We start from the raw sequence: 51821 nt of genomic DNA, 5'->3' as shown, positions 1-51821 counted from the left end.
CACGCACTCCGAAGGCGCGAGCCAGGCACCGCTCGGCGCCGGGGAGCGGGCGAAACTCGACGCCCTGCGGGCCGGCCTCCCCGCGCGCCACAGGCGGTGCCGCGGTGCGTGGAGTGGTGCGGTGCGACGCTCGAGCGGCTACGGCGCCTTGTTGTAGACCGCGACGTAGTCGACGTTCATCTGACCGCCGGAGACCGTCGAGGAGTTGGGGCCGCCGCCGAACGCGTCGGGGAAGCCGCCGCCCATCGCCAGGTCGTAGATGATGAAGAACGGGTGGTCCACGGCGTTCGCCCACGTGGTGGCGTCCACCTGCGTGGAGTTGACGGTGAAGTAGTTCTGCCCGTCCAGGTACCAGCGGATCTGCTCGGGCGACACCGAGCGGTCGATCTGCACCGCGTACGTGTGGTAGCCGGTCTGGCAGCCGGAACAGGCGTGCTCGCCGGAGCCGATGCCGGTCGACTCGTTGCACGGGCCGCCCGGGTTGGTGCCGCAGTGCAGCGTGCCGAACACCGAGCTGCGGGCGTTGATGTCCTCCAGGATGTCCACCTCGCCCGAGGTCGGCCAGGTGGTGCCGCTGCGCAGCGTCGAGCCGAGCATCCAGAACGCGGGCCAGTAGCCCGCGCCGTTGGCCGTGGTCAGGTCCGGCTGCTGGATCGAGGACTGCATCATCACCACGCCGCCGGCGGGCGCGCCGAAGCTGTCGCTCTGCGTCTCGATCCGGCCCGACGTCCAGCCCGAGCCCGGGTCCGACCCGTCGTGCAGCGCCTTCAGCACCAGGTGGCCGTTGCCGTCCTCGTAGACGTTCGAGGTGCTGTTGGTCATCGTCTCGATCTCACCGGTGCCGAAGCTGCTGCCCGGCCCGGTGTCGTACTTCCAATCCGACGACGGCACACCGGTGTTCGCGGCGCCGTTGAAGTCGTCGCTCCAGGTGGTGGTGAAGCCGGCAGGCGGCGCGGGCACGTCGTTCGGTGCGACGGTGGCCGCGGTCGGGGCGGCCGCGCTTCCGGTGCCCGTGGCCGCGGTCATCCCGGCCAGGCTCAGCGCGGCCACGGCCAGCGCGGTCAGCGCCAACCGTCCCTTCGGCCTGCGGGTGCGCCGCGCCGTGCGGCCTGGCCCGCCCTGCGCCTTTTCCTGCTCTGGTACCTGTCCGCTGGACATGCGATCTCCTGTCCCGATCGGAATCTGTGGGGGGTTGCGCCCGTGGGCGCGCAAGTGCCATGAGCGAGCGCTGAGTTCACGACGCGCATACGGCTGCCATGCATCTCTCCTGCCCGGGTGGGGTCCGTGTACAGGGTCGCTACGCCCGTGAGAGCGCTCTCTCGGTCAGACAGTGGTCTAGTGCCCCGCTTCCTGGGAGTCAACCCGCCCCACACAAACCCTGCGCAACTCCTGTCCCACAGTGATCCGTTCGGCGGGGGCGCGGGAGGGCGCGCGGAGGTGCTCGGGGTGTGCGGGGGCGTAACGCGGGCCGTTGGGTGGTCCGTTGGGGATGCCGGTCGCCGTACGCGACTGGTGCGGTGCCGCGTTGCCGGTGGTGGGTTGCGGGCGGCGCGTGGTGGGCGGTGGGTGGCGCGCTCAGATCCGCCCGGAGGACGGGAGCGCGCGGTAGTGCGCGAGGCGGTCGTCGGTCCACGCGGTGTGGCGCGTGCGGAGCTCTGCCGGGGTGAGGTCGGTGCGCCCGAGATCCTGGTAGTTTGGGTACCAAGTCTCCACGGAGTGAAGCGAGTTGGTGAGGGCGAACAGGTCCCACAGCACCATGGCGGGCAGGTTCTGGCCGGCCGCCTCCTCGTACGCGGCCAGGAACGTCTCGGCCGCGGCCGGGCCGTGCAGCAGGACGAGGTCGAGCCTGCACCAGCTCACGTCGAAGCCGCGCGGTGCCAGCGAGGCGCCGGACCAGTCGATGACGCCGGTGAGCCGGTCCCCCTGCCACAGGACATTGCCCGACCAGTAGTCGTAGTGCGTCAGGACCGGTGCTTCCTCGGTGAGGCGGTGGCCGTGGGAGGCCAGGATCGCCGAGGCAGGAGCGGGAGCGGGAGCGGGAGCGGTGCCGGTGCCCGGGTCGGAGGAGGCGGCGGCATGGGCGGAGGCGGCGTCCTTGATGGTCGCCATTCCGTCGCGCAGTCCGGTGAGCCCGTGGAGCGGGACCTCGTGGAGCCGGGCCAGGGTGCGGCCCAGTTGGACCGCCGCCACCTCGGGGGACGCCGGTGTGATGTCCGAGCGGCCCGGGAGACGGGTGATAAGGGTCGCGGGTTCGCCGAACCGCTCTCCTTCGGGGTCGGCGCCGAGCAGCCGAGGCGCCCAGCCGCCCAGCCCGTCGAGCGCCGCAAGGACGACGGCCGCCCGAGCGGCGGCGCGGTCGCCGGGCGGGTAGCGGTGCAGGATCATCTCGTGCGCCGGGTCCACGGTCTCCAGCAGGTGCGTGGCGGCGTGGGTGCCCCCGAGCAGTCGCCGTACGGTGTGCGCGGAGGCTTCGGGTCCGGCGACTTCCGCCGCCCAGGTGAGCGCGGCGGCAGGCGGCTGGGAGTCGATCACGGGGTCAGTGTGCATGGCCGCAGTCCGCGGGGCCACCGGTTTCCGCGCCGTGGCGGCCGTGGTGGCCGTGGCGGCCGGGGCCGCCGTTGCCGTTGCGCCCGATGGGGTGCGGGCGCAGCGGATTCCGCGTTCCCCGTGCACCGATCGCCTGTTGTCCTGCCGTCCCCAGGGCCGTCGTCCTATGGTGGGCCGATGCGTGCACACTCCGTTGACCGCCCGGCCGACCTCGACAAGGTTCGCGAGTCCTATGACCGGGTGGCGGACAACTACGTTCACATGGTGGCGACGACGGGGCTCGGCGACATCCGTCTCCAGCCCTGGCTCAAGGCGACCATGGACGCCTTCGCCGACACCGTGAGCGACCTCGGCCCGGTACTCGACGTCGGCTGCGGACCCGGAACGGTGACCGCCTACCTCGTCGAGCGCGGCCTGGACGCGTCCGGCGTCGATCTCTCGCCCCGCATGATCGAGAACGCCCGCCGGCTGCACCCGGAGTGCCGCTTCGACGTCGCCTCCGCCACCGAACTCGACCTCGCGGAAGGGTCCCTCGGCGGCGTGCTCGGATGGTGGTCGCTGTTCAACCTCCCGCGCGACGTCCTTCCGCAGGTGCTCGCCATGTTCGCGCGCGCCCTGAAGCCCGGCGGGCACTTCATCACCGCGACCCACGTCGGCGACGAGGACGCGGTGCGCACCGAGGCGTACGGCGGCGTGTCCGTTCGGTGGACCACGCACAAGTGGCGGCCGGAAGAACTCGTGGACCTGATCGAACGGGCCGGCCTGAGCCTCGTCGCCGAACTCCGGCTCCCCGCCGACGAGCAGGTCGGCCCCGGGGTGGTCGTCGTCGCCAAACGCCCCGCCTGAGCCCGGGCCGCGGGAAAGGCGCACCACCCGGTGGACGTCAGGGAGCCGGTCGTACGGGTGCGGCGGGGGTTCGGCTGAGGGTCGGCGGGCGGCTCGGGTCGGTGAGGGTCTCGTACGGGGGCCGGCCGTCGAGCTGTTCGGCGGCCGGGGTGGCCGGGGTGGACGGGTCCCAGCCGCGGGCCGTGGCCTCGTCCGGGAAGGCCCGGGCCGTGCCGGGTTCGCGCAGGGTCAGCCAGGAGCCGCCCGCGGTGGCGATGGCGCCGGAGGAGGCGCAGCGGTCGGGGCTTCTTGTCGTCGCGCGCCATCGGTGGAGGGCAACCCCCGTCAGTCGGAGTCGAGTTGGTGGTCGGCCCAGACGTAGCTCTCGGGGAGCAGCGCGGTGATCGGGACGGCGCGGAGCTGGTCGCCGGCGCCGACGATGACGGTCAGGGCGGGGAAGTAGTCGAGGAGGACCTGGCGGCAGCGGCCGCACGGGGGCACGACGCCGCGCTCGCGGTTGCCCACGGCGACGATGGTGACGAGGTCGTCGATGCCCTGGGTGGCGGCTGTGCCGAGTGCGACCAGTTCCGCGCAGGGGCCGCCGGTGAAGTGGTAGACGTTCACCGCGGTGACGACGCGGCCGTCCCGCGCGCGGGCCGCGGCCGCCATGGTGTGGTTGTCGCCCCGGCAGGCCGTGGCCGCGACATCGGCCGCCGCCCGGATCAGTTCGTGGTCGACGCGATCGGTCGGTGTGGTCATCTGGTCCGCTTTCGTACGGTGCCGGGGGACGCGCCGGGCGACGCGCCGGGGGACGCCGGTGCGGCGACCAGTCTGCCCTGTCGACGCGTCCGAGCGCGCCGGTGAACGTGCGTCGGTCAGCGCGCCGTAGTACTCCTGGAGGCACGCAAACACGTCCGTCCGTCCGTACTTGGAGTCGTCGATGACCGTTCGCCGGGTCGTGCCCAACATCCATTCCGAAGCCGCGGGGGAGAGCCGGGAGTTCTACGGGCTGCTGGGCTTCGAGGAGGTCATGAACCACGGCTGGATCATGACGCTCGCCTCCCCGTCCAGCCCGGCCGCGCAGATCAGCATCATGAGCGAGGACAGGACCGCGCCCGTCACCCCTGACCTGAGCGTCGAGGTGAGCGACGTGGACGCGGCCTACGCGCTCATGCGGGAGAGCGGCGCCGAGATCGTCCACCCACTGCAGGACGAGGAGTGGGGTGTGCGGCGCTTCTTCGTCCGCGACCCCAGCGGACGGGTGGTCAACGTGCTGGGCCACCGCTGAGGTTCGCCGCGCGGGCCGCGGGCGGCGGGTACGGCAGTCGCGCGGCGGGTGGCCAACAGGCGGCGGCGGCCACTTCCGTGACCGCCGCCACCCGTCAACAGGCCCGCCCCTGACGAGCGTTGCCCGCGGCGTGCTGCGTGCTAGGCGTTACGCCGTACGAGTTACGGCTTGAGGCGGATGACCTGCGGGTCGTGGTCACTCGTCTGGTCGGCGAACTCGGAGTTGATGTGGACCACGTCGTAGTCCACGTGCTTGCCGAGGTTCGGGCTGACCAGGATGTGGTCGAGCACCTGGGAGTTGCCCTCGTAGACGTAGGAGTAACGCTCCGCGACCGGGAGGGTGTTGACCAGGTCGGTCAGCGCCTTGCCGTTGCCGGTGAGGGCGTACACCGCGGGCGAGAACTGGTAGTCGTTGAGGTCGCCGAGGACGACGACGTCGGCCTTCGGGTCGGCGGCCTCCAACTGCTCCACGAAGTCGTGCTCGAGGATCGCCTGGCGCACCCGCTGCACCTCGGAGCTGCGCACCGGCGGCTGGAAGCGGCTGTCGACGCCCTGGTCGCCGCCCTTGCTGTCGAAGTGGTTCGCGATCACGAACAGCTTCTTGCCGCGGAAGGTGAACTCGCCGGCGAGCGGCTTGCGGCTGCTGTTCCACGCGGGGTCGTTCGGCGCGATCCGGCCGGGGGAGGCGGTGAGTTCGGTCTTGTCGCCCTTGCCGGTGATGCCGACCGCGGTGGTCGAGTCGCCGCCGGCGTGGTCGACGAAGCCGACCCGGGCCGGGTTGAAGAGGAACACCTGGCGGATGTTGCCGCCGGGCTCGCCGCCGTCCTTGTCGTTGACCGGGTCGATGCCGCGCCACTGGTAGTGCGGGCCGCCGGCCGCGGCGATCGCGGCGGTGAGCTTCGTCAGCGTCTGGTCGGCGGCCACCACGCCGTCGTCCTTCGCGCCGTCGTTGTCCTGGATCTCCTCGAGCGCCACCACGTCGGGCGAACGCAGGTTGGTGACCAGGCCCTTGGCCAGCGCGTCGAACTTCGACTGCGGGTTGTCGGGCGCCAGGTTCTCCACGTTGTACGTGGCGACGGTGGCCTGGTCCGGCGACGCCTTCGCGGTGACCTCGGGCTTGATGCCGCCGCTCTTGACGGTGCCGAGGGTGCGTGCCTGGAGCGCGTACGTGCCGCCGAACTGGTTGTAGTCCAGCGGGCCGGTGGTGGTGCCCTTCAGCGTGTCGCCGACGTTCGCGGTCGGGAACGCGGAGGTGGAGGTCGGGATGAGCGACTGCACCATCAGCCGGCCGGAGTTGGGGTCGTCGTAGCCCTTGTAGAGGGTGCCGCCGCGCTTGGTCGGGTTCTGCTTCGGCTTCACCGTGACCCACAGCTCGGAGTACGGGTCGGTGGCGCCGACCACCCGGCTGTCGCCGATCTGGACGTTCATCCCTTCGAGGGAAGCGTACAAATCGAGCGCGTATTCGGACGGGCGCAGGGGGAAGCTCTCGATGGAACCGCCGCCCGCGCTGGGCGCGAAGGAGTCGGGCACCTTCTTGTCGTCGAGGACCACGGGGGCGGGCACCGGGTTGCCGCTGGAGATCTTGGTCACCGTGGGCTTGGTGATCTCCGTGACGGCCTGGCCTCCGGCGGTGGTTCCGCCCGGGTAGTAGTCCGAGACCGTACCGGCGACGGAGACGCTGTCGCCGACCGAGACCGTGGGAGTGGAGCTGGTGTAGACGTAGATTCCCTCGCTGGTGCGCGGGTCGTTGTCCGGGTGCGGGTCCTGGAACCAGAAGCCCTGCGACGAACCGTAGGCGCGCACGCCGGTGACGATGCCGGTCGCGCCGCTGATCGCCTTGCCCTCGTACGGCGACACCCGGGTGTCGCCCTGGATGTCGTGGATCTTCACCGTGGCCGGCGGTGACGTCGGCGGCGTGGTGGGCGGGGTGGTGGGCGGCGAGGTCGGGCCGCTGCCGCCGGTGCCCGCGGCGTTCTGCGGGGTCGGGTCGCCCGCGGTGAAGTCGGCCGCGTTGTCGTCGGTGTCGGTCAGCGTGGCATTGCGCGCCACCGACGCGGTGTTGCTCGCGCCGGCCGCCGGGCCGCTGCCCTCGTGCACCACGGCCGTGCCGTAGCCGACCAGGTCCTTGACCCGGGAGTCCGCGGCGCAGTCCGCCGCCGTCACGCAGGTCAGCGGGTCGGCGCCCTGCACCAGGGCGATGGTGCCGGACGTGCCGGACATCGCGATGTTCCCGGTCGCGTCCGGCGCCGGCAGCGCGGTGCTGCCGCCGGTGCCGGCGGCCTCGCCGACCAGGTAGCGGCCGCCCGCGGCCAGCGACCCGGTCAGCGGGGTGGCCTGCCACTTGGAGGTCGCGGTCGGCGCGCCCGACAGGTACTGGATGCTGTAGTCGCTCAGATCCAGCGTGGCGGCACCGGAGTTGGCCAGCTCGACGAAGTCGTTGGTGTAGGTGGCACCGGCGTTGCCGCCACCGCCGTACACCTCGGCGATCACGGCGTCGGCGGACGGCGTGGCGAAAGCGGAGTGGACGCCGATGCCCGCCAGGACGACGGCGCCGGCTATGCCGAACGGCAGGACCCGCTTGCGCAGCAGGGCCGAGCGCGGCGGGTGCGTGGCGGACGCGGCCTGCGCGGAAGGCGCGGCCTGCCCGGGCGTACCGGGTCTCGCGGGGCGCGAGGCGCCCTCAGGGGAGTGCGACACCGGAGGGGATCTCCTTTGTGCGGTGGGCGATTTACGGTGCCGCGGGCGCTACCGCCCCCGGGGAGGGAGGAGGAGACACGCGCGAACGCGCTCAAGATACGCGCGTAGATCTGGCCGCAGAAGGTACTTGGAGTTAATTCTCCGTGCCTGTCGCCGTGGGCCCGCTCACCGTGGGCGACGGACGCGGGGTCAGGAGGGGTGGGTGTCGCCGTCCGGGGCGCAGGGGGGTGCGCGTTCCCGTCCGGGGTCCGGGGCCGGCCGGAGCCGGCGTCCTTCGCCTCGGCTTCGAGGCGTTCGGCGGCCACCGCGCCCATTTCGCGGTGGCGGCGGACAGGCGTACCCCCGGTTCCGCCACGTACGCGCCGAACCCGGAGCTGCCGGGGGCGGTCGCCAGGTCGCGCAACCGGCGGCTCTCCTCGGCCCGTTGGCGGTGGCACCGCTCCTCCGCCCGGGCCGGACCGGCGGCGTCCTCCGGGGCGGGGATGGACAACAGGAAGGCGCGGAGAGCGACTTCGCCACGTACGGTGCGGCTCGGCTCGACCCCGGTCGGCCACGCCCGCGGTTCCGCCCGGCCGGCCTCGGTGACGTGGTAGCACCTGCGGCCCCACCGGACTCCCGGATCGGACCCCCGAACCGGGCTCCCGGACCGGACCCCGCCGGGTGGACGCCGGGCCGTAGGAGAGCCGGCGCGGTCGGAGTCGGGGTCGCGGTCGAGTCGCGGTCGGGGCTATCCCGCCACCGGCTGCGACCCGCTCCGCAGGCCGCGCAGGCCGGTGACGATCAGCTCGATCCCGCGGCGGTAGTACAACTCGGCGCTCGCGCAATCGGCGAGCGGGCCGGCCGCGGCCACCACGTGCGGATAGCGGCGCGGCGAGAGGGAGTTCAGGTGGGCCCGCTTGGCGCGGACCGCGGCCTCCTGCTCCTCCGCGTCGCCCGAGGCGTGCCCGGGCTCGCCGATCACCAGGGTGATCAGTGACGCCAGGACGTGGCAGGAGCTGTCCGCGCCCCGCTGGACGTCCATCCCGGCGGAGCCGAGCTGGGCGAGCACCCGCTCGGTGATGTCCAGGCCCGGCTCGCTCCCGGTGATCCGGGTGAGCAGCAGCACGGCGGCGTTCGGATGCGGCACCAGCGCCTTGACCACGGCGGTCAGCACGCCCTCCAGCTGCTCGTACCAGGGCCGGTCGTCCGGCTCGGGCATCTCGACCGAGGCGAGCAGGCTCTCGGCGACCGCGTCGAGCAGGCCCTCCTTGTCCGGGAAGTGCCGGTAGAGCGCCATCGGCGTCACGTCGTGCTGCTGGGCGACCCGCCGGATCGTGACGGCGCCCAGGCCCTCCGTGTCGGTCAGGGACAAGGCCGTCGCGATCAGCTCGTCGCGGTTGAGTCGCTTCTGCGCGGCCATCTCTCGCCTTCCGATCAGCTCGGTTGTGTACATCGTACGCAGGGTCCGTACCCGTCGATCCCGCGCGCGGTCCGCGCCCGGCCACGGCGCCACGCACAGGTCACTAGGTATACGTCGTACACGTCTCATGTATGGTGACTCCGTAAGCATACGCCGTACACATTCGGCGTACCTGCTCGTTCCGGCCTGCCCGGATCTGCTCCCACCAGCTACCTGCGGAGACGCCATGCGACGCAGTCCCTGGGCCACGCTCACCGTGCTGGCCCTCGCTCAGTTCATCGTGGTGCTCGATGTGACGATCGTGAACGTCGCGCTCCCCGACATCCAGTCCGACCTCGGCTTCAGCACCGACGGCCTGCAATGGGTGATCAGCGGCTACACCCTCCTGTTCGGCGGATTCCTGCTGCTCGGCGGCCGCGCGGCCGACCTGCTGGGCGCCCGCCGGATCTTCGTCGCCGGGCTCGTCCTGTTCGGCGTGACCTCGCTGGCCGGCGGCCTGGCCGGCTCGCCCGGGCTGCTCATCGCCGCCCGCGCGGTCCAGGGGCTGGGTGGCGCGATGCTCTCGCCGGCCGCGCTGTCCATCCTCACCGTCACCTTCGAGCACGGCCGCCGCCGCAACATCGCGATGGGCATCTGGGGCGGCCTGGCCGGACTCGGCGGCACCCTCGGGGTCGTCGCGGGCGGCGTGCTGGTGGACTCGTTCAGCTGGCGCTGGGTCTTCATCGTCAACGTGCCGATCGTGGTCGGCCTGGTGATCGCCGCGCCGCTGTTCGTACGGCACTTCCCGCGGCGCGCCGGTGCGCGCTCGTTCGACCTGCCGGGCGCGCTGCTCGGCACCGGCGGGCTGCTCGCGGTCGTCTACGGCGTGGTGCGCGCCGAGCCGGTCGGCTGGTCCTCGTTCGAGGTGATCGGCTGCCTGGTCGCAGGCGTCGCCATGCTCGCGGGCTTCCTGGTGGTCGAGTCCCGCGCGGCGGCGCCGCTCGTGCCGCTGCGGCTGCTGCGCTCCCGCGCGTTGAGCACGGCCGGCGGCGCGCTCGCGCTCAACGGGGCCGGCTTCCTGTCGATGTTCTTCCTCACCGCGATCTTCCTCCAGCAGGTCAGGCACGGCAGCGCGCTGCACGCGGGGGTCGAGTTCCTGCCGATGGGCGGCACCGCGATCTTCGGCGCGGTCGCGGCCACCCCGCTGGTCACCCGGTTCGGCACCCGCCCGGTGCAGATCGGTGGCGCGATGATGAGCACGGTGGGGCTGCTGCTGCTCACCGCGGCCGGCGCCGACGGGTCGTACGCCGGCCAACTCCTGCCCGGCCTGCTGCTGTTCGGCGCGGGCATCACGTCCGTGGCGGTACCCTCGCAGATCGCCGCGGTCGCCGACGTCTCCGCGCACGAGGCCGGCGCCGCCTCCGGTGTCGTCACCGCCTTCAACCAGGTCGGCGGCGCGCTCGGGCTCGCCGTCGTCACCACGCTGTCCACCTCGAAGACCACCTCCGACCTCGCGCACGGCAGTTCCCAGTCCGACGCGCTGGTGGCCGGGTTCCACCGCGGACTGCTGGTCGCGGCCGCCTTCATGGTGGTGGCGATCGCGGTCACCGCGCTGTCGCCGCGGCTGGCGCCCAGCGCCGAGCAGATCGCCGAGGAGCCGGTGGCGGCGTAACGCCCGCAGGGACGCCTGCCCGTACGCCCATCCGCCCGCCGGCCCGCCCGTACCTCCCGATCGATCGATCGATCGCGGGAGCGTACGGGCGGGCCGGCGGGCGGTGGCGGTGGCCGGTCAGCCCGCGGCCGTCTCCGCGTCGAGCCAGGCCAGGTACGGCGCGCTGCCGCGCTCGATCGGCACCGCGATGATCTCCGGAGTGTCGTACGTGTGGGCGGACTCGAGCAGCGCTTCGAGCGTGTCGTACCGCTCGGCCGGGGTCTTGAGGAGCACCCGCCACTCCTGCTCGGCCCGGACCTCGCCCTCCCACCAGTAGACGGAGCGGATCGGCCCGTCGATCTGCGCGCAGGCCGCGGCGCGGGCCTCGACCGCCACCCGTGCCAGCTGCTCGGCGCGTTCGGCGCTGTCGGTCGTGGTCTGCACGGTGACGTACCCGGACACGGGGCCTCCACAGGTCGGTTGGGCCGAGCGTAACGGCCCTCTCAACCGGTCGGCCCCGGTCAGCCGGTCAGCCGGTCACGTCGTGAGCGTCGCCACCGCGACCGCGTATCCGCCCAGCGGGTAGGAGTCGGCGCCGCTCCACTCGCCGCGGATGTCGCCGCCGGCCGATTTCTGGTCCACCACCCTGACGTGGGCGCCGCGCAGCCCGTCGATCGTGACGGTGACCGGCGCGTTGGTCTTGTTGACCAGCAGCACCTTGCGGCGGCCCCTGTCGACGAGCGCGAGGGCGTACACGTCGCCCGAGGGCTGGTCGGGGAGTTCGATCAGCCGGCTGCCGGGCCGGATCTCGTCGAGGATCAACTCCAGCACGCGATAACGCGCGTTGGGCCCGCCGGTCGTCCAGTCCAGCATCGACACCGACGGGTACTGGCTCGGGTAGCCCATCAACTGGCTCTCGCCCACGATGTCGATGCCCATCAGCGCGAGCCGGGCGAAGACGTAGGCGTAGAGCCCGCCGGAGAAGTTCCAGTACGCGTCGGGGATCGGCGCCGGGTCGGACTGGGTGGCCGAGTCGGGCAGGATCGTGCCCAACTCGTCGACAGTGGTGCGGACATCGGGTGCCAGCGAGGTACGGATCTGCTCGACCTGGGCGACGGTCGCGAGGAACCCGTCCGCCTGCGCGAAGCCGTCCGGCCCGTAGTCGTCCGCGGTGTCGGCGGAGTTGGGCACGGCGTAGAAGTGGTAGCTGATCAGGTCGAGCGGGACGCCCGGCCGGTGGTTGGCCCGGTCCAGGAAGTAGCGGTAGAAGTCGAAGCCGGCGGAGTTGCCGAGCGCCAGCGCGACGAACTTGGTGCGCGGTGACACCTCGTGGATCGCGGTGACGATCGCGTCGTACAGCTCCGTGTACTCCTGCGGGGTCATCGCGTGCTCGAAGTCGACCTCGTTGAGCACTTCCCAGTACGGCAGTTGGTAGTGGTACGGCGACCGGTGGAAGGCGCCGTACTCGTCGGTGAAGCCGCCGGCGGTGTACCAGGAGACCAGCCGCCGGTAGTAGTCGGCGACGACCGAGACCGGCACGGCCAGGCGCTGCCCCTGCGAGTAGCCGAAGTCCGGCGCGTCCGGGTCGTCCGGGTAGGCGACGGGCGCCGTCCAGCGGGACAGGTCGCCGGAGAAGTCGTCGGAGAGCAGCGTCGTCCCGTCGGCCGACGTCACGACGACGTTGTCGAAGTCGGCCGACTCCGAACCGTGTTCGCGGAACCCGACCGTTCCGGCGGCGAAGGTGTCGTCCTGCACGGTCAGCACGTCCGTGCCGTCCACGCTGACGGTCAGGGTGGAGCCGGCGGCGGTGGTGCGCACCTGGTAGGTCCGGCCGTCCTCGACCGCGAACGGCAGCGCGGTGGCCCGGACGGGGCCCGACTGGCCGTCCTTGAAGGGCACGAAGACGAGGTAGCCGCTCTGCGCCGGGGCGCTGTACGGGTAGTTCGACAGCAGGAACCCGTAGCCGTTGCCGGGGTCCCGCATCCGGACCGTCCAGCCCGCCTGCGCGTAGTCGGACCCGTCCTGCACGCCGGTCGCCCGCGGGGTGACGTCGACGGCGAAGGTGTAGTCGGTCCAGTCCGTGCCGCTCGCGGCGATGCCGATGTCGCCGCCGACCACGTGCAGCGCACCGTCCTCCAGCGTCCACGGCGTGGGCTGCCACATCCACTCCGGGATGGTGCTGAAGTTGAGGATCGTCGATCTGCCGCGGGTGGCCTTCTCGAAGTCCTCGACGAGCGGGTCGATGAGCGAGAAGTCCCAGCTGGTACGGCCGTCGGCCGGCGGTTCCAGCTCGGCCACCCCGAGCTTCGGGTAGGGGAACCACGGCACGAAGCGCACGTAGTCGGTGTCGAGGTTGCGCAGCGCGCGGTAGACGCTGTCGTGGATCGGCGACTCCCGGCGGATCTTGGGGTTCACCACGACCTGGAGCGTCGGCGTGGTCTTCGACACACGGCCGGCGGCGTGCCAGTCGATCGGCAGCGGCGCGGCGGCTCCCGCGGCGCCCTCGGCGTGTGCGGCGGTCGCGGGCAGCAGCGGGGCGGCCGCGGCGGCGGCACCGGCGGCGCCCAGGGACTTGAGCACCGTGCGGCGGGCGGGCGCCGCCGGGTTGCCCGCCGGGCGGGTCGGATGGGTCGGGCGGGTCGGATCGGTCGGATGGGTCGGGCGGTCCATGTCGGCTCCTGTCGCATCAGGTCATGAACATGACAGTTCCGCCCGAAGGGCGCCGGGCGCCTCGCGTCTCGAACGGTCGCGCACGGGAGGGGTGCGCGGCTCCCACGATAGGTGTGAAACGATTCATAATGGCGGAACGACGCGAGACTATGTGCTGTGCCGCGCGAGCGTCCAGGGTCCGGCGCCCCATATCTGTGCCAACGGTGGTGGGGGAGGCGGCGGTTGGAGGCGGGCTGCGGGGGCGGGTCGGGCCGGCCGGTCCAGGGGTGGCGGGCCGCGGGTGGGTGGGCCGCGGGGTGAAACGTTTGCATGGAGGCCGGGTGCGCGGGCCGGCTCGGGTTCGGCGCGGTGGTGGCGTCGGACGGGTTCCGGGTTCCGGGTTCCGGGGTGCGGGGCGCCGGGTGCCGGGTGCTGGAGACCGGGTGTCAGGCGCCGGGTGCTAGGCGGTCAGGGCTTCGGGCTCCGGTGGGCTGCACTCGATGGCCAGGCGGTCGGCGGACAGGCCGAGGGCGTTGGCGAGGGCGGTGATCGTGAAGAAGGCCGGGGTGGGGGCGCGGCCGGTCTCGATCTTGCGCAGCGTCTCCGCGGAGATGCCGGCCGCGGCCGCGACGGCGGTCATGCTCCGGTCGCCGCGGGCTGCGCGGAGCAAGGCGCCGAGGCGTTCGCCACGGGCCCGCTCCTCGGGGGTCAGGGGATTGCGCACCATGGACGTGATACTAATACCGGGATAGTTATCCGGTATGAGAATGGGGAGGCGCGTTCCATGGTCGAGATCAAGACGGACGCGGCATTGGACGCGATGCGCGAGGCCGGGCGGGTGGTGGCCGACGCGCTCGGCGCCACGCGGTCGGCCGCGGCGGTCGGCGTATCGCTCACCGAGCTGGACGAGGTGGCCCGCGCGGTGCTGGCCGAAGCGGGCGCGAGCTCGCCGTTCCTCGGATACCGGCCGTCGTTCGCGTCCGTGCCGTTCCCCGCGGTGATCTGCGCCTCGGTCAACGACGCCGTGGCGCACGGCATCCCCGACGGCTACCGGCTGCGCGACGGCGACCTGGTCAGCATCGACTGCGGCGCCGAACTGGACGGCTGGACCGGCGACGCCGCGATCAGCTTCATCGTCGGCACGCCCCGCCCCGAGGACGTCGCGCTGATCGACGCCACCCAGCGCGCGCTCGACGCGGGGATCGCCGCCGCGGTGGCCGGCAACCGGATCGGCGACATCTCGTACGCGGTGGGCGAGGTGGCCGACGCGGCCGGCTGCGGCATGCCCCCGGACTTCGGCGGCCACGGCATCGGGCGGCGGATGCACGAGGACCCGCACGTGCCCGGGCGCGGCCGCCCCGGCCGCGGCTTCCCGCTGCGGCACGGCCTCACGCTGGCGATCGAGCCGATGCTGATGTCCGGCGGGCGCAACGCCTACTTCACCGCCGACGACGGCTGGACCCTGCGCACCACCGACGGCAGCCGTGCCGCGCACATCGAACACACCGTCGCCGTCACCCCGTCCGGCCCGCGGGTGCTGACGCTGCCGTGACCGCCCTGCCGCGCGCTGCGTCGCGTGGTGGGGCCACGCGGAGCGCGTGCGTGCGGATCAGGCGCCGACCCGAACCCGGCGCAGGCGAGGGCGAGTTCGAACCCGGCGCGGGCGAGGGCGAGTTCGAACCCGGCCCGGATGAAGGGGAGTTCGGACCCTGTGCGAGGCTGGGCGGCGTGATCCGGATTCCCCGTCGGGAAGCGCCGCGCCGGCCGGGCCGGGTGCGGTGGAGCCGTACCCCGCGAACGCTGCTCGTCGCGTCGGCCGTTGCCCCGTTGCTCGCCGCGTGCGGGGGCGGCGGCGGTTCCACGTCGGCCGGCACCGACGACCTCGCGCCGATCGCCGCCACCCGGCGCGTGGCGGCGCCCGACCTGGCGGGCAGCACGCTGAGCGGCGGCCGCGACAGCCTCGCCGCGTACAAGGGCCACGTGGTGGTGATCAACATCTGGTCCAGCAACTGCGGTCCCTGCCGCGCGGAAGCGCCCGGGCTGGCCGCGGTCGCCGCGTCCACCCGCGCGCAGGGTGTGCGGTTCCTCGGTATCGACACCCGCGACTACTCGCGGACGAACGCCGCGGCCTTCGCGAAGCGGTTCGCCCTGCCCTACCCGAGCCTGTTCGACCCGTCCGGGCGGGAGGTGCTGAAGTTCCCCAGGAACAGCGTCAATCCGCAGAGCGTGCCGGCCACCGTCGTGATCGACGCGCAAGGCAGGATCGCGGCCCGCGCGTTGCACATCCTCGGCGAGGCGGACCTGCGGCGGATGCTCCGGCCGTTCCTCCCCGCGTAGCCCTCCCTCGCCGCGCAGCCGTCGTCGACCGCCGTGCCTCCCTCGCCGCGCAGCCGTCGTCGGGCGCCGTGCCTACGGTGTCCGCGCTGCCGCCGTCGCCGTGGTCCGCGTCCCCATCCACCCCCTCGCGGGCGTCCGTTTCGCACACCCGCGCGCAACTGCGCCCGGATTGGGCCGTACGGGCGAATCTCGCACCCTATGTGAGTGAAGCGCGTAGACGTCCACGGAACGGCGTTGCCATCCTCCGAGCAGCAGGACGCTGTATCGAGGGGGACCACGCATGGCAGAGCCCCATGCGGCCGCGGTAGGGGCCGCGGGTCGCATTCCGTCGCAGCAGTCGGAGCCGTACGCCGAGCCGTACACCGAGTCGCGCGACGCGGACGAGCCTGCCCAAGGCCCGCCGGAGGCAGCCGCGTTCGGTCCCGCGCACTTCCGTACGGCCGCCGAGCGCACCCTCGGACAGCTGGCCCGGCACATCGGCGACCACTCCGTGCGCGGTCTCGAACTGACTGACCCGCGGGTGCTGGCCAAGACCGCGCGCTCGCTGATGACGCGGGAGCGCGAGCGGGTCGCCGGCTTCGACGGGGACCGGCTGGCCGCGATCGTCGACCTCTACCTGGAGACCGGCATCCAGGTGCACTCGCCGGGTGCGATGGGCCGGCAGTTCACCGGCTCGGTGCCGCTCGCGGCCGTCGTGGAGTTCGCCGGATCGGTGGCCAACCAGCCCTCGTCGTTCTACGAGGCCGCCCAACTGCCCAAGGTGGCCGAGCAGATCATGGCCGCCGAGCTCAACGCGTACATCGGCTGGGACCCCGGGCGGTTCTGCATGACCACCACGTCGGGCGGTTCGCTGGCCAACCTGACCGCGCTGCTGGCCGCCCGCAACCGCGCCTTCCCGGGCTTCTGGGCCGACGGCGCCGCCGCGTTCGGCGGGCGCGGGGCCCGACCGGCGATCGCGATCGGCGCCGACGCCCACTACAGCGTGGCCCGGGCGGCCGGCGTGATCGGCGTCGGCGAGTCCCAGATCGTCCGGCTGCCGCTCAACGCCGCCAAGCAGATCGACCCCGACGCGGCCCGCAGCACGCTCGACGCCGCCAAGGCCCGCGGCCTGGACGTCTTCTGCCTGGTCGCCTCGGCCGGCACCACCGCGCTCGGTGCGTTCGACCCGCTGGACGAACTCGGCGACCTGGCAAGGGAGATGGGCTTGTGGCTGCACGTCGACGGTGCCCACGGTGCGAGCCTGCTCCTCTCCGGGCGGCTGCGGCACCGGCTGCGCGGCATCGAGAAGGCCGACTCGCTCACCTGGGACGCGCACAAGATGATGTTCGTGCCCGCGCCGTGCACCCTGCTCTTCCACCGGGACAAGGACGCCGGCGCCGGCGCCTTCCGGCAGCGGGCCAGCTACGTCTTCGACGACGAGCCCGACCTCTACACCGCGCTCGACAGCGGCGACCGGAACCTGGAGTGCACCAAGCGCCCCATGATCATGCCGCTGTGGGTGCTGTGGGCGGTCTACGGGCCGGCGCTGTTCGCCGAGCGGATCGAGCAGCTGTGCCGGCTCACCGAGCGGGCATACCAACTGGTCCGCGCCGCGCCGGACTTCGAGGCGCTGCACCACCCGGAGGCGAACATCCTGTGCTTCCGGCACCGCCCGCCCGGGCTGCCCGAGCACCACGTGCACCGCCACCAGATCGCGATCAGGGACCGGATCAAGGCCCGCGGCGACTTCTTCATCTCGAAGGTCGACGTCGACGGGACCGCCGCGCTGCGCGTCGTGCTGATGAACCACCGGACCACCGCCGACCACTTCCGGACCCTGCTCGCGGAGATCCGGACGGCCGGCCAGGGAGTTGAGCGAGCATGCTGACCGAGAACACCACCGCGGCCGGCCGCACCGAGCTGGTGAGGCGGCTGATCCCCGACCTCGACCACCGCCCGGCGAGCATCGAGCAGGTCTCCCGACTCCCCTCCTTCCTGAGCGTGTTGCGGGCCTGCGAGCAGACGCTCGGCACCCCGTACAGCGCGGTGGACCACGAGGTGCAGGACACGCTGGTGCTCCGCCGGCTGCAGCAGATGGTGCACACCGTGCGGCTCAACCCGCTGTGGCGCGAGCGGCTGGCCGGGGCCGGAGTGCCCGACACCCCGGCGACGTACGACGAGTGGCAGCGGGTACCGCTCGCCGACAAGGACACCCAGCGCGAGTTGTTCATGGGCGAACGGCCCGGGCTGGTCGTGCCCCTGACCCGCGGCGGCTTCGAGATCGTCGCCAGCGGCGGCACCAGCGGCGGCCTGCCGGTCGAAACGGTCTACTCGCTACGGGAGTTGCAGGACACCTACCGGCTGGCCGGCGACTTCATCGGCCGGCACATGCTCGCCCCCCACCTCACCGGCGACGACCCGAAGTGGCTGTTCACCACGCTCGCCGACTACCAGATGTGGAGCAGCGGCACCATGGTCGGCGGTGTCCTGCAGAGCGTGCCGGGCGTCAACTACATCGGCGCCGGCCCGGTCGGCACCGCCGTCATCGAGCAGATGTTCTCCTACCCCGGCCCCAAGGCGCTGATGGGCATCACCGCCGGCATCGCGATCCTCACCGAACTCGGCGCCGGCATGAGCCGTCCGGCCAAGGAGAGCTTCCGGGTGGCGATGTACGGCAGCGGGGTGCTCGCCAGGCGCAAGCGCGCCGAACTCAAGGCGATGTACCCGAACCTGTCCATCCTCAGCTACTTCGCCGCCACCCAGGCCGAGACCATCGGCCTGCAACTGAGCGAGTCCTCAGCATGGTTGGCGGCCGTGCCCGGACTGCACCTGGTGGAGATCGTGGACGACAGCGGCCGCTGGGTGCCGGAGGGGGCGGAGGGCGAACTCGTCGTCACCCGCCTGCACGCCCACGAGGCCCCGCTGCTGCGGCTCAAGCTCGGCGACCGGATGATCCGCCGGCCCAGGACCGACGAACCGGGCCTGCGCACCCAGCGGTTCGAGTTCGCCGGCCGCAGCGGCGACGTCCTGCACCTGGGCGACACGCAGTACGCCGCCGCCCGCGCCTACGCCGCACTGCGCGACCGGCTGCGGGCCGGGAGGGTGCTGGACCTCGACGAGGCCGCGCACGACGTGCAGTTCGTCAACCACCGCGAGTCGAAGCTGCTCACCCTGCTCGCCGCCGTCGACGACGTGCCCGGCGCCGCCTACCGGCTGGACGAGGCGCTGGGCGCGCACGGCGTGCAGCGCGCGTTCGCCGAGAGCCTGCCGCTGGCCCTGTCCGTGTACAACCAGTGGGAGGCCGACCCGGTGTCGATCGCGAAGAGCGGATACCGCTTCGACCTGCGGTTCGTGCCCCGCGACTCGCCGGAGATCGAGCACACCGCCGTCGGCAAGGTGCCGCTGGTGCGGGACGTTAGGGCCGACTGGACCGCCCGGTGAGGCCCCGCGTGCAGCCGCAGGTGAACATCGCGGTCGCCGTGGACGTGGTCGGGGCGCTCTCCACGGGCACCCTGCGCGGCGGCCACCTCTGCCTGATGGACGACAGCGGGTGCGACAGCCAGGGGCAGGGCACCCCCGACCTGTGCACGGTGGTACGCCCCGGCCAGGTCGTCCAGTGGTCGGCCGTGCCGCTGGACGTGCAGACGCCGGTGGCGATCCGACGCATCGTGTTCCTCGGCCCGGAGCAGGGGGAGTCGGGGGACGTGGGGGAGGTCCCGGAGAGCGCCCGACCGGACCTGGCGGTCTGGTCCGGCGTGGTCCCCGCCGACATGCCGCGCGGTGTGCCGCAGCGCTACCGGCTGGAACTCCGCATGTCCGGGGGCGAGTCGAGCCTCGCGTACGTCGACACCCCGTCGCTGCTGTGCCCGTAGGAACGCTGCGCACCGCACACCGTGCACCTCGGACCACACACCGCACGCCGCGCACCGCGCCCGTACAAGGAAGATGGAAGGTGGGCCGTATGAACCAGCAAGTGGCGGTCGTCGTGCTGGTGGACGTCGCCGCCGCCCTGGAGAGCCGGACCCTGGAGGGCAGCATTCACCTCCTCGACAACGCGCGGCTCCAGGGCTCGGTCGGCCAGGGCAGCGCGGACCTGATCACCGCGATCAACGGCAGCTACTGGAGCGACGGTTCGCAGGCCGACGAGCAGGTGATCAACTGGGCGCTGTACAGCCTCGGTTCGATCCCGCCGACCGTCCCGCGCGGCTACCTCGCGGCCGAACGCGGCCGTGGCACCGCCAGGACCCCGGCCCGCGCGGGCGGCACGTCGGGCGGCAAGCCGGTGGGCAAACCGGGCGGCAAGCCGGTCGGCCGGGTCGCCGACATCACCGGCGGGCTCCACACCCCGAGGTCCGGCTGGTTCCCCGCGGGCCACGCCCACCCCGAGCCGGTGCTCGGTGCCATCGTCGGCGAGGCGGTCGACAAGGGCGTGCTCCACCCGGCGGTCTACGGCTCGCCCGACCAGGTCACCGACGGCTGGTACTGGTCCGCGTCCGTCGACACCACCCGGCCGGGCACGTACGGCTACACGATGCGGATCGAGCTGCACGAACCGGTGGAGAGCGACGGGCAGTGGAGATGGGAGCCGGTGCGGCTGGCGTACGACTCGGCGGTCAGGATCAGGACCGCCCCGAAGCGCAACGGGTTCACCAAGGCCGGACTGGGGCCGCTGCCGATCCGCGCAGCCGCCGCCGGGTTCGGCACAGGCGCGGCGGACTGCCGCAAGCCGGAAGGGGATGGGCGATGACCGCGGCGAAGCACCAGACGAGCGGGGCGGGTTCGGCCGGCGGAGGCCGGGGCCGGGACGACGAACGGCGGCCGATCTCGATCGCCGCGGTGATCGACGTGGTGGGCGCGCTCGCCACGGGCGCCCTGCACCGCAACCTGTACCTCTACGACACCGGGAAGGCGGCCGGCTCGACCGGTCACGGCACCGAGCAACTGCGTACCGTGGTCCGGGCCGGCGACCAACTCCTGTGGTCCGCGATCCCGTTGGAGTGCGAGGCGTATCTGGCCATCGACGCCGTCGAGATCGACCCGTCGGTGTGCGAGCCGATCCGGAAGATCTACCCGGGCACCGACATCTCGTACTGGACCGGCACCGTGAAGAAGGACGCCATCCCGGCCACGCCGTACCGCATCGCGTTCCTGCTGGGCAGCAGGAACGAGCCGATGGTCACCGAACTGTCGCCGCTGCTGGCCTGGGAGAGGTGACCGCACCGCCATGAGACCCGCCACGACATCGGCCGGGCAGCGGCGCGACCCCGACGGCCTCGGCTCCGGTTCCGACCGGCCCGGTCGGCCCGACCCCGACCGTCCTTACCCCGGTCAGCTCAACTCCGTCCAGCTCAACGTCGTCACCTTCGTGGACGTGGCCAAGGCCACCGCCGCCCGCTCCCTGGACGGCGCCGTCTTCATGATGGACAACAGCGTCGGCGGCGCGGGCCAGGGCACCGCCGACCTGCGGACGGTCTGCAAGCAGGGCCAGGTGCTCAACTGGATCGTCCGGCCGATCGCCATGTCGCCTCGCCCGGACGGCAGTTGGCCACCGCTGCCCAGGATCGGCGGGGTCGTCTTCCTCGACGGCGAGGAGGGCGACGAGGACGACGTCGCCGAGGTGAAGGTCTGCACCGACCTGAAGAGGTACGGCGTGCCCGACCGGATGCGGGACCCGTACACCCCGGTCTACTGCTACTGGGCCGGCGCGGTGGTCGCCACTCTCGCCCCCGGCCGCTACCCCTACCGGCTCACGGTCGAGCTCGAACAGGACGGCAGGAAGGAGCGGTTGTACCTGGACTCGCCGGGGCGGCCGTCGATCGAGGTCGTGCCGGTCGGCTGATCCGTCATGCGGCCCGTCCGATCAGCCGAGCCGGTCAGCAGTGCCGGTCAGCCGAGTTCGAGGGACGTGGTGCCGTAGACCGCCTCGACACGGCTCACCGGCGCCGTGCCGCTGTACATCCGCAGGCACTCCGAACTGGCGGTCAGGCCGCGGTCGGCGGCGAGCTTCGCCGCTGCCGGGTACAGGTCGGGGATGTCGATGGCCACCTCCGCCCCGGGCGGCAGCGTGGCGACGAGGGCGTCGAAGAGGACGCCGGCCTCCTCGGCGGTGTCCGCGAACAGCGGTCCGACGCGGTGGCCTTGGTGTGCCGGGCGGATGACGCCGTACCCGCGGACGCCGCCGTCGGCACCGAGCAGCACCCGGGCGGTGTGGCCGTCGTCGGTGAGCCAGCGGGACACGAAGTCGGCGCGGGCGGCGGGGAAGCAGCCGCGGTCGTACGCCGCGATCGCCCCGTGGTGGTGCGGCTGCACCGCGAGGACCGCGGGGTCCGTCGCCGCACCGGCCGTGCGCGGACGGCCGGTGTGGCGGACGTTGCGGTAGGCCGGGGCGAACCCGGCACGCGCGTAGGTGGCTTGCTGCGCCGGAACCCCGTCGAGGCCGATCACCCGGCCCTCGGCGTGGGGCAGCGCGGCGTTCCAGGTGGCGAGGCCGAGGCCGGTGCCGCGGTGGTCGGGATGGACCAGGTAGTAGCCGAGGAAGGCGTACTCGGGGGAGTACACCACGACCGAGACGGCCGACACGACGCGGCCGTCCAGCCGGCCGACGAAGAAGCCGGCCGGATCGCTCGGGAGGAAGTGGGCCGCGTCGCCGTGGCCGGGGTTCCAGCCCTCGCCGGCGGTCCACGCCACGATCTCGTCCCACTCGGCAGCCGTCGCCTGGGTGACGGTGAGGTCGTCCCGCACGCGTTCCTCTCCTTCCGCCGGCATGGTGCCGGTCCGCCGGCGCGCTGCCGGTCCTCTGCCGGGCCGCTCCGCCTGGTCGTCCTGCTGGATCGTCCCGCTGGAACTCCCCGCTTGGCTACTGCCTGGTCCGCTGCGTCGGCGCGGTGACCGCCGCTCAGACCAGGTCCATCGCCGCGACCTCGTCGGGACCGCCGTAACTGACCGGTCCGTGGAAGGACTTGCGGGCCGTGGCGAACCACCACAGCGTCGCGATCACCAGGACCGCCGCGAGGGCGATCGGTGCGTAGTTGAACGTGCTCGCGGTGATCGGGGTGGCCTGCGGCAGCATGAACAGCACGTTGCTGGTGATGATCCACAGTACCGCGACGATGCCGACCGGCTTGCTCCAGCGGCCGAGGTGCCACGGGCCGGCGGCGAACTCGTCCTTCAGGCGCAGCCGCAGGAAGATCGGGATGCCGTAGGAGAGGAACAGGCCCACCACGTTGACGCTGACCACAGCGCTGAACGCGGTGTGCGACCACCAGCCCGGCAGCACCAGCACCAGCGAGGAGGCCGCGGCCAGCCAGACCGCCTTGACGGGCGTGCGGGTGCGCGGGGAGACGGAGTGCCACAGCCGCGAGCCGGGCATGGCGCCGTCCCGCGAGAACGCGAAGATCATGCGGGTGTTGGAGGTCATGTTGGCCAGGCCGCAGAAGAGCATGGCGCCGATGATGATGACCAGGATCGCCTTGGACAGGCCCTGGCCGAGCGCGTCGATCAGGATCTGGACCGGCGGCGCGGACGACGTGACCTCGCTGCCGTAGTCACGGATCGAGTACACCAGCGCGACCATGAGGATCAGGCCGGTGATCGCCGAGTAGCCGATGGCGCGCACGATGCCCTTGGGGGCGTTGACGGTGGCCTGGACGGTCTCCTCGGACATGTGGAAGCTGCCGTCGAAGCCGGTGAAGGTCCAGCTCGTGACCAGCAGACCGAGCAGCCCGGCGTAGATCGCGCTGTGGAAGCCGGTGGTGTTGACGTAGTGGAAGGCGTAGCTCGCGTGCTGGTGGTGCGAGGGCACCGAGATCAGCGAGATCACGATCACCAGCAGGCCGATGATCAGCCACCACACGGAGATCCGGTTGATGAGAGCGACCAACCGCACGGTGTACGTGTTGAGCAGCGCGTGGACCAGCAGGATGGCCGCGGTGATCAGCACGGTCTTCTTGAGCGTGGGCGTGTAGTCCCACTGCATGGCTATGTACGACTGGATGAAGGTCGCGGCGGCGTAGTCGGTGGCGGCGGTGCCGGCCACCTGGCCGATGAAGTTGAGCCAGCCGGTGTACCAGGACCAGGCGCCGTTGTGCCGCTTGGCGAGCTTGCCCGCGGAGAAGTACAGCGCGCCGCTGGTCGGGTACGCCGAGGCGATCTCGCCCATGGCGGCCCCGACGAAGAGCACCATCACCGACACCCCGATCCAGCCGAAGATCAGGATGCGCGGGCCGCCGCCGGCCATTCCCATCCCGAACGCCGAGAAGATGCCGGAAATGATGTTGATGATGGTGAAAGAGATCGCGAAATTGTCGAATGCCCGGAATCGCCGGGTCAATTTCCGCGGGTAGCCCATCGCATGCAGCGTGGCGTCGTCGTCCAGGGCGATCGGTGCCGCCTGGTCCGTTCTCCTGTCGCGGCTGGTCACTGCTGGGTCAGACATGCGAACCGTCCATTCTGGTGGGATCTGGTCGACCGGTACCGGTATGGGCTCACGGACCGCCGGGCACCGTGAGGCCGCATGCCTCTCGGGCCTTCGTGAGCTGTTCCTCCGGGGCGCCGAACGCGCTCCAGGGCATGCGTGAGGCATACGGGCCCATCAACATGAAGGCCGCCCGCGCCTCGAACTCCTTGCGCGCCATGACCAGCGCGTGCGCGAGGTACGACAGATCCACCACCGGCGTGAACCGGTAACCGGCCACGTTCGGGAGCCACTTGTGGTAAATGCTCAACGCCGCGGTGCTCCACGGCGGTTGCTCCCACATCTTGTAGGCGAGTGGTGCCGACGGGTTGTAGTTCTCGACCAGGGCCACCAGGGGGAGCAGCGACAGCGGTGATCCGCTGGGGGCCCGTTGACTCAGGAAGGCGGCCACGTCCCAGACTTCGGACGCGCGGCCGCCGTTGCGGGGGAAGTAGATGGACAGGAAGCGGTGGTGCGCTTCGCGGTTCCAGGGGTCGAGCCGCAGGATGTGGGACAGCAGCCGCCAGGGTCCGGGCGGCGCGGTCAGCAGGCCCTGTGGGGCCGGGTCGAACGACCGATGGAAGCGGGCCAGGGCGAGTTGGGCCACCCATGGGGTCGGGTCCTGCGGTGCGTGGCCGGCCGCCTGCTGGCAGGCGGCCAGGGCTATCCGGGACAGCGCGGTGGCGCGGTCGTCCTTGCTGTCCGCGGCGCGCAGGGCCCGCAGGACGGCGACCCGGGCCCACAGCAGCGCCGACTCGGCGCAGGGCTCCTCGGCGACCCAACGCTCCGTCAGGTCCGAGTCCCATGCCTCGGAGGCGAGCACCAGCGAGCGATGCGCGCGTAAGCCGAAGTCGTCCTGCGTCTCCCGCAGGGTTTCGGAGGCGCTCAGGTAGCGGCCCGCCTGCACATCCACGCAGGCGTCGGCCAACTGCCGGTCGTCGGCGGCGGAGTGCCAGATGTACCGTCCTTCGAAGGACGGGTGCCGCGGCTTCTTTCGTGGCTCGCGCTGGTGCCGGCTACTCACCGTGCATCCCCGTCCTCAGTCTCCATCGTCGGCGCGTGTGTCGGTCGCCAGTAGAAGCCGTCTCCCCGGTGGGGCGGGGGTGGTCACGGCTGTCAGAACGCGCCAAAACGGAAATTCCGCCCTGAGCCGCGCTTGGCCCGGGAATTACTCGGAGTTGACGGGGGCTGACTCTACGAGTGGGTTTCCCGGCGTGTCAAATACCTGCTAACGCCGTCTCACCCGCCACTCGCCTTTGTGCCTTTGATACTCCATGGATACCAAAACGTCCCTCCGAAACGGCGGAGGGACGGCGATCGTCACGACGATCCGCCGCCCCTCCTGGTGGCCCGTTCCGCCCTACCCGGCGGTTGGTCGAGGCGTCAGCACATTTTGTACGCGACCCGCGTCGAGTTGTACGAGCAGGTGTCGATCTTGGTGCCCTTGGAAGACCTGAGCGTGGCCGTGTCCTTGTCGTTGTTCCAGACGTACGCGGAACGACCCTGATACCGGTTGGCGGCCGTGTTGCTCCCCTTGCCGGTGTGTATGGTCACGGTTTTGTGAGCGCCAAGTGTGTAAGTGGTGAAGGTGTACTTGTGCTTCGACGCATCCGTTAGGGTCCAACCTTTCAGACTCGCCGACTTGCCGGTGGTGTTGGATATCTGCACGTACTCCGCGTTGAGGCTCGCGTTCGTCCGCCGGTCCACCCCCGGGCTGTTGTAGTAGATCTTGTGCAAGTGCACGGACCCGGCCGACGCGCTCGCCGGAGTCGGCACGAGCAGTGCCCCGGCGACGGCCGCACCGGCCACGGACCCGGCGGCGAGCATGCGAAAGCGATTCATGATGTCCCTGACGTCCCCTGATCGATCCCGGGTGCCCCCCTGGCGAACCCGGTAGGACAGTCAGAGTAAGGACGAACCCCGCGCACCGCCCGCCCGTTATCCAACCGGGACACAACGGCACCCATGTGCGGCCGTCAACCAGGCGCGCACCCAGCCTCGTTCATCCGTTCGTACGGTTTCGCCGTTCCCGTTCGAGCGGCGGCCCCAGCGCGGCACACTGGTCGCATGGCTGAGGGGGACGCGGTACGCGTACGGGGGCTTCGCAAGCGGTACGGCGACGTCATGGCGGTGGACGGGCTCGACCTGGACATCAGGGCGGGCGAGGTGTTCGGCATCCTCGGACCCAACGGTGCCGGAAAGAGCACCACCGTGGAGATCCTCCAGGGCCACCGCTCCCGCGACGAGGGCGAGGTGACCGTCCTGGGCGCCGACCCCGCCACCGCCGACCGGGCCTGGAAGGCGCAGGTCGGCATCGTATGGCAGGACGAGTCGGCGGTGAGCGAACTGACCGTCGGTGAGACGGTCCGGCACTTCGCCCGCTACTACCCCTGCCCGCGCGACCCGGCGGAGGTGATCGCGCTGGTCGGGCTCGAAGCGAAGGCCGGCAGCCGTGTCAAAGCGCTCTCCGGCGGCCAGCGCCGCCGGCTCGACGTGGCCCTCGGCGTGATCAGCGACCCGAGGCTGCTGCTCCTCGACGAGCCCACCACCGGCTTCGACCCGGTGGCCCGGCGGCAGTTCTGGGAACTGATCCGCTCCCTCGCCGACGAGGGCACCACCATCATCCTCACCACGCACTACCTGGAGGAGGCCGAAGCCCTCGCCGACCGGCTCGCCGTGATCACCGCGGGCAAGGTCGTCGCCGAGGGCGCCCCCGGCACGCTGGCCGGCCGCGCCGACGCCCGCACGACCGTCCACTGGACCGGCCCCGACGGCACCTCGCACGCCGAGGAGACCGACACCCCGACCCGCGTCGTCACCGAACTCGCCCGCCGATTCGACGGGGAGATACCCGGACTGCGGGTGACCCAGCCGACCCTTGAGGACGTCTACCTGCGACTCATCGGACAGGAGGCCCCGCGATGACCGCCGCGAATGCCCCGACTCCCGCGGGCCACCCCGATCCCGATCCCGAGCCCGCGTCCGGTGCCGGCCCGCGCGCCGGCCTCGGCACCGACCCAGGCGCAAGTCTCGGCACCGACCCCGGTCCCGCCGAGGGGCGAGGCGCGGGCGGCACCAGCCGGGGCGCCGGCCGTCGCGGCGGCCACGACGGCACCGCCACCGCACGGCTGCCCGGCGCCTGGCAACTCGGTCTGCACCGGGGCGCGATGGAGATCAAGCTCTTCTTCCGTCAGCGTGAGCAGGTCGTCTTCACCTTCGCCTTCCCGATCATCTTCCTCTTTCTCTTCGCCTCGATCTTCAGCGACAACATGAAGAACACGGGCACCAGCGCCTCCCAGTACTACGTCACCTCGATGATCGCCTCCGGCATCATGTCGACCAGCTTCCAGTCACTGGGCATCTCGATCGCGATCGAGCGGGACGAGAAGGTGTTGCGGCGGCTGCGCGGCACCCCGATGCCCCCGGCCGCGTACTTCCTCGGCAAGATCTGGCTGGTCTTGACCACTGGCATCCTCGAAACTGCGATCCTCCTCGTCTTCGGCACCACCGTGTACGGCGTGGACCTGCCCTCCACGCCCGTCAAGTGGCTGACTTTCGGCTGGGTGTTCGTCCTGGGCATCACCGGATGCGCGCTGCTCGGCATCGCGATCAGCAGCGTGCCGAAGTCCGGACGCAGCGCCACCTCCGTGGTGGTCCTGCCCTTCCTGGTGCTCCAGTTCATCTCCGGTGTCTACATCCTCATTGACACGATTCCGAACTGGATGCTCACTGTCGGCTCCTTCTTCCCGCTCAAGTGGCTCTGCCAGGGGCTGCGCGGGGTCTTCCTCCCGCAGGCGGCCGCGGCCCTCGAACCGGCGGGCGCCTGGGAGTTCGGCCGAACCGCCCTGGTCCTCGCCGCGTGGTGCGTCGGCGGCCTCCTGCTGTGCCTGTTCACCTTCCGCTGGAAGAACCGCAACGACACGTGAGACGGCGTCTGACCCGAGGAGAACAGCGCGGCCTGTGGGTGAAGGAGCCCTCGGCGACGTCGAGCTCGGCCGGCCCGCGCGGGATCGCGGTGAGTGGGTGCCGGTGCCGGCGCTGGTGCCGGCGGGATGGAGGGGCCGTGGGGAGGCGCATGGTCGTGTCCGTCCATGGCGCCGGCGCGTGGCCGTACTCGATCGCGCCCGCGGGAGAGATGCGGAACGCCTGCGGATCGGTGGACGCGGGCGGTTTGCAGTACTGACAGTGATTCGATTCCATAGCCATGGACATGGCATCCTCGCATTTCCTTGTTCGCGCGGTGAAAGGGGCCGACGCCGGTCCCGTCCCGAATAGGCGTGCTCCGGCCTCGTTTTCATCAACGCTACGACCTGCGGCGGGAGTCGTCATCCCCCCACGGGTGGAGTCCGGGTGGATAAATTTCTCCACCCGGGAATCAACCCGGGGGTGGAGGACGCGGCGCCTTCATCGCCGTACATTTTCGAGCAGCGGGAAATCCCCGCCGGGTCGTCAATTCGCATATAAGCGGAAGGGACAGTCGCCGTGAGCCAGCTACGAGGCTTTCTCCCCTGGATCGTGTTCGCCGTCGTGTCGAGTCTTGCCTGGCAGTGGGCGGCGCTTCTGGCGCTGGCCCTTGGCGTGCTCTCTCTGGTGAAGGACCGCAGGGCGGGAGTGACCGCGGACGCGCAGATATTGGAGTTCGGCACGGTTGCCTACTTCGGTGCGCTGACCGCGGTGGCCTTCGCCGACCCTCACTCGCCGCTGCGTGATGTCGCCGGCGGACTGTCCTCGGCGTGGCTGGCGCTGATAGCAGCGGTGACGCTTTTGGTGCGGCGGCCGTTCGTCCTGGGCATCGCCAAGCGGCATACCGCACCGGAGGTTTGGACCACTCCGCTCTTCCGGCGCACCTGCACGGTGCTCACCGGCGCCTGGACGATCGGTTTTACGCTCAGTGCCGTTGCCACCCTTGCCTGCGAGGCCGCCGGCTCCGGGACTCTGCCCCGGGTCATCGTCCAGGTCCTCGGCTTCGGCCTGCCCGCCGCGTTCACACGCTCCTACGTCAAGAAGGTCCGCGATCGTGCCCGCGGCTCTCACGGCTCCCACGTCCCGGCGATAGCCGTCGGTGGCGAGACGACGTTCAGTACCGTCTCGACGGCCGGCCGGTGACGGCCCGGCGGCGGTGCGCTGGCGGTGGTCGTCGTCCCGGCACGCCGACGCGCCCCGCCGGGGGCGGAGCGCGTCAGTGCGCGGTGCGCGGGTGGAGCAGGGTCCGGGTCAGCAGGAGAGGTTGCTGCCCGCGGGGACGCCGAGGATGGAGGTGAAGTTCTCGTAGGCGTTGACGCGGTCCTGGACCTCGGCGGGGTTGCCGCCGTTGCACTCGATGCTGCCGTTGATGCTGCGGATGGTCTCGCCGAAGCCGGCGCCGTTGACCATGGCGTCGTGCGGGGTCATGGTGCCCGGTCCGGTCTGGGTGTCCCAGTACCAAAGTCCGGTCTTCCAGGAGATGGCGGGATCGGTCTCGACGAGGCTGGGGTTGTCCAGGAGGTCGACGCCGAGCGCGTCGCCCGCGGCCTTGTAGTTGAAGTTCCAGCTGAGCTGGATGGGGCCGCGCCCGTAGTACGAGTAGGTGCCGGCAGGGCAGCCGTAGGGCTCAGAGGCGCAGTAGTTGCCGGACTTGTCGATCTCGGTGACGTAGACGAGGCCGCCGGTCTCGTGGCTGACGTTGGCGAGGAAGGCCGCGGCCTCCTGCTTCTGGACGGTGTCGCTGCCGGTGGTGGCGAAGCCCGGGTAGGCGCTGAGGGCGGCGGTCAGGCCGGCGTAGGTGTAGAAGGAGTTCCGGTTCGGGAACATCTGGTTGAACTGCGCCTCGCTGACCACGAATGCGCCGTTGGTCGGGGGCGTGGTGCCGCCACCGCCGGAGCAGCTGTACGGGCTCCAGTACCAGGTGCTGATGGTCGGGTCGTAGCCCGGGTTGTCGTGAGTGGCGATGTAGTCGCTGCCGTTGGTGTACTGCACGATGTCGCCGGTGACGTAGTTCTGGCCCGCGACCCAGGCGGGGTAGCTGCAACTGTCGTTGCCGCCGGTCGAGCCGCCGGTGCCACCGCCCGAGTTGCCGCAGGCGCCCTGGTCGGCCCAGACGTCGGCGGAACCGGGGGTCTCGCCCTGGGTCCACCACTTCGCCGACCAGTTGTGCGCGTTGTAAGAGGCGGTCTGGCCGCCCGTGTAGACAGAGGAGGAACTCCAGGCGGCGGCGCAGTCCGTGGCTGAAGCGGAGGATGCGAAGGGGACCATGACCGCCAGGCCGACCGCGACCGCGAGCGCGGTGAGGAAGGCGATGAAGCGTTGTCTCGACACGTGCCACTCCTTGTGGGGGTGCGAAGTGGGACCGGAGTCAGCACTCAAACGGAAATGGTCTGAACCTGTCAATAGTCCAGACCAATTCTGAGGGGTCGACGGGAGGTCCAACGGGGCGGATTCGGCCCGGTGTTCACTCATGGGCGCCCGGTGCTGCCCGTGGGGGAGTCCTATTCGGCGGGTGAGGGGAGTGGAAGGGGGCGTGGTGGTACCGGGGTCGCCACGACGAGGGATGTGGTGGTCTGGCCCGTAGAGGAGGAACTCGTCGAGGACGGCTTCGAGGCCGTCGATGGTCGCCGTGTGGATCTTCATCAGCAGGCAGTCCTCGCCGGTGAGCCGGTGGCATTCGCTGACCTGTTCGTGGTCGGTCGCGAGGGCCATCAGGTTGGGCAGTTGTCCGGGGCCGGGCCGTACCCGTACCAGGGCGGTGACGGGCAGGCCGAGTGCGGACGGGTCGACGGCCATGCGGAAGCCGGTGATGATGCCGTCCTCCTCGAGCCGGCGCACCCGGTCGGTGACGGCGGGCGCCGACATGCCGACGATGCGGGCGAGGGCGGACATGGACAGGCGTGGGTTGCGGTGGAGTTCGGCGAGGAGTCTGACATTCATCTCGTCCAGGGCCGGGTGTGGCTCGCCAAAGGAAATCCGCCTCTTCTTCTTGGATTTTCCAGGCACATTCGCTCCTTGGGCTTCAATATCGGCTTCAACGGAAGCCCGGTGCAGAGGAGAATAGCCGGGCGGTCAAGGTCGTAAACAGCGAATACGACGCCATTTCGGCGGGACAAGGGGAAGCATGCGGTATTCGCGCGTCGGGTCGTCCGGCCTGGTCGTGTCGCGGGTCGGGCTGGGGATGATGAGTTACGGCGACACCTCGCGCCGCGCCTGGCACCTGGACGCCGACGCGGCGCTGCCCCTGGTGCGGGCGGCGGCGGAGGCGGGCGTGACGTTCTTCGACACCGCGGACATGTACGACCAGGGCGCGAGTGAGGAGGTCACCGGCACTCTGCTGCGCGAGGTCTTCGGCTCCCGCGACGACTATGTGCTCGCCACGAAGGTGTACTTCCCGACGGGCGATGCGCCTACCTCGCGGGGCCTGTCCCGCAAGCACCTGCACGCCGCGGTGGACGCGTCGTTGCGCCGGCTGGGCACCGACCACATCGACCTGTACCAAATTCACCGATGGGACGACGCGACCCCGATCGAGGAGACGGTGTGCGCCCTCGACGAACTCGTGCGGGCGGGAAAGATCCGATATCCGGGGGCATCCAGCATGTACGCATGGCAGTTCGCCAAGGCGCAGTACACCGCTCGCGCCCACGGGTGGAGCGGATTCGTGTCGATGCAGAACCTCTACAACCTCGCCTACCGCGAGGAGGAGCGGGAGATGATCCCGCTCTGCCGCGACCTCGGCGTCGGCGTGCTGCCGTACAGCCCGCTCGCCCGCGGGTTCCTGACCGGCAGCCGCACCCGTGGCGGTGGACGCAGCACGGTCCGGGGCCGCAGCGACCCGCTGGCCGAAGAGCACTACACGGACGACGACTTCACCGTGGTGGACACGGTGGCGGAGGTCGCGCGGGAGCGCGGGGTGCCGCCGGCGCAGGTCGCGCTGGCGTGGCTGCAGGGGCGGCCGGGGGTCGTCTCGCCGATCGTCGGGGTGACCCGGCCCGCGCATCTGGACGACGCGGTCGCCGCCGTCGAGTTGGAGCTGGACGACGCAGAGGTACGGAGGTTGGAGGCTCCGTACCGCCCGCACCCGGTGCTGGGGCACGGGTGACCGTCGGACGGTGGAGCCCCGCGCCGAGCGCCCTCGGGGTCGGCTCGCGGCTGGCGGGTGTCCCCCTCAGCGCGCCGCCCGCGGTGTTCATCCTGTGCAGCGCGGTCTTCCCCTACCTCGGACCGTCGCTGGCGGTCCTGCTCTTCTCGCGCGTCGGGGTCCTGGGTGTCGCGTGGCTGCGGATCGCGGGCGGCCGCGGTGTTCCTGCTCTGGCGGCGTCCGCTGCGGGTGCTCCGGCAGGCGGCCCCGGCCCGCCGCGGGCTGTTCGTGGCGCTCGGCGTGCTGCTCGCCGCGATGAACGCGATGTTCTATCTGGCCGTCGACCGGCTGCCGTTGTCGACGGTGGGGGCGATCGAGTTCCTCGGGGTGGTCGTCCTGGCCCTCGTCGGGACCCGCAGCGGCCGCAATTTCGCCGCGCTCGCCCTGGCCGTCGGTGGGGTGGCGGTTCTCACCGATGTACGCCTGGCCGGTGAGCCCCTCGGGTTCGGCGATGCCGGCACCGCCTTCGTTCACCCGCTGTGGCTGCTGTGGGGGATCGGGGTGGGAGTCTGCTCCTCCGTCATTCCCTACGCCAGCGATCAGTTGGCCATGGCCCGGCTGCCGCGGTCCGTCTTCGCCTTCCTGCTGGCGCTGCTGCCCGCGTCGTCCACCGTGATCGGGCTGGCCGTGCTTGGCCAGATACCCACCTGGCGCGACATCATCGGTGTGGCCGCGGTGATCGCCGGTGTTGCGATACGCCAGGAGCGGCCGGACACGTCATGACCAGGGCCGGGCCGGGGCCGGGCCGAAGCCGGTTCAGGTCTCGCCGGGGCGCGGTCTCCCGCGGTCAGGGCCCGGTAGGTCGCGCAGACAGGAGCAGCATGCAGACCACGCAGCGCGCGCAGGAGGAGGACGGGTGGCCGGACATCCCCGGCGACACCGCACTCACCATCAAGGTTCCCGAGGCGGACCCGCTGGTCCGGGTCGGGTTCCCCGCGCATGTGACCGTGCTCTACCCGTTCCTGCACGAGAGCCGTATCGACGCGCGAGTCCACCGTGAACTGGCCGAACTCTTCGCGGGGCACGACGCGTTCACCCTGACGTTCGGCGAGTTCGGCCGCTATCCCGGCGTGCTCTACCTCGACCCGTGGCCGCACGACCCGGTGGTCGCGCTGACCAAGGACCTCACGCGGCGCTGGCCCGAAGCGCTGCCGTACCGGGGGATCTTCGGTCCGGGGCCCGGCCCGCACCTGACGGTCGCGGTCAGCGACGACCCCGCGGACTCCGGCGCCGCGCACGACGCGTGCGAGGCCGAACTCGCCGCGTCCCTGCCGCTGACCAGCCACGTCCGCGCGGTCCACCTGATCGTCTGGGACGGCACACGCTGGCGGGACCGTACCGCGTACGACCTTGGGAAGCCGGTCAGCTGTCGCGCTTGATCCAGTCGCTGCCGCCGTTGGGGTAGTCGTAGCCGGGGCGGTCGACGTCTGCGCTGGTGTGGAAGGGGGTGCCCTTGTCGTTGATGCTGATCGTGCCGCTGCGGGTGCCGCTGGACCAGTCCAGGCTCAGGTCCCAGCGGACGTCGTGCGCCTTGGTGTGCGCGGTGACGTAGAAGACCTCCGGGTCGGACTCGCTGACCTTGTAGGGGAAGTTGCGCTGACCGTTCAGGACCGTGGCCGTGGGGCTGCCGTTGTCGAGGTCGATGTCGAAGGTCTTGACGTCCACGCCGCCACCGCAGCCGACTCCCATCGAGTAGTCGTTCCAGGCGAGCGGGGCGCCGCTGCTGATGGCGCGTACGTGCAGCGCCTGTAGGACGACGGTGTCCGAGCCGGTGCCCTGGATGGTGAGGGCGATCCGCTGCTCGCCCGAGGAGACCCCGCCGTACGCGGCGGCCCAGCGCGGCGCGTCCTGCTCGTTCCCGGGCGGGCCGACCTGCGCGGGTGCGCTGTCGACGAGGAAGTGCTGGCGGCACGGATCGTCGAAGGCGTAGGGGCGGACGCCGACGGTGAGCGGGGTGCCTTTGCTGCTGCTCCCGGTGGGCGTCGACTTCGCGCCCTGGGTGGTCACGCCCTGCGGGGCACCGGACGTGCTGCTGCTCGCGGGGGTCGACGGCGACGCGGAGCGGGTGTGCCGCGACCCGGTCGGCGACGGGGTGGTGGACGGCGCCTTCGCGTCGGCCGTGTCGCTGCTCGCGGTGGCGCCGACGGCCTGCTGGTCACGGCCGTTGTCGCCGGCCCGGTCCCATGGGTGCGCGACGAGCGCCGTCGTCGCGAGCACGGCGGCCGCCGCGGCGGAGGCGATCAGCGCGTTGCGGCGCCGCCGCGGCGACGAGGGGCCACGCGGCAGCCGCACGACGACCTGGCCGTCCGGCTCGTCCGGTCCGCCGTCCGCGTCCTGCGCGGGTCCCGCTGTCAGTCCTGGTCCGGGCGACGGTTCGGGGGAGGAGGCGGGAAGAGCCGCGGTACGGTCCGACTCGGCCGCTGATCCGGTGCCCGCCGTCTGCGGTGCGCCCGCCTCGGCCGCGGGATCGGCCCAACCGGCGCCCTGAGCTGAATCCGGGGCCGGGGCCGGGGCCGGGGCCGGGGTCGGGGCTGGTGCGGGGGCGGGGGCCCAGGCCGAGTCCGCGGCCGGACCGGCTGCCGCGCCCGCGACCGTACCCGCGCCGGCGTCACCCGAAGCCGCCGCCTCCGCCCGCGTCGCCGCCGCCTGGTCCCCCCTGACCCTGCGCGCCTCGTCCGCCAACACCCAGCGCCGATGCAGCTCCACGAGTTCCTGCGGGGTCGCCCGGCACGCGCGTGCGAGACGTTCCACCGGCGCGTACTCGTTCGGGACCGCGGTCCCGTTGCAGTAGCGGTGCAGCGTCGACGTGCTCATGTGCAGCCGCTTGGCCAGCCCCCCGTAGCTCAGTCCCGAGCGGTCCTTGAGCTCGCGCAGAAGCGTCGCGAACTGGTCCGTCTCCCTGGCTCCTGCCGCACCCGACACCCGTGCCTCCATTTCGCAGTGTCCCGTTCCAGCGTTCCAGGGGCACTGTGTTCCCCCTGCTCAGAGCGGCGTTCTGCGTTCCAGTGTCCCCAACTGTCCGCCGTGCGTGGCGGTTGGGACGGATCTCCCCACAAGCTCCCCTCATCCAAGCACTCCGACCACCAGAACCGCGAAAGAGGTACGACCTCATGTCCATCATCCGGAACTCCCGTAGCCGTCTCCTCGGTGCCGCCGCGACCGTCGTGCTTGGCGCGCTCTCCCTGACCGCGTGCGGTGACGACGGATCGGGCAGCAGGAACGAGGGTGCTTCGACGGCCGACGTCTCGGCGACCCTGGCGCCTTCGGCGGGCGCTTCCTCGGCGGCGGGTTCCACGGCCGCGGGTTCCGCTGACGGCGAGTCCGCGCCGGCCACCACGGCGCCGTCCGGGGTCAAGCCGTCGGCGGGGGCCGGTGCCACCCGGCCGGCGGCGAAGGGTGTTCCCACCAAGGTCCCGGCCGCCTCGGGGAAGCCGGTCACGTGCCAGGGCTCCGACACGAAGGTGGTGGCGGCCCCGTTGAACCGTCCGGTGAACCACATGCTGCTCACGGTCACCAACACCGGCAGCAGGACCTGCTACCTCTACAACTACCCGGAGCTGCGGTTCACCGGCGCGCAGGCGGTGCCGCCGGTGATCAAGGACTCCGTGCCGCAGGCCGTGGTCACCCTGGAGCCGGGCCAGTCCGGCTACGCCTCGGTCGCCTTGTCCGCGAGTGACGGCAGCGGCACGAACGGCCGCACCGTGAAGAGCCTGGAGGTCTACTTCTCCGGCCGCTCCGGCGTCGGCAGCGTCGGCACCGCCGCCCACCCCCCGCTGCCCGCCAAGGGCGTCTACATCGACGACTCCCTCGCCACCACCTACTGGCAGCAGACGATGGACCTCGCCCTGGCCTGGTGACCCCGGCGAACAGTCGGCAGTGAAAGCCGAACGCCGAAACGCCGAAAGCCGAGAACCGAGAGCCGACCGCCGACAACGGCCCGGGCCCGTCGCGGGCCCACGGACCGATCCCTTCCGCCCGTACAACTGTTCCCCGGGCCGGTGAGTCCTACGTCGCGGGAGTTCACCGGAACATCATCCGGTCGTCGCATCATCGTTGAACGGAGCCCGAATGTCTCAACGTATCCCCCGTCGCGCCCACCGGCTGGCGCTGGCGGCTGCCGTGGCCGTGGTCAGCGCGGTGGTCGCACCGGCGGCGGTGGCCCAGGCCGCCCCCGGCGGCACCGCGCACGCGGCCACCGCGGGGGCCAAAGCCACCCAGAAGGCGCAGGTCGTCGACTTCAACGGGGACGGCCACGCCGACATGGCGGTCGGTTCGCCGTACGGGACCGCCAGCGGCAAGTCCGAGGCCGGCTACGTGTCGGTGGTGTACGGCGCGGCCGGCGGCGTCGACCAGGCGAAGCACTACCTGTTCGCGCAGGACAGCCCCGGAATCCCCGGCGGCTCCGAGGCACTTGACCGGTTCGGGTCCACGGTGGTGCCGGTGGACCTCAACGGTGACGGCTACACCGACCTCGTGGTCGGCGCCTCCGGGGAGGACATCGGCACCGACGCGTCCGGTGTCGACGCGGGCATGCTGACCGTGTTGTGGGGCAGCGCGTCCGGTCTGGGCAACGCCACCGCCATCGACACCGGCGCCACCGCGCACGCGGGGGTCGGCGCCTTCCTCCAGGTCGGCGACTTCAACGGCGACGGAAAGCAGGAACTGGTCACCTCCTACGGCAGCCAGACCCTGCGGACGCTGTCCGGGATCGGCACGGACGGCAAGGTCGCCTCGGTCTCCGACCTCAACCTGTGGGATATGGAGGGCGGCGACACGGTGAACCTGCACAGCATCGCGGCGGGCGACATCAACGGCGACGGCACCACCGACCTCGTGGCCCTGGTCACCGACACGGACGAGCCCGACTCCTACCGCGGCTACCTGCTGCTGGGCGGCGCGAACGGTTTCACCTACACCGGATACGCCAAGCAGACCAGCGGGATGCGGGTGCCCGGCCAGAGCGTGGCGATCGGCGACGTGAACGGCGACGGCTACGGGGACATCGTCTTCGGCCACAGCACCGACTACTACGACAGCGACGAGGACCTGCCGGTCAAGGGCGGCGCCGTCACGATCGTCTACGGCGGCGCCCACGGTCAGAGCACCACCCTTCCGCCGGTGTGGATCAACCAGGACACCCCGGGCGTCCCGGGCGTCGGCGAGACCGGCGACGCGATGGGCGCATCCGTGGCGGTCGGTGACGTCAACGGCGACGGGTACGCCGACGTCGTCGCGGGCGTGCCCGGTGAGGACTACGACGGGCTGACCAACGCGGGCTCGTTCCTTCTCCTGCTCGGCTCCTCGAAGGGTGTCACCGGGACCGGCTCCCAGGTCTTCACGCAGAACTCCGACGGCGTACCCGGCGCTTCCGAGAGCGGCGACAAGTTCGGCGCCGTGGTCGGCGCGCTCCCGGCGACGCCCTCCGACCCGGCGCAGGTGGTCATCGGCGACCCGGACGAGAACGCCGGCACCGGCGCGGTCTGGGTGCTGCACGGCACCACCACCGGTCTGACCGGCACCGGCACCGCCAACTACGGCTCCTCCACCATGGGCACCAGCGGGGTCGGCGCCTACTTCGGCGAGGAACTCAGCACCACCCCGGCCGACGTGGACATCAACGAGGGCGTCTGAACCCTCGCCCCGTCAACGGCCGGCCGTTGACCGTCAACGGTCGCCTGCCAACGGCCGGCCGTCGTGCGCCCGCCCGCCCCGACTGACGGGCGGGCGGCCGCACGTTCCCGGCCACACCAATCCGGGCCACGCCAATTCGGGCTACGCACCCTCCGCCGTGGACGTACGGTCCACGGCGGCGGTGTCACCCCAGCCCTGTTCGAGCGCGTCACGCAGCGCCGTGACCCGCCGCTTCCCGATCCGCTGCGCCAACTCCGCCTCCAGATCGTCGAGTACCTCCAGCGCCTGCCGGCGGCGGGTGAGACCTTCCGGCGTGAGCACGACGAGCTTCGACCGTCCCGAGCGGGGGTTCGGCACCACCTGGAGCAGCCCGAGGGCGGCGAGTTGGTGGACCATCTGGTGGGTCGCCGGGGGACTCACACCCATCTGCCGGGCCAGGTCGGACATCGGCATGCCGTCCGGATCGAGCTGGCTCAGCAGCGTCGCGTGCGCCGGACTCACCCCGCCGGCGCCGTCCTCAAGGTGCGCGGTCACGGCCGTACGGAACCAGTTGTGCGCCCGCCACAGCAGCTTGGCGAGCGGTTCCTGGGTCGACTTGTCTTCGCTGGGCACCGTGTTACCGTAGCACCGATAACCATTAAGCTACTTAATGGTTTACGCGGTGTCCGCCGCCCTTCCGCCGACGGCACCGCCGATCCGTGACTCAAGCGGAACGGATGGATGAGAGGCGCTCCGATGAAGCTGATCGCCCTGGAGGAAGCGTTCTGGTACGACGAGCTGCAGACCAAGGGCTCGCCGGTCGGCCATATCCCCCTGAAGCCCGAAGTGCTCGCGAACGTAGGGCGGTTGCTGCCCGACTTCACCGAGTTCAGGCTCGCGGACATGGACCGGAACGGCGTCGACCTGCAGGTGCTCTCGCTGACCGCCCCCGGTGTCCAGACGCAGCCGGACCCGCGGATCGCGGTGGCCGACGCCCGCAAGGCCAACGACTTCCTCGCCAACGTCGTCGCCGAGCACCCGGGCCGGTTCCAGGGCCTGGCCGCCGTCCCGTTGCAGGACCCGAAGCGGGCCGCGGCCGAACTGCGCCGCGCCATCGGGGAACTCGGCCTGTGCGGCGCCCTGGTCAACGACCACACCCTCGGCCACTACCTGGACGAGCCGCAGTACGCGCCGTTCTGGGAGACCTTGCAGGACCTCGGCGTCCCGCTCTACATCCACCCGAACCCCGTGCCGTCCGACCACTGGAACGTGGTCAAGGGGTACCCGGGGCTGGAGCACGCGACGTGGGGCTGGAACCACAGCACGGGCGGGCACGCACTGCGGCTGGTCTTCGGCGGCGTCTTCGACCGGTTCCCCGGCGCCCGGATCATCCTGGGGCACATGGGCGAGTTCCTGCCCGCGCAGCTCTACCGCGTCGACGCCCGCTACCGCGATCTCGACCCCGACGTGCAGCGGCCGCTGAAGAAGGCGCCCTCGGAGTACTTCGGAACGAACATCGCGATCACCACCTCCGGCGTGTTCTCGCACGCGGCGCTGGTCGACGCGATCCAGACCATCGGCGTCGACAACGTGATGTTCTCGATCGACTACCCGTTCGAGCCGACCGCGACGGCGGCCGAGTTCATGCGCACCGCGCCCCTGGCCCCACCGGACAAGGCCAAGGTCGCGCACGCGAACGCCGAGCGCATCCTGCGGCTCACCTAGGTGTATTGACCCGTTTCGTCTGGATCATCGGGCGGACCAGATGAGGATGCCTGCGAGGTGGAGTCCGGCGAGGTGGATGGTCGCGGTCTTGCCGTAGGTGGTGGCGAGGCCGTGCCATTGCTTCAGCTGTGCTCGCGGATGGCGCGTGCGGCGTAGGCCTTGTCGGCCGGGACCACATCGGGCCGGGTGCGGGGCCGCCCCCGCGGCCATGAATGCGCGGCCGCACAGCCCGCGCCCTGTCCGCGCGATCCGCACGCGAACGCACCTCGTACTGCGGCGACTTGACGCCGAGCAGGGGGCATGGGTCGAACCGGTCCTCACGGCATGGACGGGCCGCCATCACCCGGCCGGCGGGCACGGCGGCCGATCAGGCGGGGCAGGAGGGGGCCCGGGTCATACCGCCCGGGTCATACCCCCAGGTCCTCCGTCACGGGCAGGCACTCGGCGAGCAGGTCGACGACGTCGCGCCAGGCGCGCCGCGCGTGCTGCGGGTGGTAGCCGACGCCGGGGACCGCGGGGTGGTCGACCGGCGGGTGGTGGAAGGCGTGCAAGGCGCCGCCGTAGACCGCGAGGCGCCAGTCGACGCCCGCGGCCTGCATCTCGGCGGTGAACGCGTCCCGTTGCGCGGGCGCCATGATCGGGTCTTCCGATCCGACCCCGGCCCACACCGGGCAGCGAATGCGCGCTGCCTCGCCGGGTCGGCCCGTGATGGTTGCGTTGACCGTCCCGATCGCGCGCAGGTCGACGCCGTCGCGGCCGAGTTCCAGCGCGATGGCGCCCCCGGTGCCGTAGCCGACGGCGGCGATCCGGTCGGGGTCGGTCCGCGGTTCGGCGCGCAGCACGTCGAGCGCCGCGTGGCCGATGCCCCGCATTCGGTCGGGGTCGGCGAGCAGCGGCATGCAACGGGCCAGCATCTCCTCGGGGTCGCCCAGATAGCGCCCGCCGTGGAGGTCGAAGGCCAGCGCGACGTATCCCAGTTCGGCGAGCGCGTCGGCCCTGCGGCGCTCGACGTCGCTGAGCCCCATGCCCTCCGGTCCGAGCAGCACCGCGGGCCGGCGGTCGACACCGGCCGGGAGCGCGAGGTGCCCGATCATCGTCAGACCGTCGGCCGGGTACTCGACGGTGCGGGTCGTCATCGTTGTCATGAGTCCGGACTGTAGTGATCGTCGAGCCCGGTCGGGCCGGGGTTCACCGCCGGCAGAACAGCCCGGGTCTCCCTCTGACGAAAGGCGGCGAGGGCCCACCAGAACCGTTGCGAACCCGTCGATGCCGTCGTTCCGGCTCGGCCGGCGTGGTCAAGGCGGCAGGCGGCACTGCTCGTTGGGGTGAAGCAGACCCGCACCGCTGGCTACCCAAAGGAGTCATCGGCCACTGTGAGTAGCGATCCGATCGGGTTCGTCGAGGAGGCTCTCCCATGATTGCTCTCAAGAAGTCGCAGGTCATCGCGGTGACGGTGGTGGCCGTGTCCGCGCTCACCGCCGGAGCCGTCGCGGCCGCGCCGCCGGACAGGGCACCGGGCAAGGCGCCGGCGGCCGTGCCGGTCGCCGTCGCCCCCTACGCGCGGGCCGCGGCCGTCGTCGCCGCGGACGGCACGCTGGTGCGGGCGAAGGCCGTCTCCTCGGTCAAACGGGTGGCGCTCGGCGAATACTGCGTGAAGGTCTCCGCGTCGGGCTTCGACGTCAGGACCGCGGTGTCGGAGGTCTCGGTGAACCTCAGCGGCGGCAAGCGCGTGTTCATCGAGGTCGCCCGCTCCACTCAGCCCCTGTGCGGGAACAACGCCACCACTGTTCTGGTCCAGACGTCCTCCGCGACCGCCCGGCTCAACGCCGCCTTCACCCTGGCCGTCCTCTGACCCCTCACCGCCGGCCCGCGGCAACCGCGTGAACTCCGATCGCCGCGGGCCCCCTCCCGGTCCCCCGGCGGCCGGCCACCCCCGCCGGCCACCGGAACCTCCTTTCGCGAAGGACACCTTCATGACCATTCCCGCCCTCGACCACGCGGCCGGCGGCTACTCGCTGCCCCACGCCTACTGGATGGCCCGCGCAGCCGCGCTGGCCACCTTGGACCAGGACGGCATCCAGGCCCAGGCGTCCGCCTGGGGCTTCGACCGGGTCCGGTACTTCGAGTCCACGCATCGGATGCCGTTCCCCATCGAGGACACCCAGGCCTACGTCATGGCCGACGATCAGATGATCATCGTGGGCTTCCGCGGCACCGAGGTCGCCAAGATCCGCGACTGGCTCACCGATGTCGACACCCCGCCGGTCCCCGGGCCCGCCGACACCGGCTTCGTCCACTACGGCTTCCACCAGGCCCTGCAGTCGGTCTACCCGCAGATCCGCGACACCGTCGTCGACTTCCGCGACCACGGCCAGAGCCTGTGGTTCACCGGCCACAGCCTCGGCGCGGCCCTGGCCATGCTGGCCGGCGCCCGCCTGTACCTGGAACAGCCCAGGCTGCTCGCACACGGCATCTACACCTTCGGCCAGCCCCGCACCTGCGAACGCCTCCTGGCCGCGGCACACAACAAGGCCTTCGCCGACCGCTGCTACCGCTTCGTCAACAACAACGACATCGTCCCCCACCTCCCACCGGAGCCCGCCTACACCCACGTCGACGCCCTGCGCTACTTCGACGCCGACGGCCGCCTGCACCACGCCATGCCACTGCTCGCCACGCTTCAAGACCGCGCCAAAGGCGTGGCCATCGACCTGCTCGCCCCCGAGACCGACGCCATCAAGGACCACCACCTGCCCAACTACATCGCCGCGCTCGAGAAGAACATCACCGCGACGCCCTGACCCCACCGCCGTCGCCCAGCCGCCCGGCCCTTCGGGCGGGAGCGACGGCCCCCGGAGCCAGTGGGCTTCGTGGCCACCGAGGTTCACGTGGACGACGTTGCCCTCGACAAGCCATGAACCGTCGCGGACCGGCGCCGCGGCCGTGGTGGCAGAACCGGGCATCTCCGCACCCCGTCACGCTACTTGCGGGGAAGGGGTCGTCACGGGTCGTCACGGGCCGGTGCGGGTCCCCGCGGGTGGCATGGGGGCCCAGCGCCGTTCGGCTCGCCGTGAGACGGCGGGCATGGCCAGTGCCGCGACGGCGAAGATGGCGGCCAGCGTGCACCAGCCGGCCGCGCCGTGCGGGAGGACCAGAGCGGTGACCACGACAGGGCCCAGGGCCTGGGTCACGGAGACGCCGGTTTGGAAGACGCCTTGGTAGGCGCCTTGGGCGTGGTCGGGGGCCAGGGCGTAGCCGAGGGTCCAGCTGCCCGCCTGGGAGGTGACCTCGCCGAGGGTGAGCAGCAGGACGGCGGTCAGCAGGATCGCGGTGGCCGCGGCGGGGTTGTGGTGGGCGGCGGTGGCGGCGGTGGCGCAGGCGAGCGCGGTGAGCAGGCCGCCCGTGCGGAAGGAGCGGGCGGCCGTGGGCAGGTCGCCGGTGTGGCGGGTGGCGCGGACCTGGAGTACGACGACCAGGGTGGTGTTGAGGACCAGCAGCGTGCCGACCAGGGGCCGAGGGGCGTGGGTGTAGTTGACCAGCCAGAGCGGCAGGGCGACTTCCAGCACGACGTAGAGCATGTTGACGATCGCGTTGAGGGCGGTGACGGCGAGGTAGGGGCCGTCGCGCAGTGCGCTTGCCGGGCGCTTGCCGCGGTGTTCGTCGTCGGCGGCCGCGGGGGCGGGGGCGAGGTGGGCGGGGACGGTGCGCAGGGGGATGAGTGCCAGGAGGAAGGTGGCCGCGTTGATCATGATCGCGGCCTGGTAGGCGCCGGTGTGGCCGAGGGCGACGACGGTGGTGCCGAGCGCGGCTCCGGCGCCGATGCCCACGTTGTTGACCGCGCGGAGCAGGCCCAGCGCGGGGGTCCGGGTGGTGGCGGGCAGGCTGTGCGCGTAAAGGGTGCTGCGGACCGTGCTGTTGGCCCGGCTGCCGGCGGTCACGGTGCAGGCCAGCAGGAGGAAGGCGGGGTAGCTGCGGGCGACGGCGAAGCCCGCCATCGCGACCGCCTGCGCCAGGTGCAGGGCGACGAGGGCGGGCTTGGCACCGTACCGGTCGGCCGCGCGGCCGGCGGGGAAGGAGGCGAGGATGCCGCACAGGCCGGCCACCGTCAGGGCCAGGCCCACCTTGGAGGCGGAGTAGCCCAGACCGTGGGTGAACCAGAGCGTGCTGACGGTCAGGAACAGGCCGTTGCCGAGCGCGTTGATCACGAGCAGGACGGCGAGCGCCCGCACGACGGGGTCGGTCCTGGGAGAGGAACCACCCGGCGCGGGCGGCAGTGGGGCGGGCGACGGGCGTCCGGTGGCGCCGGGGGTACGGGCGTCGGACGGCGGTGCGGTGGTCATGCGCGCCAGCCAATCCGCCGTGCGCGGGGGGCAGAAGGAGTTAAGACTGGGGCTTAATGATCCGCTTCCGACTGGAGACCGCCGATCTCGCGGCTACCTCCTTCGCCTACTCTCCGCTCCAGGAGACCGTCCTGAGCCTGCGGCTGTGGGCCGGACACGCTGCTCGCCTGCCACAGCTGCGCGGCCTGCGCGAAGCGATGCGCCCGGCCTTCGGCCGGCTCGACCAGGAACTGCTGACCTCGCTGGTCGCGCGCCGCCGCTACTGGGTGCCCGACCTGCTCACCCCCCGTCCCCACACCCCGGCCCCCGACATCCGCGCCGAGCTCACCGCCCTGCGCCGCACCGACCCGCTCCTGCTCGGACCCGACCTGGAACGCACCTTCCTGCCCCTGGGCGAACCTCTTCCGCCGCCACTGGCCGCCGGGCTGCTGGACCCGGCCCGTCTCCTGACCCGGATCGCCGACGAGCTGGAGGCCTACTGGAACGCCTGCCTGCTCCCCCATTGGCCACGCATCCGCTCCATCCTGGAGAGCGACCTCGCCCACCGGGCCCGCATCCTGGCCGAACACGGCGCAGCACACCTGTTCACCGACATCCACGACCGCCTGACCTGGACCGACGGCATCCTGAGCGTCCAACGCGGCGGCCGCCGGAGCGACGATCTCGCGGACATTCCCATCGACGGCCGACGCCTGCTGCTCACACCCAGCTGCTTCGTCGACGGCGTCTCGACCATGCTCAGCCTCGACGCCCCGCCCCACATCGTCTACACCGCACGCGGCCTGGCCCTCCTCGGCGAGAACCCCGCCCCCTCCGCGCCCCGGCCACTGGAGTCGCTCCTGGGCCGCCCGCGCGCCCGGCTCCTCGCCCTGCTCGCCGAACCCGCCACCACCACCGAACTCGCCCACCGGCTCGGCGTCACCCCCTCCGCGGTCAGCCAGCACCTGTCCGTGCTCGCCGCTTCCCACCTGGTCGAACGCACCCGCCACGGACGCCGGGTCCTGTACCGGCAGAGCGCCCTCGGCGCGGCCCTCCACAACCCCCAGGACACGTAAGCCGACCGGACCGCCGCGGTGTACGCCCGAAGCCGGTCATCACTTCGCCGGAGCAGGGGAACGGTACGGCCGGACGGGTCCCCTCGGGGTGGCCGCACACTTCCGAGGGATTTCCGCCGTACAGGCACGAAAGGCTCCGACAGCGCGGAAAGACGGGAAACCCCAGGTCAGGGTCTTCCGCGTCAGCACTCGATGACGTTGACGGCGAGGCCGCCGCGGGCGGTCTCCTTGTACTTGACCTTCATGTCCGCGCCGGTCTGCTTCATGGTCTTGATGACCTTGTCGAGGGAGACGTGGTGGCGGCCGTCGCCGCGCATGGCCATGCGGGCGGCGGTGACGGCCTTGACCGCGGCCATGCCGTTGCGCTCGATGCAGGGGATCTGGACGAGGCCGCCGACGGGGTCGCAGGTGAGGCCGAGGTTGTGCTCCATGCCGATCTCGGCGGCGTTCTCGACCTGTTCCGGGGTGAGCCCCAGGATCTCCGCGAGGCCGCCCGCGGCCATGGAGCAGGCCGAGCCGACCTCGCCCTGGCAGCCGACCTCGGCGCCGGAGATGGAGGCGTTCTCCTTGAAGAGCATGCCGATCGCGCCCGCGGCCAGCAGGAACCGGACCACCGCGTCGTCCCGGTCGGCGGCGGAAGTGGTGGGCGAGCAGACGAAGGCGAGGTAGTAGTGCAGGACGGCCGGGATGATCCCGGCGGCGCCGTTGGTGGGGGCGGTGACCACCCGGCCGCCCGCCGCGTTCTCCTCGTTGACGGCCATCGCGTAGAGGGTGATCCACTCCATCGCGCGGGCGGACGGATCACCCTCGGCCCGCAGCTGGCGGGCGGACTGCGCCGCGCGGCGGCGCACCTTCAGGCCGCCGGGCAGGATGCCCTCACGGGACATGCCCCGCTCCACGCAGTCCCGCATCACCTGCCAGATCTCCAGCAGCCCGGCCCGGATCTCGGCCTCGCTGCGCCAGGCCTTCTCGTTCTCCATCATCAGCGCGGAGATCGACAGCCCGGTCTCCCGGGACAGCCGCAGCAGTTCGTCGCCGGTGCGGAAGGGGTGGCGCAGCACCGTGTCGTCCAGCTTGATCCGGTCCTCGCCGACCGCGTCCTCGTCGACCACGAAGCCGCCGCCCACCGAGTAGTACGTCTTCGCCAGCAGCACCTCGCCGGCGTCGTCGTACGCCGACAGCGTCATCCCGTTGGCGTGGTACGGCAGCGAGCGGCGCCGGTGCAGCACCAGGTCGGTGTCGGCGTCGAAGGCGATCTCGTGGGTGCCCAGCAGGTCCAGCCGGTGCTCGGCGCGGATACGGGCGACCTCGTCGTCGGCCGTCTCCACGTCGACGGTGCGCGGCGCGTGTCCTGACAGGCCGAGCAGGACGGCCTTCGGGGTGCCGTGGCCGTGGCCGGTCGCCCCGAGCGAGCCGAACAGCTCGGCCCGCACGGAGACGGTATGGGTGAGCAGCGCCTCGTTCTTGAGGCGGTGCACGAAGATGTTCGCCGCCCGCATCGGGCCGACGGTGTGCGAGCTGGACGGGCCTATTCCGATGGAGAACAGGTCGAAGACGGAGATTGCCACGGTGTTCTTAGCTCCTGGGGTTCGCGGACGCCGTTGTCCGCAGGGTGCTGCGGCCGCGCTCGGCGGGGGCGCGCTGCCGGGCCGGATACGGTGTCCCGCCGGCCGGCCGGTGGCCGGTTCGTGCCCGCCTCCCCCTTGAGCTTCGCACGGGGGAGTACCCGCGACCACGTAGCGCGGGCGGACACGAACCGGCGACCCGGCTACAGGCCCGGGTACAGCGGGTGCTTCTCCGCCAGCGCGGTGACCCTCTGCCGCAAGGGCCCGCTCTCCGACGGCGGGAAGGCCGGCGACGCGGTGAGCGTCGCCGCGATGATGTCGGCGACCTCGCGGAAGTCGTCGGCGGTGAAGCCCCGCGTCGCCAGCGCGGGCGTGCCGATCCGCAGACCCGAGGTGACCATCGGGGGCCGCGGGTCGTTCGGGATCGCGTTGCGGTTGACGGTGATGCCGACCGCGTGCAGCCGGTCCTCGGCCTGCTGGCCGTCGAGCGCGGAGTTGCGCAGGTCGACCAGGACCAGGTGGACGTCGGTGCCGCCGGAGAGTACGGAGACGCCGAGTTCCGCCACGTCGGGCCGGGTCAGCCGGTCGGCGAGGATCTTCGCGCCCTCCAGCGTACGGGACTGGCGGTCCTTGAACTCGTCCGTCGCCGCGGCCTTGAACGCGACCGCCTTCGCGGCGATCACATGCTCCAGCGGGCCGCCCTGCTGTCCCGGGAAGACCGCGGAGTTGATCTTCTTGGCGAGTTCGGCCTTGGCCAGGATCACCCCGCCGCGCGGGCCGCCGAGCGTCTTGTGGGTCGTGGTGGTGACCACGTCGGCGTACGGCACGGGGGAGGGGTGCAGCCCGGCCGCGACCAGCCCGGCGAAGTGCGCCATGTCGACCATCAGGTACGCGCCGACCTCGTCGGCGATCCGGCGGAACTCCGCGAAGTCCAGCTGCCGCGGGTACGCCGACCAGCCCGCCACGATGAGCTGCGGGTGGTGCTCCTTCGCCAGCCGCTCCACCTCGGCCATGTCGACCAGGTTGGTCTCCGCGTCCACGTGGTACGCGGCGACCTTGTAGAGCTTGCCGGAGAAGTTGATCTTCATGCCGTGGGTCAGGTGCCCGCCGTGCGCCAGGTCCAGGCCGAGGATGGTGTCACCCGGCTTGAGCAGGGCGAACATCGCGGCGGCGTTCGCCTGGGCGCCCGAGTGCGGCTGCACGTTGGCCGCCTCGGCGCCGAACAGCGCCTTGACCCGGTCGATGGCGAGCTGCTCGATCACGTCGACGTGCTCGCAGCCGCCGTAGTAGCGGCGGCCGGGGTAGCCCTCCGCGTACTTGTTGGTGAGCACCGAGCCCTGCGCCTCCAGCACCGCGACCGGCGCGAAGTTCTCGGACGCGATCATCTCCAGCGTGGACTGCTGGCGGTGCAGCTCGGCGTCGACCGCGGCCGCCACATCCGGGTCGAACTCGTGCAGGGACTGGTTCAGCAGCGACATCGCGGGTTCCCTCAGTTCTCGATGAAGGCGTCGTACTCGGCGGCGGACAGCAGGTCGGACGGCTCCTCGGCGACCTTCACCTTGAACAGCCAGCCGCCCTCGAAGGGCGCGGTGTTCACCAGCGAAGGGTCGTCGACGACGTCCTGGTTCACCTCGGTGACCTCGCCGCCGACCGGCGAGTACAGGTCGCTGACCGACTTGGTGGACTCCAGCTCGCCGCAGGTCTCACCCGCGGTCACCGTCGCGCCCACCTCGGGGAGCTGGACGAAGACCACGTCGCCGAGCGCGTCGGCGGCGTGCGAGGTGATGCCCACCGTGGCCGCGCCGTCGGCGGGGGCGGAGAGCCACTCGTGCTCCTTGCTGTAACGAAGCTGCTCAGGGTTGATGCTCATGGCTGAATTCTCCCGGATCGGCAGGGGTGCTCGCGGGTGCGGCACGGCAAACGGAAAGCTGAGGAAAGGGGGGCGAGGGGGAAGAACGGGGAAACGGCGAGGTGCGGCGCGGGCCGCGGAACCGGCGCCGGGTGCGGCGACGGGGGAGCGAGCCCGGTCCGCTCAGCGCTCGCGCCGGTAGAACGGCAGCGCCACGACGTCGTACGGCTCCCGCGAGCCGCGGATGTCCACCGCGACCCCCGGCGTGCCGGGCGCCGCGTGCGCCGCGTCCACGTACGCGATCGCGATCGGCTTGCCGAGGGTCGGCGACGGGGCGCCCGAGGTGACCTCGCCGATCACCGCGCCCGAGGCGTCGGTGACCGGGTAGCCGGCCCGCGGCACCCGGCGGCCCTGCGCGACCAGCCCGACGAGCTTGCGCGGCGGCAGGTCCTTGGCCCGCTCGGCGGCGGCGCCCAGCGCGGCGCGCCCGACGAAGTCCCCGGGCTTGTCGAACTTGACCACCCGGCCGAGCCCGGCGTCGAACGGCGTGACCGAGGCGGTCAGCTCGTGCCCGTACAGCGGCATGCCCGCCTCCAGGCGGAGCGTGTCGCGGCAGGACAGCCCGCACGGCACCAGGCCGGCCGACTCGCCGGCGTCGGTCAGCGCCCGCCACAGCCGCTCGGCGTCGGCCGGCGCGACGAACAGCTCGAAGCCGTCCTCCCCGGTGTAGCCGGTGCGGGCGATCAGCGCGTCCACCCCGGCGACGGTGCCGGGCAGCCCGGCGTAGTACTTCAGCCCGTCCAGGTCGGCGTCGGTCACCGCCTTCATGATCGCCGGGGCCTGCGGGCCCTGGACGGCCAGCAGCGCGTACGCGTCGCGGTCGTCGCGGACCTGCGCGTCGTACTCCGCCGCGCGCAGCGCCACCGCGTCGAGCACGGTCTGCGCGTTGGACGCGTTGGCGACGATCATGAACTCCTGCTCGCCGAGCCGGTACACGATCAGGTCGTCGAGGATGCCGCCGTCGGGCGCGCAGATCATCGTGTAGCGGGCCCGGCCCACCGCCAGCGCGGACAGGTGGCCGACCAGGGCGTGGTCCAGCGCCTCGCCCGCCTGCGGGCCGGTCACGGTGATCTCGCCCATGTGCGACAGGTCGAAGAGACCGGCCCGGGTGCGGACCGCCTGGTGCTCCTCGCGCTCGCTGGCGTACCGCAGCGGCATGTCCCAGCCGGCGAAGTCGGTCATGGTCGCGCCGAGGGCGCGGTGCAGGGCGTCGAGCGCGGTGTGACGGGGTTCGCTCATCGGTGACAGGCTCCCAGGCTCGGTCTCGGTGAAGAGGAAGGAGAGATGACGGATGGACACTCCCCATCTGTCATCGGAACCTGAGAGGTTCACCGTGAACCCCGCTCGCGCGGGCCGCGGTTTGCACCTTGGGTGGGCGGGACCGCACACCCGAGGGTGCGCCGACGGCTCCGCCGCTTTTCAGATCTGCCTCGCCCGCGCGGTATCTGTGCCTGAGAGATTCAAGGGAGGACTTGCTCCTTCGGCGCCCGTCCCGGCGCCCGCGAGCTGGTCGCGTGCACAGGTCCGGGGCTCTCCCGCGCGGCCTCGAACGGCCGGTATGCAAGTTGTGGCCTTCATCATTGCATGCCCAGGGTCCCCGGCCCCCGGCAGCGGTTAGGGTTTCCCGGGCATGACGCTGCACAACGCTACAGACGCGGTACACGGGCGGACAAGGGTGGACATGGAGAATCCGGCACCGTACATATGGCCGGCCAACGAGCTGGAAGAGGTGCTGGGGGCCAGCCTCGGCAATCCGTCGGCCACCCCCCGGCTGCTGGAGGTGCTCGGCCGCTCCCAGGTGTGGGTGCCGCTGCCGAACGGCGGCTCGCCGGACGCGGCCGGCCTCGACCTGCCGACCGTCGTGCTCGGCGGCGCGCCCTACGTACCGGTCTTCAGCTCCGAGCAGCAGTTCCGGCAGGCCGCGGACGGCATGTCCTGCACGGTCGCGCCGGTGCACGAGTTCGCCCGCGGGCTGCCGCCGCTGGTCGGCATCGCCGTCAACCCCGGCGGGGCGGTCGGCGTGCCGCTGCCGCCGGCCGCGGTGGCCCAGCTGTGCCGGCCGGTGCCGGGCGAGCGCGCGCCGCAGTTCTCCGGGGTACGCGGCGGGGACGCGCCCCCCGGTGCCCGGGTGCGGCTGTGGGAGCCGGGCCACGACGAGGAACCGGTGGACTTCCTGGCCGCCGCGGCCGGCGAGTTCGCGGTCACCCCGGTGCTGCTCTCCGGCCGGCGGGCGCTGGCCGCCGTGGAGGAGGAGCCGCCCGCCCTGTTCATCGGTGTGGAACTCGACCGCTGGCAGGAGGACGACCGGGCCGCCGCGATGAACGCGCTCGGCCGGGCGATGGGCGTGGCCCCGCCACCGTGGCCGGTACACCTGATCCTGCTGGATGTGGCGCAGGACCCGGTGGGCGACTGGCTGCTGGAGACGGTGCGGCCGTTCTTCGCCCGCGACTGAGTCCGTGACGGCGTCCGTGACCGTGACCGTGTCCGCGTCTGCGGGCGAGTTCGCGGACGAGTTCGCGGAGGGGCCGCGAACCGGCTGCGGCCCGGCGGTGATCGGGCGGTGATCGGGGGGCGGACCGGCGCTGATCTCGGCCGCGGTCGCGTGGCGAGCGGGTCCGGCCGCCTCGCGCCCGTTCAACGGTCGTATACCTGGTCTATAGCCGGTTCCGCTTGAGTCGGTCGCCATACCGCTGGGCACACTCGACCTGGTTTGATGTCGTGCGAAGAGCAGAACGAAACGAGGGGAAAGGGGCGGTCCCACGTGATCGCGGGCGCGCAAGGCGGTGCGGCGCAGGCCGGCCATGTGGAGCAGATGCTGCTCCAGGTGGCTCCCGGCCGGTTCGACGCATACGAGAACCTGCTCGCGTCACTCGCCGAGGGCCAGGTGTGGATGCTGCTGTGGCACGGCAGTTCCGGGGCGTCCGACGCGCAGTACGGCACCATGGAGGTCGGCGGGTACGGCTACGCGCCGTGCTTCACCTCGCCGCGTGAGCTGGCCGCCAGCGGCTGGAACCGCGACCACGAGGTGGTCTCCGGGCGGGACATCGCGCAGACCCTCTACCCGGACCGCTCCGGGCTGTGGCTCAACCCGCACGCGGCCGGCGGCGGGATCGGCATCCCCTGGGCGGACCTGCGCAGGATCGCGGTCGGGCTCGACCTGCTGCCCGCCGGCCCGCTCCAGATCGGGGAACCGTCCCTGCAGATGCCGCAGTTCTACGCGCTTCTCGCGCAGGCCGCGCACCGCACCTCCGCGGTGCGGGCGCTGCGGCAGGCATGGGTGCAGCCCGTACTCGGCGAGCCCTACCTCGCGATCGGGGTCGAACTCCACGAAGGTGCCGCGCAGGCGGTGGAGTCCGTCCGCCTCATGATGCAGCAGGCGGTCGCCGGCGTACCCGACGGCGTCGCCGTCTCCACGGTGGCCATGGCCGACCCCTACGACCCGGTCGCCCTGTGGATGCGCACCTTCGGCCGCCCCTTCTTCGACAGGTAGGGCGCCCCTGACCCCCTGGTGGCGGCCGCGCCTACAGGGGCGCGGGGAAATGCGCGACACGCCGCAGCGGACCGTAAGGTCCGGGACATCACGTGGTGGGGCCGGGCGGGCGGACCACCGCGTCCAGCAACCCCAAAGGCGGGCTGCCCAGGTGCATGAGGGCACCGTGGAAACGGGGCAGGGAGAAATCCGCGCCCCACTCCCGCTCCGCGCGCCGG

The 51821-nt window shown here is 71.8% G+C and carries 47 protein-coding genes, 1 pseudogene and 1 riboswitch (1 of these 49 only partly in view); of the genes and pseudogenes, 25 read left to right on the top strand and 23 right to left on the bottom strand.

Features of this window, described 5'->3' with window-relative positions:
• Positions 1–138 precede the first annotated feature (138 nt).
• On the bottom strand, positions 139–1158 hold the full coding sequence (locus tag AB0399_RS17965) for a glycoside hydrolase family 16 protein (RefSeq protein WP_366411945.1): 1020 nt from the start codon (positions 1156–1158) through the stop codon (positions 139–141).
• A 417-nt stretch (positions 1159–1575) separates the two neighbouring features.
• A complete protein-coding gene (locus AB0399_RS17960) occupies positions 1576–2547 on the bottom strand; it encodes an aminoglycoside phosphotransferase family protein (protein ID WP_366411944.1) in 972 nt (323 codons plus the stop codon).
• A gap of 177 nt (positions 2548–2724) precedes the next feature.
• Here AB0399_RS17960 and AB0399_RS17955 point away from each other — a divergent pair, with 177 nt between their 5' ends.
• On the top strand, positions 2725–3393 hold the full coding sequence (locus AB0399_RS17955) for a methyltransferase domain-containing protein (protein WP_366411943.1): 669 nt from the start codon (positions 2725–2727) through the stop codon (positions 3391–3393).
• A 324-nt stretch (positions 3394–3717) separates the two neighbouring features.
• Here the strand turns inward: AB0399_RS17955 and AB0399_RS17950 are convergent, their stop codons facing one another.
• Positions 3718–4131 (bottom strand): cytidine deaminase, encoded by a 414-nt coding sequence (locus AB0399_RS17950; protein WP_366411942.1) that lies wholly within the window; start codon positions 4129–4131, stop codon positions 3718–3720.
• A 181-nt stretch (positions 4132–4312) separates the two neighbouring features.
• Here AB0399_RS17950 and AB0399_RS17945 point away from each other — a divergent pair, with 181 nt between their 5' ends.
• Positions 4313–4660 carry a VOC family protein gene (locus AB0399_RS17945; protein ID WP_366411941.1) on the top strand — a complete coding sequence of 116 codons (348 nt, stop codon included), beginning with the start codon at positions 4313–4315 and terminating at the stop codon, positions 4658–4660.
• 161 nt (positions 4661–4821) lie between these two features.
• Here AB0399_RS17945 and AB0399_RS17940 read toward each other — a convergent pair whose 3' ends face one another.
• Together AB0399_RS17940 and AB0399_RS17935 are read right to left on the bottom strand one after the other, a co-directional pair.
• Complete coding sequence (locus AB0399_RS17940) at positions 4822–7230, bottom strand: endonuclease/exonuclease/phosphatase family protein (protein ID WP_366411950.1); 2409 nt, start codon at positions 7228–7230, stop codon at positions 4822–4824.
• An 853-nt stretch (positions 7231–8083) separates the two neighbouring features.
• Positions 8084–8788 (bottom strand): TetR/AcrR family transcriptional regulator, encoded by a 705-nt coding sequence (locus AB0399_RS17935; protein WP_329364428.1) that lies wholly within the window; start codon positions 8786–8788, stop codon positions 8084–8086.
• 193 nt (positions 8789–8981) lie between these two features.
• On the opposite strand from AB0399_RS17935, the gene AB0399_RS17930 reads away from it, so the two are divergent.
• The gene (locus tag AB0399_RS17930) at positions 8982–10406 is read left to right on the top strand and encodes an MFS transporter (RefSeq protein ID WP_366411940.1); all 1425 of its coding nucleotides are present in this window, start codon (positions 8982–8984) and stop codon (positions 10404–10406) included.
• A gap of 117 nt (positions 10407–10523) precedes the next feature.
• Here the strand turns inward: AB0399_RS17930 and cutA are convergent, their stop codons facing one another.
• The 3 genes from cutA to AB0399_RS17915 all read right to left on the bottom strand — a co-directional run bounded on the left by cutA (position 10524) and on the right by AB0399_RS17915 (position 13761).
• On the bottom strand, positions 10524–10847 hold the full coding sequence (gene cutA, locus AB0399_RS17925; RefSeq protein ID WP_329364424.1) for a divalent-cation tolerance protein CutA: 324 nt from the start codon (positions 10845–10847) through the stop codon (positions 10524–10526).
• A gap of 75 nt (positions 10848–10922) precedes the next feature.
• On the bottom strand, positions 10923–13055 hold the full coding sequence (locus AB0399_RS17920) for a family 16 glycoside hydrolase (protein WP_366411939.1): 2133 nt from the start codon (positions 13053–13055) through the stop codon (positions 10923–10925).
• Positions 13056–13494: 439 nt separating this feature from the next.
• Complete coding sequence (locus AB0399_RS17915; RefSeq protein WP_366411938.1) at positions 13495–13761, bottom strand: helix-turn-helix transcriptional regulator; 267 nt, start codon at positions 13759–13761, stop codon at positions 13495–13497.
• Between the two features lie 57 nt (positions 13762–13818).
• Between AB0399_RS17915 and map the strand changes: the two genes are divergently transcribed.
• From map to AB0399_RS17875, 8 genes are all read left to right on the top strand, one after another.
• Positions 13819–14586, top strand: a complete 768-nt coding sequence (gene map, locus AB0399_RS17910; RefSeq protein WP_366411937.1) for a type I methionyl aminopeptidase — start codon at positions 13819–13821, stop codon at positions 14584–14586.
• Between the two features lie 176 nt (positions 14587–14762).
• Positions 14763–15371, top strand: a complete 609-nt coding sequence (locus AB0399_RS17905; protein WP_366411936.1) for a TlpA disulfide reductase family protein — start codon at positions 14763–14765, stop codon at positions 15369–15371.
• 280 nt (positions 15372–15651) lie between these two features.
• Positions 15652–17238 (top strand): pyridoxal-dependent decarboxylase, encoded by a 1587-nt coding sequence (locus tag AB0399_RS17900; RefSeq protein WP_366411935.1) that lies wholly within the window; start codon positions 15652–15654, stop codon positions 17236–17238.
• Positions 17232–18791, top strand: coding sequence for a hypothetical protein (locus AB0399_RS17895; protein ID WP_366411934.1), 1560 nt, complete (start codon positions 17232–17234; stop codon positions 18789–18791). Before AB0399_RS17900 ends, AB0399_RS17895 begins: the two co-directional genes overlap by 7 nt.
• 8 nt (positions 18792–18799) lie before the next feature.
• Entirely contained in the window at positions 18800–19222 is a 423-nt protein-coding gene (locus AB0399_RS17890; RefSeq protein ID WP_329364411.1) for a hypothetical protein, read from the top strand.
• Positions 19223–19311: 89 nt separating this feature from the next.
• Positions 19312–20097, top strand: a complete 786-nt coding sequence (locus tag AB0399_RS17885; RefSeq protein ID WP_366411933.1) for a hypothetical protein — start codon at positions 19312–19314, stop codon at positions 20095–20097.
• Complete coding sequence (locus tag AB0399_RS17880) at positions 20094–20564, top strand: hypothetical protein (protein WP_366411932.1); 471 nt, start codon at positions 20094–20096, stop codon at positions 20562–20564. Before AB0399_RS17885 ends, AB0399_RS17880 begins: the two co-directional genes overlap by 4 nt.
• 10 nt (positions 20565–20574) lie before the next feature.
• Positions 20575–21189 carry a hypothetical protein gene (locus tag AB0399_RS17875; protein WP_366411931.1) on the top strand — a complete coding sequence of 205 codons (615 nt, stop codon included), beginning with the start codon at positions 20575–20577 and terminating at the stop codon, positions 21187–21189.
• 47 nt (positions 21190–21236) lie between these two features.
• Here the strand turns inward: AB0399_RS17875 and AB0399_RS17870 are convergent, their stop codons facing one another.
• From AB0399_RS17870 to AB0399_RS17855, 4 genes are all read right to left on the bottom strand, one after another.
• Complete coding sequence (locus AB0399_RS17870; RefSeq protein ID WP_366411930.1) at positions 21237–22091, bottom strand: GNAT family N-acetyltransferase; 855 nt, start codon at positions 22089–22091, stop codon at positions 21237–21239.
• A gap of 154 nt (positions 22092–22245) precedes the next feature.
• Complete coding sequence (locus tag AB0399_RS17865) at positions 22246–23697, bottom strand: amino acid permease (protein WP_328474546.1); 1452 nt, start codon at positions 23695–23697, stop codon at positions 22246–22248.
• Positions 23698–23833: 136 nt separating this feature from the next.
• Positions 23834–24760: a hypothetical protein gene (locus tag AB0399_RS17860; RefSeq protein ID WP_329373875.1), complete on the bottom strand. Its 927-nt coding sequence runs from the start codon at positions 24758–24760 to the stop codon at positions 23834–23836.
• A 425-nt stretch (positions 24761–25185) separates the two neighbouring features.
• A complete protein-coding gene (locus tag AB0399_RS17855; protein WP_329364402.1) occupies positions 25186–25629 on the bottom strand; it encodes a lamin tail domain-containing protein in 444 nt (147 codons plus the stop codon).
• Positions 25630–25869: 240 nt separating this feature from the next.
• Between AB0399_RS17855 and AB0399_RS17850 the strand changes: the two genes are divergently transcribed.
• The 3 genes from AB0399_RS17850 (at position 25870) to AB0399_RS17840 (ending at position 28908) form a co-directional block, all read left to right on the top strand.
• Positions 25870–26727, top strand: coding sequence for an ABC transporter ATP-binding protein (locus AB0399_RS17850; RefSeq protein ID WP_366411929.1), 858 nt, complete (start codon positions 25870–25872; stop codon positions 26725–26727).
• A gap of 242 nt (positions 26728–26969) precedes the next feature.
• Positions 26970–27728 carry an ABC transporter permease gene (locus AB0399_RS17845; RefSeq protein WP_366411949.1) on the top strand — a complete coding sequence of 253 codons (759 nt, stop codon included), beginning with the start codon at positions 26970–26972 and terminating at the stop codon, positions 27726–27728.
• 556 nt (positions 27729–28284) lie between these two features.
• A complete protein-coding gene (locus AB0399_RS17840) occupies positions 28285–28908 on the top strand; it encodes a hypothetical protein (protein ID WP_366411928.1) in 624 nt (207 codons plus the stop codon).
• Between the two features lie 108 nt (positions 28909–29016).
• On the opposite strand, the gene AB0399_RS17835 is transcribed toward AB0399_RS17840, so the two are convergent.
• Both AB0399_RS17835 and AB0399_RS17830 read right to left on the bottom strand, forming a co-directional pair.
• Entirely contained in the window at positions 29017–30096 is a 1080-nt protein-coding gene (locus AB0399_RS17835; protein WP_329364396.1) for a glycoside hydrolase family 19 protein, read from the bottom strand.
• 315 nt (positions 30097–30411) lie between these two features.
• A pseudogene (locus AB0399_RS17830) lies at positions 30412–30657 on the bottom strand (winged helix-turn-helix transcriptional regulator); the annotation flags it as partial.
• A 232-nt stretch (positions 30658–30889) separates the two neighbouring features.
• Here AB0399_RS17830 and AB0399_RS17825 point away from each other — a divergent pair.
• From AB0399_RS17825 to AB0399_RS17815, 3 genes are all read left to right on the top strand, one after another.
• A complete protein-coding gene (locus AB0399_RS17825) occupies positions 30890–31870 on the top strand; it encodes an aldo/keto reductase (protein ID WP_366411927.1) in 981 nt (326 codons plus the stop codon).
• A 198-nt stretch (positions 31871–32068) separates the two neighbouring features.
• Positions 32069–32632 carry a hypothetical protein gene (locus AB0399_RS17820; RefSeq protein ID WP_366411926.1) on the top strand — a complete coding sequence of 188 codons (564 nt, stop codon included), beginning with the start codon at positions 32069–32071 and terminating at the stop codon, positions 32630–32632.
• A gap of 98 nt (positions 32633–32730) precedes the next feature.
• Positions 32731–33288 (top strand): 2'-5' RNA ligase family protein, encoded by a 558-nt coding sequence (locus tag AB0399_RS17815; protein WP_366411925.1) that lies wholly within the window; start codon positions 32731–32733, stop codon positions 33286–33288.
• On the opposite strand, the gene AB0399_RS17810 is transcribed toward AB0399_RS17815, so the two are convergent.
• On the bottom strand, positions 33272–34831 hold the full coding sequence (locus AB0399_RS17810; protein WP_366411924.1) for a helix-turn-helix transcriptional regulator: 1560 nt from the start codon (positions 34829–34831) through the stop codon (positions 33272–33274). The two genes, AB0399_RS17815 and AB0399_RS17810, sit on opposite strands and share 17 nt — an antisense overlap.
• 188 nt (positions 34832–35019) lie before the next feature.
• On the opposite strand from AB0399_RS17810, the gene AB0399_RS17805 reads away from it, so the two are divergent.
• Together AB0399_RS17805 and AB0399_RS17800 are read left to right on the top strand one after the other, a co-directional pair.
• Positions 35020–35766, top strand: a complete 747-nt coding sequence (locus AB0399_RS17805) for a DUF4232 domain-containing protein (RefSeq protein ID WP_366411923.1) — start codon at positions 35020–35022, stop codon at positions 35764–35766.
• Between the two features lie 211 nt (positions 35767–35977).
• Complete coding sequence (locus AB0399_RS17800) at positions 35978–37540, top strand: FG-GAP and VCBS repeat-containing protein (protein WP_366411922.1); 1563 nt, start codon at positions 35978–35980, stop codon at positions 37538–37540.
• Positions 37541–37681: 141 nt separating this feature from the next.
• On the opposite strand, the gene AB0399_RS17795 is transcribed toward AB0399_RS17800, so the two are convergent.
• Complete coding sequence (locus AB0399_RS17795) at positions 37682–38152, bottom strand: MarR family transcriptional regulator (protein ID WP_366411921.1); 471 nt, start codon at positions 38150–38152, stop codon at positions 37682–37684.
• 108 nt (positions 38153–38260) lie between these two features.
• On the opposite strand from AB0399_RS17795, the gene AB0399_RS17790 reads away from it, so the two are divergent.
• A complete protein-coding gene (locus tag AB0399_RS17790) occupies positions 38261–39244 on the top strand; it encodes an amidohydrolase family protein (RefSeq protein WP_366411920.1) in 984 nt (327 codons plus the stop codon).
• Between the two features lie 407 nt (positions 39245–39651).
• On the opposite strand, the gene AB0399_RS17785 is transcribed toward AB0399_RS17790, so the two are convergent.
• Positions 39652–40389, bottom strand: coding sequence for a dienelactone hydrolase family protein (locus tag AB0399_RS17785; RefSeq protein WP_329364377.1), 738 nt, complete (start codon positions 40387–40389; stop codon positions 39652–39654).
• Positions 40390–40658: 269 nt separating this feature from the next.
• Here AB0399_RS17785 and AB0399_RS17780 point away from each other — a divergent pair, with 269 nt between their 5' ends.
• Positions 40659–41096, top strand: coding sequence for a hypothetical protein (locus AB0399_RS17780; RefSeq protein ID WP_366411919.1), 438 nt, complete (start codon positions 40659–40661; stop codon positions 41094–41096).
• A 121-nt stretch (positions 41097–41217) separates the two neighbouring features.
• Complete coding sequence (locus tag AB0399_RS17775) at positions 41218–42045, top strand: lipase family protein (protein ID WP_366411918.1); 828 nt, start codon at positions 41218–41220, stop codon at positions 42043–42045.
• A 210-nt stretch (positions 42046–42255) separates the two neighbouring features.
• On the opposite strand, the gene AB0399_RS17770 is transcribed toward AB0399_RS17775, so the two are convergent.
• Entirely contained in the window at positions 42256–43584 is a 1329-nt protein-coding gene (locus AB0399_RS17770; protein WP_366411917.1) for an MFS transporter, read from the bottom strand.
• 56 nt (positions 43585–43640) lie between these two features.
• Here AB0399_RS17770 and AB0399_RS17765 point away from each other — a divergent pair, with 56 nt between their 5' ends.
• The gene (locus tag AB0399_RS17765; protein WP_329364369.1) at positions 43641–44639 is read left to right on the top strand and encodes a helix-turn-helix domain-containing protein; all 999 of its coding nucleotides are present in this window, start codon (positions 43641–43643) and stop codon (positions 44637–44639) included.
• A 182-nt stretch (positions 44640–44821) separates the two neighbouring features.
• Here the strand turns inward: AB0399_RS17765 and AB0399_RS17760 are convergent, their stop codons facing one another.
• The 4 genes from AB0399_RS17760 to gcvT form a co-directional block, all read right to left on the bottom strand.
• The gene (locus tag AB0399_RS17760) at positions 44822–46207 is read right to left on the bottom strand and encodes an L-serine ammonia-lyase (protein WP_366411916.1); all 1386 of its coding nucleotides are present in this window, start codon (positions 46205–46207) and stop codon (positions 44822–44824) included.
• Positions 46208–46407: 200 nt separating this feature from the next.
• Positions 46408–47682 carry a serine hydroxymethyltransferase gene (gene glyA, locus AB0399_RS17755; protein ID WP_366411915.1) on the bottom strand — a complete coding sequence of 425 codons (1275 nt, stop codon included), beginning with the start codon at positions 47680–47682 and terminating at the stop codon, positions 46408–46410.
• 11 nt (positions 47683–47693) lie between these two features.
• Complete coding sequence (gene gcvH / locus AB0399_RS17750) at positions 47694–48074, bottom strand: glycine cleavage system protein GcvH (protein ID WP_329364363.1); 381 nt, start codon at positions 48072–48074, stop codon at positions 47694–47696.
• 162 nt (positions 48075–48236) lie between these two features.
• Positions 48237–49352 carry a glycine cleavage system aminomethyltransferase GcvT gene (gcvT, locus tag AB0399_RS17745; protein WP_328469806.1) on the bottom strand — a complete coding sequence of 372 codons (1116 nt, stop codon included), beginning with the start codon at positions 49350–49352 and terminating at the stop codon, positions 48237–48239.
• Between the two features lie 190 nt (positions 49353–49542).
• A riboswitch (glycine riboswitch) is annotated at positions 49543–49661 on the bottom strand.
• A gap of 133 nt (positions 49662–49794) precedes the next feature.
• On the opposite strand from gcvT, the gene AB0399_RS17740 reads away from it, so the two are divergent.
• Both AB0399_RS17740 and AB0399_RS17735 read left to right on the top strand, forming a co-directional pair.
• Positions 49795–50565, top strand: a complete 771-nt coding sequence (locus AB0399_RS17740) for an enhanced serine sensitivity protein SseB (RefSeq protein ID WP_366411914.1) — start codon at positions 49795–49797, stop codon at positions 50563–50565.
• Between the two features lie 309 nt (positions 50566–50874).
• A complete protein-coding gene (locus AB0399_RS17735) occupies positions 50875–51603 on the top strand; it encodes an enhanced serine sensitivity protein SseB C-terminal domain-containing protein (RefSeq protein WP_329364359.1) in 729 nt (242 codons plus the stop codon).
• 88 nt (positions 51604–51691) lie between these two features.
• Here AB0399_RS17735 and AB0399_RS17730 read toward each other — a convergent pair whose 3' ends face one another.
• A protein-coding gene (locus AB0399_RS17730) for a DUF885 family protein (RefSeq protein WP_366411913.1) crosses the window boundary here: on the bottom strand, positions 51692–51821 show its final stretch. The gene runs 1400 nt beyond the window's last position; only the last 130 of its 1530 coding nucleotides appear in the window; its start codon lies off the right edge, out of view; its stop codon occupies positions 51692–51694.

The organism is Streptomyces sp. NPDC088194, from assembly GCF_040702025.1.
Classification (GTDB): Bacteria; Actinomycetota; Actinomycetes; order Streptomycetales; family Streptomycetaceae; genus Actinacidiphila.
This window is presented reverse-complemented; position numbering and strand designations above follow the sequence as displayed.

Bases quoted from the DNA above. Each gene is read 5' to 3' on its own strand.
- AB0399_RS17965 (WP_366411945.1), bottom strand. From the start codon at position 1,158: ATGTCCAGCGGACAGGTACCAGAGCAGGAAAAGGCGCAGGGCGGGCCA.
- AB0399_RS17960 (WP_366411944.1), bottom strand. From the start codon at position 2,547: ATGCACACTGACCCCGTGATCGACTCCCAGCCGCCTGCCGCCGCGCTC.
- AB0399_RS17955 (WP_366411943.1), top strand. From the start codon at position 2,725: ATGCGTGCACACTCCGTTGACCGCCCGGCCGACCTCGACAAGGTTCGC.
- AB0399_RS17950 (WP_366411942.1), bottom strand. From the start codon at position 4,131: ATGACCACACCGACCGATCGCGTCGACCACGAACTGATCCGGGCGGCG.
- AB0399_RS17945 (WP_366411941.1), top strand. From the start codon at position 4,313: ATGACCGTTCGCCGGGTCGTGCCCAACATCCATTCCGAAGCCGCGGGG.
- AB0399_RS17935 (WP_329364428.1), bottom strand. From the start codon at position 8,788: ATGTACACAACCGAGCTGATCGGAAGGCGAGAGATGGCCGCGCAGAAG.
- AB0399_RS17930 (WP_366411940.1), top strand. From the start codon at position 8,982: ATGCGACGCAGTCCCTGGGCCACGCTCACCGTGCTGGCCCTCGCTCAG.
- AB0399_RS17920 (WP_366411939.1), bottom strand. From the start codon at position 13,055: ATGGACCGCCCGACCCATCCGACCGATCCGACCCGCCCGACCCATCCG.
- AB0399_RS17915 (WP_366411938.1), bottom strand. From the start codon at position 13,761: ATGGTGCGCAATCCCCTGACCCCCGAGGAGCGGGCCCGTGGCGAACGC.
- map (WP_366411937.1), top strand. From the start codon at position 13,819: ATGGTCGAGATCAAGACGGACGCGGCATTGGACGCGATGCGCGAGGCC.
- AB0399_RS17900 (WP_366411935.1), top strand. From the start codon at position 15,652: ATGGCAGAGCCCCATGCGGCCGCGGTAGGGGCCGCGGGTCGCATTCCG.
- AB0399_RS17895 (WP_366411934.1), top strand. From the start codon at position 17,232: ATGCTGACCGAGAACACCACCGCGGCCGGCCGCACCGAGCTGGTGAGG.
- AB0399_RS17885 (WP_366411933.1), top strand. From the start codon at position 19,312: ATGAACCAGCAAGTGGCGGTCGTCGTGCTGGTGGACGTCGCCGCCGCC.
- AB0399_RS17880 (WP_366411932.1), top strand. From the start codon at position 20,094: ATGACCGCGGCGAAGCACCAGACGAGCGGGGCGGGTTCGGCCGGCGGA.
- AB0399_RS17875 (WP_366411931.1), top strand. From the start codon at position 20,575: ATGAGACCCGCCACGACATCGGCCGGGCAGCGGCGCGACCCCGACGGC.
- AB0399_RS17865 (WP_328474546.1), bottom strand. From the start codon at position 23,697: ATGGGCTACCCGCGGAAATTGACCCGGCGATTCCGGGCATTCGACAAT.
- AB0399_RS17855 (WP_329364402.1), bottom strand. From the start codon at position 25,629: ATGCTCGCCGCCGGGTCCGTGGCCGGTGCGGCCGTCGCCGGGGCACTG.
- AB0399_RS17850 (WP_366411929.1), top strand. From the start codon at position 25,870: ATGGCTGAGGGGGACGCGGTACGCGTACGGGGGCTTCGCAAGCGGTAC.
- AB0399_RS17845 (WP_366411949.1), top strand. From the start codon at position 26,970: ATGGAGATCAAGCTCTTCTTCCGTCAGCGTGAGCAGGTCGTCTTCACC.
- AB0399_RS17825 (WP_366411927.1), top strand. From the start codon at position 30,890: ATGCGGTATTCGCGCGTCGGGTCGTCCGGCCTGGTCGTGTCGCGGGTC.
- AB0399_RS17815 (WP_366411925.1), top strand. From the start codon at position 32,731: ATGCAGACCACGCAGCGCGCGCAGGAGGAGGACGGGTGGCCGGACATC.
- AB0399_RS17805 (WP_366411923.1), top strand. From the start codon at position 35,020: ATGTCCATCATCCGGAACTCCCGTAGCCGTCTCCTCGGTGCCGCCGCG.
- AB0399_RS17800 (WP_366411922.1), top strand. From the start codon at position 35,978: ATGTCTCAACGTATCCCCCGTCGCGCCCACCGGCTGGCGCTGGCGGCT.
- AB0399_RS17790 (WP_366411920.1), top strand. From the start codon at position 38,261: ATGAGAGGCGCTCCGATGAAGCTGATCGCCCTGGAGGAAGCGTTCTGG.
- AB0399_RS17785 (WP_329364377.1), bottom strand. From the start codon at position 40,389: ATGACAACGATGACGACCCGCACCGTCGAGTACCCGGCCGACGGTCTG.
- AB0399_RS17780 (WP_366411919.1), top strand. From the start codon at position 40,659: ATGATTGCTCTCAAGAAGTCGCAGGTCATCGCGGTGACGGTGGTGGCC.
- AB0399_RS17775 (WP_366411918.1), top strand. From the start codon at position 41,218: ATGACCATTCCCGCCCTCGACCACGCGGCCGGCGGCTACTCGCTGCCC.
- AB0399_RS17770 (WP_366411917.1), bottom strand. From the start codon at position 43,584: ATGACCACCGCACCGCCGTCCGACGCCCGTACCCCCGGCGCCACCGGA.
- AB0399_RS17765 (WP_329364369.1), top strand. From the start codon at position 43,641: ATGATCCGCTTCCGACTGGAGACCGCCGATCTCGCGGCTACCTCCTTC.
- glyA (WP_366411915.1), bottom strand. From the start codon at position 47,682: ATGTCGCTGCTGAACCAGTCCCTGCACGAGTTCGACCCGGATGTGGCG.
- gcvH (WP_329364363.1), bottom strand. From the start codon at position 48,074: ATGAGCATCAACCCTGAGCAGCTTCGTTACAGCAAGGAGCACGAGTGG.
- gcvT (WP_328469806.1), bottom strand. From the start codon at position 49,352: ATGAGCGAACCCCGTCACACCGCGCTCGACGCCCTGCACCGCGCCCTC.
- AB0399_RS17740 (WP_366411914.1), top strand. From the start codon at position 49,795: ATGGAGAATCCGGCACCGTACATATGGCCGGCCAACGAGCTGGAAGAG.